Origin of the sequence: Streptomyces sp. NPDC005706, from assembly GCF_040631045.1 — a bacterium.
GTDB lineage: Bacteria > Actinomycetota > Actinomycetes > Streptomycetales > Streptomycetaceae > Streptomyces.
The window spans coordinates 113,903-171,209 of record NZ_JBEXYS010000004.1; the positions used below are offsets into that span (position 1 = coordinate 113,903).

Genomic DNA, 57,307 nt, shown 5'->3' on the forward strand with positions numbered 1-57,307 from the left:
CCGAAGCTGGTCCTGGACCTGGAGCGGCTGGCGACCGTGCCGCCCGAGAAGGCCGGCCCGCTGCAGCGCTACGCGGCGACGATCCAGTCCCAGCGCGGCGACTACAACGGCAAGGTGCTGTCGATCCGCCAGGACGACCTGCGCACACTCGCCGTCATCTACGACCAGTCCCCCTCGGTGCTCACCGAGCAGCTGATCAGCTGGGGCGTCCTGGACGCGGACGCGCGCCGCGCCGTGGCGACCCACGAAGAGGCCTGAGCCGCGCAGCGCCTCAGCAGAAACGTGCCGCCGGGGTGGCCGGGACCGTATGGTTCCGGCCACCCCGGCGGCGCGTGTGGGCCCCCTCAGGGCCCTTCGGGGCGGCATGGGTACACCGACGCCACAGGGCCCGCGGCGATCGCTCACCGCGGGCCCTGTGGCGTTTCTCGTACCGTCTACGCCTCGTCCCGGCGCAGCGACGGCTTGAGCTCCTTCAGCCGGCCCAGGAGGCCGTTGACGAACGAGGGGGACTCGTCCGTGGAGAACTCCTTCGCCAGCTGCACCATCTCGTCCAGGACGACGGCGTCCGGGGTCTCGTCGACCCAGATCAGCTCGTAGGCACCCAGACGCAGGATGTTCCGGTCCACCACCGGCATCCGGTCGAGCGTCCAGTCCACCGCGTAACTCGCGATCAGCTCGTCGATACGCTTCGCCTTCCCGGCGTAGCCCTCGACGAGCTGCATCGTGTACTCACTCACCGGCGGCTGCCGGGTGTCGGACCGGGAGAGCCGGATCCAGTCCGCGAGGACCGTCAGGACGTCGGCGCCGCGCTGGTCGCCCTCGAAGAGGATCTGGAAGGCGCGCTTGCGGGCCGTGTTGCGGGCGGCCACGGTTAGCTGTTCACCCGGCCGAGGTAGTCGCTGGTGCGGGTGTCGACCTTGATCTTCTCACCGGTGGTGATGAAGAGCGGGACCTGGATCTGGTGGCCGGTCTCCAGGGTGGCGGGCTTGGTGCCACCGGTGGAACGGTCGCCCTGGACGCCCGGCTCGGTCTCCTGCACGACCAGCTCGACGGCGGCCGGCAGCTCGACGAAGAGCACCTCGCCCTCGTGCTGGGCGACGGTGGCCGTGAAGCCCTCGATGAGGAAGTTGGCTGCGTCGCCGACGGCCTTGCGGTCGACCATCAGCTGGTCATAGGTCTGCATGTCCATGAAGACGAAGTACTCGCCGTCCATGTACGAGAACTGCATGTCGCGCTTGTCGACAGTGGCCGTCTCGACCTTGACACCGGCGTTGAAGGTCTTGTCGACGACCTTGCCGGAGAGCACGTTCTTGAGCTTGGTGCGCACGAATGCCGGGCCCTTGCCGGGCTTGACGTGCTGGAACTCGACGACGGACCAGAGCTGGCCGCCTTCGAGCTTGAGCACCAGGCCGTTCTTGAGGTCGTTCGTGGAAGCCACGGTTGCGGAATCTCCTGGACTGACGTACGACCCCGGGGCACGCACTCCTACAGCGCGAGCAGCTCCTTGGTCGTGATGGTGAGTAGCTCGGGTCCGCCGTCCGCCTCTGGGCGGACGACGAGCGTGTCATCGATCCGGACACCGCCCCGGCCCGGGAGGTGGACCCCCGGTTCGACGGTGACCGGCACGCAAGCGTCCAGTTTACCCATGGCGGCGGGGGCCAGCTGCGGGTCCTCGTCGATTTCGAGCCCGACACCGTGTCCGGTCAGCGGTGGGAGTGCCTCCGCATAGCCCGCGGAGTCCAGCACCTGGCGGGCCGCGCGGTCCACCTCACGGTACGCGGCACCCGGCATCAGGGACTCGCGTCCGGCCCGCTGGGCGGAGAAGACCAGGTCGTAGAGCTCGATCTGCCAGTCGGCGGGCGAGGTGCCGATGACGAACGTGCGGCCGATCTCGCACCGGTACCCCCGGTAGGTGGCGCCCAGGCAGACGGAGAGGAAGTCGCCCTCCTCCACACGCCGGTCGGTGGGCCGGTGCCCGCGCCGGCCCGAGTTGGGCCCGGTGGCGACGGAGGTGGGGAAGGCCGGCCCGTCGGCGCCGTGGTCGACCAGCCGCCGCTCCAGCTCCAGGGCGAGGTGCCGCTCGGTGCGGCCGACCAGGATGGACTCCAGCAGTTCGCCGAGTGCCTGGTCGGCGATCTCGGCCCCGATGCGGAGGCAGGAGATCTCCTCCTCGTCCTTGACGACCCGGAGCTGCTCGACGGCTCCGCCGAGATCGGACAGACGCAGCCCCGGGGCGACGGAGGACATGGCCCGGTACCGGGCCACGGTGAGGTCGTGCTCCTCCACGGCCAGGGCGTCGGAGCCCTGGGCGTCGGCGAGGCCGGCCGCGGCGACCGCCGCGTCGCCTCCGGGCGAGGAGAGGACGTGCAGTCGCACGTTCTCGTCCGGCCGCCCGTCGGCGGGGCGGTCCTCCGGGGGTGCGGCGCACACCAGGAGATCCTCCTGCCCGCCGAGCAGCAGGACGGCGCCCTGGGGCGCGGCGCCCGCCAGGTAACGCACATTGGCGGGTCGGCTGACCAGGGCGGCGGGGGCGCCGGCCGCGTTGCAGCGCTCCCTCAGGCGGGATCGGCGAGTCGCGTGCACCTCTGACATGAGATGAGCGTAGGAGTTCTGGGCGAATTGTGCCGGTTGGGTGGGGCCGAGTGGGGCCCGGAGCGGACGATGCCGCCGGTCACCAGCTCGGCGGGCTGGCCATCGCCCTGGCGAGCACCTCGTCCAGCAGCCGGGCCGTGCCGGGGACGTCGAGCTGGGAGTTGTCGATGATCGGCAGGCCCGAGCCGTACCAGCCCGCCATGCGGCCGTGGATCCTGGCCACCTCCTCGTCGGTGAGGCGGCGGTTGCCGGAGCGTTCGGCGTTGCGCTCCAGGACGATGTCGAGGCCCGGGAGCAGCACGACCGGGAGCAGGCCCGGTCCGACATGGCGTTTCCAGCCGCCGAGGCCCACGACCGGCCGGTCCGGGAAGACGGCGTCGTCGAGGATGCAGGAGATGCCGTTGGCCAGGAAGTTCCGGGCGGCGAAGCCGCAGGTCCGGCGGGCCAGGCGGTACTGGGCCTCGGAATGGTCGTTCCAGCCCGACTGGGGGTCGGCGAAACCGGAGCGGACCCATTCGCGCACGTCGTCCAGGCTGATGTGGGCCGTGGGCACCCGCCGGTGGTCAGCCCAGTACTTGGCGACGCTGGTCTTGCCGGCGCCCGCCGGGCCGATCAGCAGGACGGCCAGGGTGGTGGCCGCCGGATCGGGCGCCGGGGCCGAGGCCGGCGGCGCGGCGGGCACACCGACGAGGCCGCCGGGCGGCAGCGGCAGATGACCGGTGGTCTCCGGGGGCGGCGGGGCGGGGGCGTGCCGCGGGGCGGGAGGCTGCGCGTGCGACGGCGGCATCGGCCCGGAGGAGGGCACGGGCGCGGGCGGCGGCATCGGGCCCGACGGGGGCACGGCTCCGGTTCCCGGGTAGCCGGGTGGCGGCGGAGGCACGGGTGCGGGACCCTGCGGGGCTCCCGGGTGGTGGGCCGACGCCCAGCCGACGTGCGGTCCCCGCCCCTGCTCGTGGGGCGGTGGCAGCGGAGACCCCACTGCGTGCTGCATCCGTTGCCACTCCGTCTCGTACACACATCTGGCACTGGCAGGCGGGTGCGGAGCCCGCTCTCCCCCACAGCCTAAAGGGCATGGGCGGGAGACCCACCCGAACGGTACCGCCCCCGGCCGTCGTTCGGTGCAACGACCGGGGGCGGTCCGAAGTGCCCGTTGCGCGAAGGGAATCGGACGGAGTGGTACAGCGGGGTGCTTACTGGCCCACTTCTCCGTAGGCGGCGAGCAGGACCGCCGGGTCCGGGCCCTCCATCACGGTCGGCTTGGCCAGTCCGTCGAGCACGATGAAGCGCAGCAGGTCACCGCGGGACTTCTTGTCGACCTTCATCGTCTCCAGCAACTTGGGCCACTGGTCGTAGCGGTAGTGCAGCGGCAGCCCGACCGCTTCCAGGACGGTCCGGTGGCGGTCCGCCGTCGCGTCGTCCAACCGGCCCGCCAGGCGGGCGAGTTCGGCGGCGAAGTGCATGCCGACCGCGACCGCGGCGCCGTGCCGCCACTTGTAGCGCTCGTTCTTCTCGATGGCGTGGCCCAGGGTGTGGCCGTAGTTGAGGATCTCCCTGAGACCCGACTCCTTGAGGTCGGAGGAGACCACCTCGGCCTTGACCCGGATCGAACGCTCGATCAGCTCTGCCGTGTGCGGTCCCGCCGGGGTCCGGGCGGCCTCGGGGTCGGACTCGATGAGGTCCAGGATCACCGGGTCGGCGATGAAGCCGGCCTTGATGACCTCGGCGAGCCCGGACACGTAGTCGTTGACCGGGAGGGAGTCCAGCGCGGCGAGGTCGCAGAGCACACCGGCCGGCGGGTGGAAGGCGCCCACCAGGTTCTTGCCCTCGGCGGTGTTGATGCCGGTCTTGCCGCCGACCGCCGCGTCCACCATGGCGAGCACGGTGGTCGGGATCGCGATCCAGCGCACCCCGCGCAGCCAGGTCGCGGCCACGAACCCGGCGAGGTCCGTGGTCGCGCCGCCGCCGACGCCGACGATGACGTCGGTGCGGGTGAAGCCGGACTGGCCGAGCGCCTTCCAGCAGTAGGCGGCGACCTCGGCGGTCTTGGCCTCCTCGGCGTTGGGCACCTGGACGGCGACGGCCTCGAAGCCCTGCTCCGCCAGATCGGCGCGGAGCGCATCGCCGGTCTCGGCCAGCGCCTCCGGGTGGATCACCGCCACCCGCTTGGCCTTCGTGCCGATCAGCCCGGCCAGCTCGCCCAGGAGTTGCCGGCCGACCAGCACCTCGTAGGGGTCGGTACCGGCGCTGCCGGCGACCTGGATCTTCGTGACTCCGCTTGCCATCAAGTCCTCCGGCCGGGGGGCCGGGGGTTGCCCCCCGGGAAGTGCGGTCTTCAACTCCAGTGCGTCCAGCGCTGCTCGGGTGACCTCTTCGGGGGTGCGGCCGTCCGTCGCCACGACGGCGGTGGCGATCTCCTCGTACAGGTGCCGGCGCGCCTCCATCAGCTCGCGCCACTGCTTGCGGGGGTTGACCGCGAGCAGCGGGCGGGCCACGTTGAGGCCGGTGCGCCTGACGGCCTCCTCCACGTCCATGGAGAGGTAGACCACCCGGTGGCCGGCGAGCAGCGCCCGGGTGTCCGCGTCGAGGACGGCTCCGCCGCCGAGCGCCAGGACGCCCTCGTGCCCGGTGACGGCGCGGTGCACCGCCTGCTTCTCGATGGCGCGGAAGGCGGGTTCGCCCTCCTCCACGAAGATGTCGGCGATGGTCCGGCCCTCGGCCGCCACGATGTCCTCGTCGGTGTCCCGGAACCCGGTTCCGAGCCGCTCGGCCAACAGCCGGCCCACGGTGGACTTGCCCACGCCCATCGGGCCGACGAGCACGACGGCAGGCACCGCGCTCACCGGATCCGCAGGTTGTCGAGGTACGACCGGACGTTGCGGCTGGTCTCGGCGACCGAGTCGCCGCCGAACTTCTCCGCCACCGCGTCCGCGAGGACCAGGGCGACCATCGCCTCGGCGACGATGCCCGCGGCCGGCACGGCGGAGACGTCGGAGCGCTGGTGGTGCGCCTGGGTGGCCTCGCCGGTGGCCACGTCCACCGTCTGCAGGGCCCGCGGCACGGTCGCGATCGGCTTCATCGCGGCCCGCACGCGCAGCAGCTCACCGGTGGTCAGACCGCCCTCGGTACCGCCGGAGCGGCCGGACACGCGCCGGATGCCCTCGTCGGTCCGCACGATCTCGTCGTGCGCCTTCGAACCCGGCACCCGCGCGAGCTCGAAGCCGTCGCCGATCTCGACACCCTTGATCGCCTGGATGCCCATGAGGGCGCCGGCGAGGCGCGCGTCCAGCTTGCGGTCCCAGTGCACGTGCGAGCCCAGGCCCACCGGCACGCCGTAGGCCAGGATCTCGACCACGCCGCCGAGGGTGTCGCCGTCCTTGTGGGCCTGGTCGATCTCGGCGACCATCGCCTTCGACGCGTCGGCGTCCAGGCAGCGCACCGGGTCGGCGTCCAGCCGCTCGACGTCGGCCGGCGTCGGGTAGACGCCCTGGGGGGCCTTGGCGGAGGCCAGCTCGACCACGTGGGAGACGATCTCGATGCCGGCCGTCTCCTTCACGTACGACCGGGCCACCGCGCCGAGCGCCACGCGGGCGGCGGTCTCCCGGGCGGAGGCGCGCTCCAGGATTGGGCGGGCCTCGTCGAAGCCGTACTTCTGCATGCCCGCGAGGTCGGCGTGGCCGGGCCGGGGCCGGGTCAGCGGCGCGTTGCGCGCGAGGCCGTCCAGGATCTCGGGGTCGACCGGGTCGGCCGCCATGACCTGTTCCCACTTGGGCCACTCGGTGTTGCCCACCATGATCGCGACCGGCGAGCCGAGGGTGAGGCCGTGCCGGACACCGCCGAGGAAGGTGACCTCGTCCCGCTCGAACTTCATGCGCGCACCGCGGCCATAGCCGAGCCGCCGCCGCGCCAGGTGGTCCGCCACCATCTCCGTGGTGATCGGCACGCCGGCGGGAAGCCCCTCCAGCGTCGCGACAAGTGCGGGACCGTGGGACTCCCCCGCGGTCAGCCAACGCAACCTGCTCAACGGTGCTCCTCAGTGTTCGCGCCCGGTACTGCCCTGGGTACGCGTGTCCTCGCGTACGGCGACGACGCGACCGGGTGCGCGACCCCGGCCCGCCACCACCGATCCTCCCACGTCCGGGGTCCCGATCCGGCGTCCGGTCCAGCAGACGGACGCGGAATCGGGCGGTCAGCGCCCGGCGAGCGCCTTCTCGCCGGCGTGCCGCATGGCCTCCAGGGGCGCCGGGGAGCGGCCGGTCATCCGCTCGACCTGCAGGACGGCCTGGTGGACGAGCAGGTCGAGGCCGCCGACCACCGCGCCGCCGAACATGGACCAGCGGGCCGCCAGCTCGGTCGGCCAGGGGTCGTAGAGCACGTCGAACAGGGTGGCGGGGCGCTCGGGCACGGCGGCGGCGAGGGCGTCGGTGGTGCCGGCCGGGGTGGTGGCGATCACCAGCGGGGCGTGCAGCGCCTGCTCGGCGTCCGCCCAGTCCGCCGTGCGGACGTCCACCTCGAGCCGTTCGCCCCACTGCCGCATCTCGGCGGCGCGGGCCTCGCTGCGCACGTAGGCCACCACCTCGCCGGTGCAGATCCGGGACAGCGCGGCGAGCGCGGACGACGCGGTCGCGCCGGCGCCGAGGATCGCCGCCGACCCGACCTCCTCGATGCCGTGCTCGCGCAGCGCCGCCACCATGCCCGGGATGTCGGTGTTGTCGCCGACGCGGCGGCCGTCCTCGGTGAGGACGACCGTGTTGACCGCGTCGACGGAGGCCGCCGTGTCGCTGATCTCGTCCACCAGCGGGATGACCGCCCGCTTGAGCGGCATGGTCAGCGACAGCCCCGCCCACTCCGGTCCGAGCCCGTCGAGGAAGCCGGGCAGCGCGGCCTCGTCGATCTCGAAGCGGTCGTACGACCAGCCGCCGAGCCCGAGGGCGTCGTAGGCCGCCCGGTGCAGCACCGGGGAGAGCGAGTGGGCGATGGGCGAGCCGAGCACGGCGGCCCGGCGGGCGTCAGTTGCCCGAGGAGGCATTGAACTTTTCCTTGAGCTTTTCGAATTCCTCGTTGGTCCGGGCGAATTCGGTGTTGTTCACACCGTCGGTCGCCACGAAATACATCCAGCCGTCGTGTGTCGGATTCAGAGTCGCCCGCAGTGCGTCATCGCCCGCGTTTCCGATCGGACCGGGCGGAAGGCCCTTGTTGGTGTAGGTGTTGTAGGGGCTCGGGTTGCTGTTGATCTCCTTCTCGGAGATATGGATGTTGCTCGTGCCCTTGAGGTAGTTGTAGGTCGAGTCGAACTGCAGCAACCGGTTGGTCTCGGTGTTGTCGGGCTTGAGACGGTTGTAGATCACTTCCGCCATCTTGCGGAAGTCGTCGTGCGTCTTGCCCTCCGCCTGGACCAGGCTCGCGACGGTGAGCAGCTCGAACGCGTTCTTCAGGCCCATGGCCTTCGCCTTGGCGGGCAGGTTGTACGGGGCGTACTTCTGCTTGGACTGGGCGACCATCTGCTTCAGGACCGCCTCGGGCTTCATGCCCTTCGCGGCCGGATACGTGGCCGGCCACAGGAAGCCCTCCAGCGGGTCCTGGACGGAGCCGCTGTTCTGCGCCCAGCTCGGCAGCCCGAGGTTCTTGTACTGCGCCTTGGCGACCTTCTTCGTGGTACCGGCGGAGACACCGAGCTGTTTGTCGATGGCCTGGTACACCTGTGCGTTGCGCTCGCCCGGCTTGACGAGCACATTGCTCTGGCTCCTCGGGTCCAGCATCAGCTGCACGGCACTGGCGGCGGACATCTCCTTCTTCAGGAGATACGCGCCGGCCTGGATGGTGGCCCCCTTGGGGTTCTGCCCCTGGGCGCTCACGAAAGCGTCGGCGCTCTTGACCACGCCCGCTTCCTTCAGCCGCCGCCCGATCTCCCAGCCGCCGGCGCCCTTGGGGATCTCGACGGTCACGCTCTGGCTGGTCCCCTCGCCCGCGTAGTCGGGGGCCGGGGCGAAACGATTTTGGTAGAACTTCCAGCCGAAATAGCCGGCTCCGCCGAGGCCCCCGCCGAACACCAGGCAGACGACCAGGCAGGCGCAGCCGTTGCGCCGCTTCTTGCCCTTGACGGGTTTCTTGCCCTTGCCCCGCCGCTCACGCCTGCTCTGCAGCTCGTGTTCGGCGTCGTCCTCGTCGTCCTCGCCCGAGAAGAAGGCGTGCTCCTCCTCGTCGGCCGCGGGTTCCGGTTCCGGTTCGGGACGCCGGCGGCCGGGCGGCTCGGGCGGCGGGTAGGCGTCCTCGGTGCGGTAGAAGTCGTGCTGCTGCGCGCCGTAGGCGGCGGGCTGCTGGCCGTACGGGTCGCCGGGATCGGCCGGGTACGGCACCTGGCCCTGGGCGCCGCTCGTGTTCCAGACGTCCTGGTGCTGGTACTGCTGCTGGGTGTGCGCGGCGTACTGCTGGTCCTGGCCGGGGTACTGCTGGCCGTACTGCTGCCGGCCCTGCTCGGGGTGGTACGAGTACTGCTGCTGGTCGTAACCGGGCTGCCCGCCCTGGGTCCAGTCGCCGTGCTGCGGCTGCTGCGGGTACTGCTGCTGCGCCTGGCCGTCGTAGAGGGACTGCTGACCCGCGTGGGTCTGCTGCCCTCTCCATCCGTCGTCCCCGTACAACGGGTCCTCCGGATGCCACGGTTCGGAGCCAGGGCCCCGGCCATACTCAGTCATCGATCCCCTAGAGCCGCGAGGCGGACGGTCACGCGGCCGGGGCCGGATCCCGTTCCGCCTCTTGCTGTGCGGCGGCTGTTCGAACACCGCCGCATCGCGCGGAACGTTACCGTATCGCGATCAGATGACCACTTCGACGCCCTCGCCGGGTGCTTTACCTGACACCCGTTCGGATTCCAGGGCCTGCTGCAGGATGATGACGGCGGCGGCCTGGTCGATCACGGAGCGGCCCTTCTTCGACTTCACCCCCGAGGCGCGCAGTCCCTGACTGGCCGTCACGGTCGTCATCCGCTCGTCCACCAGGCGGACCGGCACCGGTGCGATGCCCTTGGCCAGCTCCTGGACGAAGGCGCGGACCTTGGCCGCGGCCGGGCCCTCGCCCCCCTTGAGGGAGCGAGGGAGCCCGACGACGACCTCGATCGGCTCGTACTCCTCCACCAGCTGCCGCAGCCGGCGGTGGGCGGCGGGGACGTCCCGGCCCGGGACGGTCTCCACCGGGGTGGCGAGGATCCCGTCGGGGTCGCACGAGGCGACCCCGATCCGGGCGTCCCCGACGTCGATCGCGAGCCGTCGTCCTCTGCGCATCTCCGGCCGCTTCCCTACTTCGCGGTCTCGGCGACGAGCCGCTCGACGGCGTCGACGGCCTCGCCGACCGCGGCCGGGTTCTGGCCGCCGCCCTGGGCGACGTCCGGCTTGCCGCCACCGCCGCCGCCGAGCGTCTTGGCGGCGGTCCGGACCAGTTCACCGGCCTTGAGACCGCGCTCCCGGGCGGCCTCGTTGGTGGCGATGACGGTCAGCGGCTTGCCGTTGTTGACCGTGAACAGGGCGACCACGGCGGCCCGGCCGCCCTGGATGCGGCCACGTACGTCGAGGACCAGCTTGCGCAGGTCGTCGGGGGTCGTGCCGTCCGGGACCTGGCCGGTGACGAGCGCGACACCCCGGACGTCCTTGGCGGACCCGGCGAGACCGGCGGCAGCCTGCAGCACCTTCTCGGCGCGGAACTTCTCGATCTCCTTCTCGGCGTCCTTCAGCTTGCCGAGCATGGCGGAGATCTTCTCCGGAAGCTCCTCCGGACGGCCCTTGACCAGCTCCTGGAGCTGGGCGACGACCGTGTGCTCACGGGCGAGGAAGTTGTAGGCGTCGACGCCGACCAGGGCCTCGATACGCCGCACACCGGAGCCGATCGACGACTCGCCGAGCAGCTTGACCAGACCCAGCTGGGCGGTGTTGTGCACGTGCGTGCCGCCGCACAGCTCCTTGGAGAAGTCGCCGATGGTCACCACGCGGACGCGCTCGCCGTACTTCTCGCCGAACTCCGCGATGGCACCCTGCTTCTTGGCGTCGTCGATGCCCATGACCTCGGCGTGCACGTCGAGGTCGCGGGCGAGCACCTCGTTGATCTTCTGCTCGACGTCGCTCATGACGGCCGTCGGGACGGCGGCCGGGGAGCCGAAGTCGAACCGGAAGCGGCCGGGCTGGTTCTCGGAACCGGCCTGGGCGGCCGTCGGGCCGAGGGCGTCGCGCAGCGCCTGGTGGGTCAGGTGCGTGGCCGAGTGGGCGCGGGCGATGGCCTTGCGGCGCCGGGCGTCGATCGAGGCGTGGGCCTTGGCGCCGACGGTCACCTCGCCGAACTGGACGACGCCCTTGTGGACGTAGACGCCCGGGACCGGCTTCTGGCAGTCGCGGATCTCGATCACGGCACCGGAGTCGGCCTTGATCCGGCCGGTGTCGCCGATCTGGCCGCCGCCCTCGGCGTAGAACGGGGTGCGGTCGAGGACGACCTCGACCTCGTCGCCCTCGGAGGCGGCCGGGGAGGAGACGCCGTCGACGAGCAGACCGACGATCGTGGTCTCGCCCTCGGTGTCGCTGTAGCCGATGAAGTCGGTGGCACCGGCGGAGTCGGCGATCTCGCGGTAGGCGCCCATGTCGGCGTGGCCGGTCTTCTTGGCCTGGGCGTCGGCCTTGGCGCGCTCCCGCTGCTCCTTCATCAGGCGGCGGAAGCCGTCCTCGTCCACGGCGAGGCCCTGCTCGCCGGCCATCTCCAGGGTGAGGTCGATCGGGAAGCCCCAGGTGTCGTGGAGCAGGAACGCCTTGTCGCCGGAGAGGACCGTGCCGCCGGACTGCTTGGTCTCGGTGACGGCGGTGTCGAGGATGTTGGTGCCGGCCTTCAGCGTCTTCAGGAAGGCGTTCTCCTCGGCGAGGGCGACCTTCTCGATGCGCTCGCGGTCGGTGACCAGCTCCGGGTACTGCTGCCCCATCATGCCGATGACGACGTCGATCAGGTCCTTGACGACCGGGCCGGTGGCGCCGAGCAGGCGCATGTTGCGGATGGCGCGGCGCATGATGCGGCGCAGCACGTAGCCGCGGCCCTCGTTGCCCGGGGTGACGCCGTCACCGATGAGCATGGTGGCGGTGCGCATGTGGTCGGTGACCACGCGCAGGGAGACGTCCGAGCCGTGGGCGTCGCCGTAGGCCACACCGGTCAGCTCGGTGGCCTTGTCGATGACGGCCATGGAGGTGTCGATCTCGTACATGTTCTGCACGCCCTGCAGAATCATGGCGAGCCGCTCGAGGCCGAGGCCGGTGTCGATGTTCTTGCTCGGCAGTTCGCCGAGGATCTCGAAGTTGTCCTTGCCCGTGCCCTCGCCGCGCTCGTACTGCATGAAGACGAGGTTCCAGATCTCCACGTACCGCTCGTCGTTGACGGCGGGGCCGCCCTCGGCGCCGAACTCGGGGCCGCGGTCGTAGTTGATCTCGGAGCAGGGGCCGCAGGGGCCGGGGACGCCCATGGACCAGTAGTTGTCCTTCATGCCCAGGCGCTGGATGCGCTCCTTGGGCACACCGACGACCTCGTGCCAGATGCGCTCGGCCTCGTCGTCGTCCTTGTAGACGGTGATCCACAGGCGCTCGGGGTCGAGGCCGTAACCGCCCTTGTCCTGGGGCGAGGTGAGCAGCTCCCAGGCGTACTTGATGGCGCCTTCCTTGAAGTAGTCGCCGAAGGAGAAGTTGCCGCACATCTGGAAGAAGGTGCCGTGCCGGGTGGTCTTGCCGACCTCTTCGATGTCGGGCGTGCGCACGCACTTCTGCACGCTGGTGGCGCGCGCGAAGGGGGGCTTGACCTCACCCAGGAAGTAGGGCTTGAAGGGCACCATGCCGGCGGGGACGAGGAGCAGAGTCGGGTCGTCCGCGATGAGCGACGCCGAAGGGACGACGGTGTGCCCGCGCTCCTCGAAGAAGCTCAGCCAGCGGCGGCGAATCTCGGCCGACTCCATCAGTGGTCCTCATTCCGGTTGTGCGAGTACGTCGTGTTCTCGATGTACTTCGGGTTGCTGCGCTTGTTCTCCAGGGCGGCGTACCGCCCGGGCGCGGGGAGTTCGGGGTCGGCGTCGATGCCCAGCGCCTCCCCCAGTTCGGCCTCCCGCTGGGCCATGTTGTCGCGCACGTCGAGCGCGAAGCCGACCGCGCCGTCCTTCAGTCTCCGGCCGGTCTCCAGGGCCTTGTTGGCCGCGGTGGCGGCGAGGCTCTCCGGAGTCAGCTGCCTCAGCTTGCGGTTGACCTTGGTGGTGGCCCACACACCGGCGGCGACGCCCGAGGTGAACCAGAACGTACGGCGGAACATCGCTGGGTCTCAGTCCTTCTTCCGCTTGCGTCGTGCGGCGGGAACCGTGCGGCCCACGATCACCGTGCGCCGGGGCGGCTTCGCGGGCGCGTCCTCCCTGCGGCCGCCGAGGGCCCGGCGGACGCCGTAGCCGAAGGCCGCGACCTTGACCAGCGGCCCGCCGAAGGTGGAGGCGACGGTGGAGGAGAGCGCCGAGGCGTTCGACGTGACCTCCTGGACGTCGGAGGCGATCGCGTCGACCCGGTCGATCTGGGTCTGCGCGGAGCGCACGGCCGCCGAGGCGTCCGCGAGCAGCGGGACGGCCTGGTCGGTGACATCCGCCACGAGCTTGGTCGTCGCCTTGAGCGTCTGGGCCACCCTCGCCAGTGCGACGGCGAGGAAGGAGACCAGGATCGCCCAGAAGACGGCCACCAGGATCCCGGCCACCTCTCCACCGGACACTGTGCGCACCCGCTCCCTGATACGTGCTCTGAACATCGGAACCATGAGAAAAGCAGTGCACCGAGCCTATCGCGCCGGTGATGGGGCTCCGTACCGGATTACCGTCGGCGGCGGGCGGAGTCGCGGGAAGCGATTGTACGGAATGAACACGGTTCAGTACGCTCCGTGTCCCATGCGAGGTCCTCAGCGTCCAGGCTCCCGCGCGGACGGCGATCCGCCCCTCGAACTCACCGCCTTCATCGGGCGTACGGCCGAACTCGGCGGGCTGGCCGAGGCGATGACGTCGTCCCGGCTGGTGACGGTGACCGGTGCCGGCGGGGTGGGGAAGTCCCGGCTCGCGCTCCGGGCGGCGCTGCGGACGGCGGCCGGGGACGGGGTGTCGCGGGTCGAGCTGGCGCCGGTCCAGGACCCGCTGTTCGTCGAGTACGCGGTGGCGGAGGCGCTGGGTCTGACCGACCACACCACGCGGCCGCTCCGCGAGTCGCTGCTCGGCCATCTCGCGGGCCGCCGCCTCCTGCTGGTGCTGGACGGGTTCGAGCATCTGGTGGAGGCCTGTGCCGAACTGGTGGCGGAGCTGCTCCGCGGGCTGCCGGAGCTGCGGGTGCTGGCCGTGGGACGGCGTCCGCTGGGGCTGGCGGGCGAGCGGCTGTTCCCGCTGGCGCCGCTCGGCACGGACGAAGCCGTGGAGCTGTTCGCCGACCGGGCCCGGCAGCACGGCGCCGAGGTGGACGACCGCCCCGCGGTTCGGGAGCTGTGCCTGCGTCTCGAGGGGATTCCGCTGGCGGTGGAGCTGGCCGCCGGGCGGCTGCGGGCGCTGTCCCCGGCCCAGTTGCTCGAGCGTCTCGACGACCGGTTCCGGCTGCTGACCGGTGGCGCCCGGGACGCCCTGCCGCGGCACCGGACGCTGCGCACGGCGATCGGCTGGAGCCATGAGCTGTGCACTCCGGCCGAGCGGCTGCTCTGGGCGCGGCTGTCGGTGTTCGCGGGGACCTTCGACCTGGACGCGGCCGAGTACGTGTGCAGCGGGGACGGGCTGCCCGCCGAGGACGTCCTGGACGTGCTGTCGGAACTGCTCGCCCAGTCGCTGGTGACCCGCGAGGAGACGGCGACGGGCCCCCGATACCGGATGCTGGACACCGTCCGGGCCTACGGCGCCGACTGGCTGGAGGCCGCCGGGGACACGGCCCGGCTGCGGCGGCGGCACCGCGACTGGTGCCTGGGCCTGGCCACGATGTGCGAGCTGGACTGGTTCTCGCCGCGGCAGCGGGAGGTGGCCGCGCGGGTCGAGGCGGAGCTGCCGAATCTGCGGGGCGCCCTGGAGTTCTGCCTCACCGAGCCGGAGGAGGCGCATCTGGGCCAGTACCTGGCGGGTTCGCTGTGGTTCTGCTGGGCGGGGTGCGGGCGGCTGTCGGAGGGGCGGCGCTGGCTGGAGCGCAGCGTGGAACTGGAGTCGGGGTACGAGCGGTCACGGCTGAAGGCGCTGTGGGTGCTCGGCTACGTGGCGATCCTCCAGGGCGACACCGTGCCGGCGCTTGCGGCGCTGCGGGAGTGCCGGGAGCAGGCGGAGCGGGTCGCGGACGGCACGGCGGTGGCGTACGCGGAGCACCGCGCGGGCTGTCTGGCACTGGTGACGGACGACATGGCGCGGGCGGAGCGGCTGCTGCGCTCGGCGCTCGGGCGGTACCAGGAGATCGGCGAGCTGAACAGCAACGTCCTGATGAGCCAGGTGGAGCTGGCGATGGCACGGGCGTTCCAGGGCGACCTGGCGGACGCGGTACGGCTGTGCGAGGACGTGCGCGAGGTGTGCGAGGACCACGGGGAGCACTGGGCCCGCTCGTACGCGCTGTACGTGCTGGCGTACGCGTCCTGGCGGGACGGGGAGCAGCACCGTGCGCGGGAGCTGCTCGTGGACTGCCTGGGCAGCGCGCACGCCTTCCACGACCTGCTCGGCTCGGTGCTGTCGCTGGAACTGCTGGCCCTGGTGACGGTGTCCGAGGGCGACCCGGCCGAGGCGGCGGTCCTCCAGGGCGCCGCGGGCCGGCTGTGGCCGTCGGTCGGGCTGCCGCTGTTCGGCTCGGTCCACTACAACGCCCCGCACGAGCTGTGCGAGGCGGCGGCCCGGCGGTCCCTCGGCGACGAGCGGTACGGGGAGCTGCTGACCGAGGGGGCCCGGCTGGACCGGGAGGCGGCCGTGGCCCGGGCGCTGGCACACGACGGGGTCCGGCCGCCGCACGGGGTGCCCTCCCCGCGCGGACCGCTGCCGCACGCGCGCGGGGAGGCCGGAAAACGCGAACCCGCCGCCTCCCGCACCCGTGAGGGCGGGGAGGCGGCGGGCGGAGTGCCTACGCCGTGACCGGGATCAGCGGGCGTAGTACTCGACGACGAGCTGCTCGTCGCAGATCACCGGGATCTCCTTGCGGTTCGGCTCACGGTCCAGGCGGAACGCCAGGGCCTTGAGGTTCACCTGCAGGTAGCGCGGGGTCTCACCGTCGGGGGCGAAGCCACCCTCACGGGCGACCTGGAAGAGCGTCTTGTCCTTGGAGCGGTCGCGGACCTGCACGACGTCGTCCGGACGGACACGGAAGGACGGCTTGTCGACCTTCTGGCCGTTGACCTGGATGTGGCCGTGGACGACCATCTGGCGGGCCTGGTAGATCGTGCGGGCGATGCCCGAACGCAGGACCAGCGCGTCGAGACGGCGCTCGAGCTCGATGATCAGGGCCTCACCGGTCTTGCCCTGGACCTTGGAGGCACGCTCGTAGGCGCGGACGAGCTGGCGCTCGGACACGTCGTACTGCGCGCGCAGACGCTGCTTCTCGAGCAGACGGACCTTGTAGTCCGAGTTCTGCTTGCGGCCGCGGCCGTGCTCACCCGGCGGGTAGGGGCGGGCCTCGAAGTACTTGACGGCCTTCGGGGTCAGCGCGATGCCGAGGGCACGCGACTTCTTGACCTTGGGGCGGGACTGGTTCGCCACTGTCTGTTTCTCTTTCCTGGTTTTCGGCTTGTCAGGGTTGAGGGAGGTCGCATCCGCAGCCGGGGAAACCCGCCGGGTCCGCTCGGGACCTGCCGGGCAGCCGCTCCCCTGATCTGGGCACATACGTGCAGCACGCGAGTGGCCCACCGACCGCTCCCGGGACTCCGGGTGGTGGTGGGCTGCCCGCGACACCGTTCGACGGTGCGCGACGCTCCTGGAGCCGGTCCTCGAAGGACCGGGTCTCCGGCTGGCTGTCCCGCTCTGACTGCGCGGGACTCAGCACTTCGGGGCAGTCTACAGGCTGCTCAGGACCGCTTGCGACCGAGGTGCTTGCGCGTCCACTCCACCGCGTCCGCGTACCGGGCCTCCGTGCCGTGCCGGGTCGGCGTGTAGTACTCGCGGTCCTTGAGGGCGTCGGGGGCGTACTGCTGCTGGGCGATGCCCTCGGGCAGGTCGTGCGGGTACACGTAGCCCTGGGCGTGGCCGAGCTTGGCCGCGCCCTTGTAGTGCCCGTCCCGCAGATGCGGCGGGACGGGGCCGGCCTGTCCCTTGCGGACGTCCTCCAGCGCGGCGCCGATCGCGGTGGTGGCGGCGTTGGACTTGGGGGCGAGCGCGAGGGCGATGGTGGCGTGGCTGAGGGTGAGGGCGGCCTCCGGGAAGCCGATCATGGCGACGGCCTGGGCGGCGGCGACCGCTGTGGGCAGGGCGTTCGGGTCGGCGAGGCCGATGTCCTCGCTCGCGGAGATCATCAGGCGGCGGGCGATGAAGCGGGGGTCCTCGCCGGCCTCGATCATGCGGGCCAGGTAGTGCAGCGCGGCGTCGACGTCGGAGCCGCGGATGGACTTGATCAGGGCGCTGGCGACATCGTAGTGCTGGTCGCCGTCGCGGTCGTACTTCACCGCGGCGCGGTCGACGGTCTGCTCGAGCGTCTGGAGGCTGATCTCGCTCTCGCCCTGGTCCAGGGCGGCCCCGGCGGCGGCCTCCAGCGCGGTCAGGGCGCGGCGGGCGTCGCCGCCGGCGATGCGCAGGAGGTGGTCGCAGGTGTCGCCGGGCAGGGCGACCGCGTCCCCCAGTCCGCGCTCGTCGGTGAGGGCCCGCTTCAGCAGCCCCCGGACGTCGTCGTCGGTGAGCGGTTCGAGGGTGAGCAGCAGGGAGCGGGACAGCAGCGGGGAGATCACCGAGAAGTAGGGGTTCTCGGTGGTCGCGGCGATCAGGGTCACCCAGCGGTTCTCGACCGCGGGGAGCAGGGAGTCCTGCTGGGCCTTGCTGAAGCGGTGGATCTCGTCGAGGAAGAGGACGGTCTCCTTGCCGAAAGCGCCGGTGGCGCGGCGGGCGCCGTCGATGACCGCGCGGACCTCCTTGACGCCCGCGGTGATGGCCGACAACTCGACGAAGCGCTTGTCGGTGGCCTTGGACACGACGTACGCGAGGGTCGTCTTGCCCGTGCCGGGCGGACCCCAGAGGATCACCGAGGACGGTCCGGCGGGTCCGCCCGCGCCCTCGCCCACCAGCCGGCGCAGTGGCGAGCCGGGCTTCAGCAGGTGCTGCTGGCCCACCACCTCGTCGAGGGTGCGCGGACGCATCCGCACCGCCAGCGGGCTGGCGGCGGGATCCTTCTCCTGGCGTTCTTCTGCTGCGGCGGTGAACAGGTCGGGCTCCACGCAGAAACCCTAAAACACCGCACCGACAGTCCCGTCTCAGGGCCGCCGTCCGACCGTCAGCCGGTCCAGAAGTCCCACCACCGGGTGAGCACCAGCATGCCGATGACGCCGACGTGCATGACCGGTACGACCCAGGTGAACTCGCCGAAGAAGGACTTGAGCCACCGCGGGGACGGCAGGAAGTCGTTGCGGACGTTGAACGAGGTCACGTACCAGAACATGACGATCGTGGCGACCCAGGCCAGCGAGCACCACAGGCAGAGCGCGTTGATCCGGTACAGGGACTGGAACTGCAGCCAGGTGCAGAAGGCGACGCCGAAGAGTGTGCCGAAGTTGAAGGTCAGCCAGTACCAGCGCGGGAAGCGGGCGCGTGCCAGCAGGCTCACGCCGACGCAGATGACGATGCCATAGCAGACCAGGCCGAGCATCGGGTTGGGGAAGCCGAAGACGGCGGCCTGCTTGCTCTCCATGACGCTGCCGCAGGACACGACCGGGTTGAGGCTGCAGCCGGGGGTGAACGTCTTGCCCGCGACCTTGGCCTCGAGGATCTTGAACTTGTCGAGGGTGATGACCCAGGCGGCCAGCAGCCCGGCGGCGCCGGTGATCACCAGCAGGATGGCGAAGGCGCGGCTGCCGCCCGCCGTGCGCGGTGCGCCGGCAGTCTGCCCGGACCCGGGCTCGCTGGAGACGTCCTTGACTGTCGTCTTGCTCATCACGCCGATTCCGTCACTCGAGAGGTGGGCCTTCTTCGGGCAAGCCTCATTCTGCCGCACGCGCGCGGGGCTTCACCGTTCGCTCCGCATAAGCATGTACGTATGACCGGGCCGGTGCGTTCGGCTGCCCGGCCCGGTGCGTACGGCTCCGGACAGCGGCCGCGCCGCCCATGGCAAAGGCGCCGGACACCCCCGTCGGGAGTGTCCGGCGCCCACGCGCGCGTGCGCTCAGCCGAGCCGCGACTCCAGCTCCGCCACGATCTCGTTCACGCCGACCGGCGTCTGCTCGCCGGACTCCAGGTCCTTGAGCTGCACGACGCCCTCGGCGAGATCCCGTTCGCCGGCGACGATCGCGTACCGGGCGCCGCTGCGGTTGGCGTTCTTCATGGCGCCCTTCAGGCCCTTGCCGCCGTAGGCGAAGTCCGCCGCGACCCCGATCCTGCGCAGCTCGGTGACCTTCGCGAACAGGACCCGGCGGGCCTCCTCGCCGAGCGGGACGGCGTAGACACTGGTCGTGGACGGCAGGTCGAGCGTGATGCCCTCGGCCTCCAGGGCGAGGACCGTGCGGTCGACGCCCAGGGCCCAGCCCACGGACGGCAGCGCGGGGCCGCCGATCATCTCGGACAGACCGTCGTAGCGGCCGCCGCCGCCCACCGCGGACTGGGAGCCGAGGCCGTCGTGCACGAACTCGAAGGTGGTCCGGGTGTAGTAGTCCAGGCCGCGGACCAGCTTCGGGTCGTTCTCGAAGACCACGCCCGCCGCGGTGAGCAGCTCGCGGACCTCCTCGTGGTACGCCTTGCAGGCGTCGCACAGGTAGTCGCGCAGCAGCGGCGCGCCGGTCAGCTGCTTCTGCACCGACTCGCGCTTGTCGTCCAGGACCCGGAGCGGGTTGATCTCGACGCGGCGGCGGGTGTCCTCGTCCAGGTCCAGGGCGCGCAGGAACTCCTGCAGCGCGGCCCGGTACACCGGCCGGCACTCCTTGTCGCCCAGGCTGTTGAGCAGGATGCGGAAGTCGCGCAGGCCGAGCGAGCGGTAGGCCTGGTCGGCCAGGATGATCAGCTCGGCGTCCAGCGCCGGGTCCTCGGCCCCGATCGCCTCGGCGCCGACCTGGGAGAAGTGCCGGTAGCGGCCCTTCTGCGGGCGCTCGTAGCGGTAGTACGAGCCGGAGTACCACAGCTTGACCGGGAGGTTGCCCGCCTTGTGCAGGTTGGCCTCCAGGGCGGCGCGCAGCACGGACGCCGTGCCCTCGGGGCGCAGGGCGAGCCGGTCGCCGCCCTTGGTCTCGAAGGCGTACATCTCCTTGGTGACGATGTCGGTGGACTCACCGACACCGCGCGCGAACAGCTCGACGTTCTCGAAGCCGGGGGTCTCGACGTAGCCGTAGCCGGAGTCGCGCAGCGGGGCCGCGATCGCCTCGCGGACCGCCAGGTAGGTGGCGGAGGCCGGCGGGATCAGGTCGTAGGTGCCCTTGGGGGCCTGGAAGGTGCTCACGGAAGTCTCTCGTCACATTCCTCGTCGGGGAGCCCGGAGGGCTCCCTGGCCGGCCGCCACCTGCCGCAGATAGGGGTTGGTGGCGCGCTCCTGGCCGATGGTCGTCTGGGGGCCGTGGCCGGACAGCACCACGGTGGAGTCCTCGAGCGGCAGGCACACACGGGCCAGCGAGTCGAGCAGGTCCTCCGTGGAGCCACCCGGCAGATCGGTGCGTCCGACGGAGCCGGCGAACAGCAGATCCCCGGAGAAGAAGACCGGCGGGATGTCCGCGGCCCCGGGCATCCGGAAGGTCACCGACCCCTTGGTATGGCCCGGTGCGTGCGCGACGGAGAACGTGAGACCGGCCAGCTCCAGCCGCGCGCCGTCGGTCAGCTCCCGGACGTCGTCCGGCTCGCCCACGGTCAGTTCGCCCAGGAGCGGCATGCCGAAGGAGCGGCCGAGCGCCTTCTCGGGATCGTTCATCATGTACCGGTCGCTCGGGTGGATCCAGGCCGGTACGTCGTGCGCGCCGCACACGGGGACGACCGAGGCCACGTGATCGATGTGGCCGTGGGTGAGGACGACGGCGACGGGCTTGAGCCGATGCTTCTTCAGCGCTTCCTCGACTCCGTCGGCGGCCTCGTGGCCCGGGTCGATGATCACGCACTCCTCACCGGCGGCGGGGGCGACGAGATAACAGTTCGTCCCCCAGGCCCCGGCGGGGAACCCGGCAATGAGCACGATCGTCCTTCGTTGTGTCGATACGGGAGGGCCTGCGAGCAGGCCGCCTGTGGTCCGGAAGCCTACCGGCGCTGCCGTTTCCTCAGCGAACCCATATACGGTACGGGGCTACACGCGGCCGTCGGCTCACAGGACGCACGCGTACCGTCGGCAACACGACACGCATGAGGAGAGAACCCGGTGGTCAGCCAGGAGCAGCGGCGGCGTCAGCTCGCCCGGGAGAAGTTCTTGCGGCAGCAGCAGCGGCGCACCAGCGCGCGGCACAAGGCACGCATGCGCAACTCCGTGATCGCGTCGGTGCTCGGCGTGGTCGTGATCGGCAGCGTCGCGCTGTACACGACCGGCGTGCTGAAGAACGACGACGACAAGAAGACCAGCGCCGGCGCGGACGTGTCGCCGAGCGCCTCGCCGAGCAGCAAGGCGCCGGACCCGTGCGGGAAGCCGGCGGCGGGCTCGGTGAAGAAGCTGAGCTGGAAGAAGGAGCCGGCGGTGACGATCGACACGTCGGCGAAGTACACGATGAAGCTCGCGACGACGTGCGGTGACGTCGACATGTCGCTGAAGGCGTCGGCGGCCCCGCACACGGTGAACTCGTTCTCCTTCCTCGCGGGCAAGGGCTACTTCGACCACACCAAGTGCCACCGGCTCACCCCCGAGGGCATCTTCGTGCTCCAGTGCGGCGACCCGACGGCCACCGGCAGCGGCGGACCGGGCTACACCATCCCGGACGAGAACCTCAAGGACAAGAGCCTGAAGGGCAACACCTACCCGGCCGGCACGGTCGCGATGGCGAACACCGGACAGAAGCACACCGGTGGCAGCCAGTTCTTCCTCGTCTACAAGGACAGCCCGCTGCCGCCCAGCTACACGCCGTTCGGGACGATCACCGAGTCGGGCATGAAGGTGCTCAAGAAGATCGCCCAGGCCGGTGCCCAGGCGGCCGACCCGACCACCGGGAACACCGCTCCGAACGCGACGGTCGTGATCGACAAGGCGACGGTCACCAAGTCCTGACCCGCCGGGAATCCCGGAGCGGCCGCCGGCGCAATTCGCCCGCGCTGGATGCGGACAGGTCACCCGCCGGTCGCCTATGTTGGCCGTGACGAAACTGTGGACGATGCCCGGGGGCGCTGAGGCCCCTCGCGGGCATCATGTGGAGGAGGCGCTGTGAGCAGCGACCCGTGGGGCCGCGTCGACGAGACGGGGACCGTGTACGTGCGTACGGCCGATGGCGAGCAGGTCGTCGGTTCCTGGGCGGCCGGCTCCCCTGAGGAGGCGCTTGCCTACTTCGAGCGCAAGTACGAGGGCCTGGTTGTCGAGATCGGCCTCCTCGAGAAGCGAGTCAAGACCACCGACCTGTCGGCGAAGGACGCCCGCACCGCGATCGACCACCTGCGCGAGCAGGTGGACGCGCACCACGCGGTGGGCGACCTCGACGCGCTGCGGACCCGCCTCGACAAGCTCGTGGAGACCGTCGAGGCCCGTCGTGAGGAGCGCAAGGCGCAGCGGGCCAAGCAGTCCGACGAGGCCCGCGGGGCCAAGGAGGACCTGGTCGCCGAGGCGGAGCGGCTCGCGCAGTCCGATCAGTGGCGGGCGGCCGGTGAGCGGCTTCGCGCCCTGGTGGACACCTGGAAGGGTCTGCCGCGGCTCGACCGCAAGTCGGACGACGAGCTGTGGCACCGCTTCTCGCACGCCCGGTCGGCGTTCTCCAAGCGGCGCAAGGCGCACTTCGCGCAGCTCGACGCGCAGCGCGAGGAGGCCCGCCTGACCAAGGAGCGGCTGGTCTCCGAGGCCGAGGCGCTGTCCGGTTCGACGGACTGGGGCGCGACGGCGGCCCGTTACCGCGATCTGATGACGGAGTGGAAGGCCGCGGGCCGCGCCCAGCGCGAGCACGAGGACGATCTGTGGAACCGCTTCCGCGGCGCCCAGGACGTGTTCTTCGCGGCCCGCAGCTCGGTCTTCGCCGAGCGGGACGCGGAGCAGGCCGAGAACCTGAAGCTGAAGGAGGAGCTGGCCGAGGAGGCCGAGAAGCTCCTGCCGATCTCGGACCTGAAGGGTTCGCGGGCGGCCTTCCGCTCGATCAACGAGCGCTGGGAGGCCATCGGGCATGTCCCGCGGGACGCGCGTCCGAAGGTCGAGGGCCGGATGCACACGGTCGAGCGGGCGCTGCAGGAGGCCGAGGAGGCCGAGTGGCGCCGGACGAACCCGGAGGCACGCGCGCGTGCCGCGGGTCTGACCGGCCAGCTCCAGGCCGCCGTGGACAAGCTGCGGGCGCAGATCGAGCATGCTCGCGCCCAGGGCAACAACGCCAGGGCCGACAAGCTGGAGCGGGAGCTGGAAGGCCGCCAGGCGCTTCTGGACCAGGCCCTGAAGGGCCTGCAGGAGTTCGGCGGCTGAGTACCCCACCGCACGGACGAGAGGGCCCCATACAGGCGTATGGGGCCCTCTCGTGTGTCCTGCTACGCCCGGCTGCGCGCCGAGGTCACGCGGTAGACGTCGTAGACCCCCTCCACGCCCCGCACGGCCTTGAGGACGTGACCGAGGTGCTTGGGGTCGCCCATCTCAAAGGTGAAGCGGGAGGTGGCCACCCGGTCGCGGGACGTCTGCACGGCCGCGGACAGGATGTTGACGTGCTGGTCGGACAGCACCCGGGTGACGTCCGACAGCAGCCGGGAGCGGTCCAGCGCCTCGACCTGGATGGCGACCAGGAAGACCGAGGACTGGGTGGGCGCCCACTCGACGTCGAGGATGCGCTCCGGCTCGCGGGACAGTGACTCGACGTTCACGCAGTCGCTGCGGTGAACCGATACACCGCTGCCGCGCGTGACGAAGCCGATGATCGGGTCGCCGGGTACGGGCGTGCAGCAGCGGGCCAGCTTGACCCACACGTCGTCGACGCCCTTGACGACGACTCCCGGGTCGGCGCTGGAGCGCCGCTTGCGGCCGCGGCCGCGGGCCGGCGGGACCGTCTCGTCGATCTCCTCGGTGGCGGCCTCCTCGCCGCCGAGGGCCTGCACCAGCTTCTGGACGATGTTCTGCGCGGAGACGTGGCCCTCGCCGATCGCCGCGTAGAGCGCGGAGATGTCCGAGTAGCGCATCTCGTGCGCGAGGGTGACCAGCGAGTCGCCGGTGAGGATGCGCTGGATGGGCAGGTTCTGCTTGCGCATGGCCCGCACGATGGCGTCCTTGCCCTGCTCGATCGCCTCGTCGCGGCGCTCCTTGGAGAACCAGGCCCGGATCTTGTTGCGGGCGCGCGGCGACTTGACGAAACCGAGCCAGTCGCGGGAGGGGCCGGCGCCGGGCGCCTTGGAGGTGAAGACCTCCACCAGGTCGCCGTTGTCCAGGGTGGACTCGAGCGGTACGAGCCTGCCGTTGACCCGTGCTCCTATGGTGCGGTGGCCGACCTCGGTGTGGACGGCGTACGCGAAGTCCACCGGCGTCGCCCCGGCCGGGAGCGCGATGACGTCGCCCTTCGGCGTGAAGACGAAGACCTCGTTGCGGGAGAGGTCGAAGCGCAGGGACTCCAGGAACTCGCCGGGGTCCTCGGTCTCCTTCTGCCAGTCCAGCAGCTGCCGCAGCCACGCCATGTCGTTGATGGCGTCCTTGTCCTTGCCGGAGGCCTTGGGCACGTCCGTGCGGACCTTGGAGGCGCCGGCGACGGCCTCCTGCTTGTACTTCCAGTGCGCGGCGATGCCGTACTCGGCGCGCCGGTGCATGTCGAAGGTGCGGATCTGCAGCTCGACGGGCTTGCCGTTGGGCCCGATGACCGTCGTGTGCAACGACTGGTACATGTTGAACTTCGGCATCGCGATGTAGTCCTTGAACCGGCCGGGCACCGGGTTCCATCGCGCGTGCACGGTGCCCAGGGCCGCGTAGCAGTCCCGGACCGTGTCGACAAGTACACGAATCCCCACCAGGTCGTAGATCTCCGCGAAGTCACGGCCGCGGACGATCATCTTCTGGTAGACGCTGTAGTAGTGCTTCGGACGGCCGGTGACGGTCGCCTTGATGCGCGCGGCGCGCAGATCGGACTGGACCTCGTCGGTCACTATGGCGAGGTACTCGTCGCGCTTCGGCGCCCGCTCGGCGACCAGCCGCACGATCTCGTCGTACATCTTGGGGTAGAGGATCGCGAAGGCGAGGTCCTCCAGCTCCCACTTGATGGTGTTCATGCCCAGCCGGTGTGCCAGCGGGGCGTAGATCTCCAGCGTCTCGCGCGCCTTCTTCTCCTGCTTCTCGCGCTTGAGGTAGCGCATGGTGCGCATGTTGTGCAGGCGGTCGGCGAGCTTGATGACCAGGACGCGCGGGTCCTTCGCCATCGCCACGACCATCTTGCGCACGGTCTCGGCCTGCGCGGCCTCGCCGAACTTGACCTTGTCCAGCTTGGTCACGCCGTCGACGAGCAGGGCGACCACGTCGCCGAAGTCGCGGCGCAGGTCCTCCAGGCCGTACTCGGTGTCCTCGACGGTGTCGTGCAGCAGCCCCGCCATGAGGGTGGCCGGGTCCATGCCCAGTTCGGCGAGGATGGTGGTGACGGCGAGCGGATGCGTGATGTACGGATCGCCGCTCTTGCGCTTCTGCCCCCGGTGCCAGCGCTCGGCGACCTGGTAGGCGCGCTCGATCTGGCGCAGCGTGGCGTTCTCGATCTTGGGGTCGTTGCTGCGCACTATCCGCAGCAGCGGCTCCAGGACGGGGTTGTACGGGTTCGCGCGCTGGACGCCGAGGCGGGCGAGGCGGGCGCGGACGCGGTTGGAGGAGCCGGAGCGGGCGGGCTGGCCGGCGGCGGGGCGCACAGGCGGGGCCGGCTTGGGGCGGGTGACCTCGGGCGTCTTCTCGACGGGCGCGGCCTGGGCGTGCTCGACCGCCCCGCGGGTGTCGTTCTTCGCGGACGACACGTTCCGCGCGGGCTTGGCCGTGGGCGCCGAGGCGGGCTCGGGCTTGGCGGCGGTCAGTGGCTGGGCCTCGTCTGGCAAGAGGACTCCTCGTGCGCGATCCGGGTCCCCCGGTCAGGCTCCGGAAACCCCATGGTAGCGATCCTGTGCCTTGTCATCGCCCGCAGGCCGCCGTCAGGACCGTCTACCCCTGAAACGCGAGGGACTCCCCCGGGATTCCTCGGTGATGACGTGGAGGGGAATCCGGGGGGCGAGAGGTGGCGGCATGACGAACGGCCGCCCCCGAAGACACCGGGGACGGCCGTTGCCGGCGCGGAGATGTCAGATCCGCAGGAGCGCCCTCAGCGGCGCCTCACCGAGCGCCGGCTCCAGGCGGTCCCGGCCGCTCAGGAAGCCCAGCTCCATGAGGACCGCGAGCCCCGAGACCTCGGCGCCCGCCCGCTGGATGAGCTGGATCGCGGCCTCGGCGGTGCCGCCCGTGGCCAGCACGTCGTCGACGATCAGCACCCGGTCGCCGGACGCCAGGTCCTCCGCGTGCACCTCGATCTCCGCCGAGCCGTACTCCAGGTCGTACGCCTGGCGCAGTGTCGCGCCCGGCAGCTTGCCCGCCTTGCGGACCGGGATGAAACCGAGGCCCGCGCGGACCGCGACCGGTGCGCCCAGGATGAAGCCCCGGGCCTCCAGTCCGACGACCTTGGTCGCGCCCGTCTCGGTGGCGATCGCGGCCAGCGCGTCGGTCAGCGCGGAGAACGCCGCCGGGTCCGCGAGCAGCGGGGTGATGTCCTTGAACATCACGCCCGGCTCGGGGTAGTCGGCCACGTCCCGGATGCGGCTGAGCAGCAGCGACGTGATGTCGGCGAGCTCGGTCATCGGCGCTTCCCCGAGGGCCGGCCGCGACCCCTGGTGCGGGAGGCGGGCTGGTTGCGGGGTCCCACCACGGCGGCTGCCGCGTCATCGTGCTCGTCACCCTCGCCCAGCCGCGCCGGCTCGGCCTCCTCGCCGGCGGCGGCCTGCGCGCGCTTGGCCATGACGCGCTTGCGGAGCGCCCTCATCGCCGGCTCGCGCTCCTTGAGATCGGCGACGAGCGGGGTGGCGATGAAGATCGAGGAGTACGCGCCGGCCGCGAGACCGACGAACAGCGACAGCGAGATGTCGTTCAGGGTGCCGGCCCCGAGGAAGCCACCGCCGATGAACAGCAGACCCGCCACCGGGAGCAGGGCGACCACCGTGGTGTTGATGGAACGCACCAGCGTGCCGTTGATCGACTGGTTGGCGATGTCGCTGTAGGTGAAGCGGGTCTGCTTCGTGATGCCCTTCGTCTGCTCCTTGAGGCTGTCGAAGACGACGACCGTGTCGTAGAGCGAGTAACCGAGGATCGTCAGCAGACCGATGACCGTGCCGGGCGTGACCTCGAAGCCCACCAGGGCGTAGATGCCGGTCGTGATGGTGATGTCGTGGATCAGCGCGACGAGGGCCGCGATGGCCATGCGCCACTCGAAGGCGATCGCCAGGTAGATCACGACGAGCACCATGAAGATCGCCAGGCCCTGCCAGGCCTTGCTGGCGATCTGCTCGCCCCAGCTCGGACCGACCAGGTCGGCGTTGAGCTTCTCGGGGTTGAGGTTCAGGTCCTTGGCCAGCGTCTGCTTGATCTGGTCGGACTTGTCGGTGTCGATGCCGGCGATCTGGATGCGCAGGCTGCCGTTGCCGAGCTTCTGCACGACGGCCTCGTGACCGGAGGCGTTCGTCGCGAACTCCTCCGCCTGGGCCACCGACGTGCTCATCTTCGTCGGCGTCGTGAAGACCGCGCCGCCCTGGAACTCGATGCCCATGTTCAGGCCGCGCACCGCCAGGCCGACGATGGCCGTGATGGTGATCAGGATGGAGACGCCGTACCAGATCTTGCGCTTGCCGACGAAGTCGTAGCTGATCTCGCCGCGGTGCAGTCGAGCGCCGAGGTTGCCGAGTTTCGACATCGCTCACGCCTCCTTCGGGTCGACAGGGCCGGCGGCGGGACCGGCGGGACGGCGGGTGCGGCGCAGCGGCGGCTTGGCACCCAGGCTCTTCGGGTCGAGACCGGACCACTTGTGGCCGTTCGCGAAGAACTTGCGACGGGCGAGCAGCGTCATCAGCGGCTTGGTGAACAGGAAGACGACGACCACGTCGAGCACGGTGGTCAGACCGAGCGTGAACGCGAAGCCCTGCACCTTGCCGACGGTCACGATGAACAGCACCGCGGCGGCGAGGAACGACACGAAGTCGGAGACCAGGATGGTGCGCCGGGCGCGCGGCCAGGCCCGCTCGACGGCGGGGCGCAGCGAGCGGCCCTCGCGGATCTCGTCCCGGATGCGTTCGAAGTACACGATGAACGAGTCCGCTGTGATACCGATGGCGACGATGGCACCGCAGACGGCCGGCAGGTTCAGCGCGAAGCCGATGGCCGGGCCGAGCAGCGCCATGATCACGTAGGTGAGGATCGCAGAGACCAGCAGGGACGCCATGGCGACGAGCGACAGGCCGCGGTAGTAGGCGATCAGGTAGATCACGACCAGGGCGAGGCCGATCGCGCCGGCGATCAGACCCGCGCGCAGCTGCTCACCGCCGAGCGCGGCGGTCACCGTGGTGACGGTCTCCTCCTTGAAGGAGAGCGGGAGCGCGCCGTAGGACAGCATGTTGGCGAGGTTCTGCGCCTCGTCCTGCGTGAAGCTGCCGGAGATCTCCGCCTGGCCGCCGGTGATGGCGTTCTGGACGTACGGGCTGGAGACGACCTCGCCGTCGAGGACGATGCCGAACTCGTTCTGCGGGCTCTGGTTCTTGGCCAGCTCGCCGGTGATGTTCGCGAACTTCTTCGAACCGGTGCCGGTGAAGGTCATCTGGACCTGCCAGCCGGAGGCGCCCTGGGTGTCGAAGATCGCCTGGGCCTTCTTCACCTCGGTGCCGTCCACGCCGGCCGGGCCGAGCAGGTACTTGTACCAGGTCTTGTCCCGCTGGCCGCAGGCCACGGTGGGCTCGCCGGGCTTGGCGTTGGTGCCGGCGTTGGCGCGCTCGGCGGGCTTGGCGCAGTTCAGGGCCGCGTACTGGGCCTGAAGCTTGGTGGTGTCCGCGTTGCCCGTGGCCGAGGCGGACGGGCTGGCGGAGGTCTTGGCGCCGGACGAGGCGCTCGGGGAGGACGAGCCCGACGGCGAGGCGTCGGCCTTCAGCGCGTCGGTGACCGCGCGGCCCTGGGAGGTGGCGGAGGCCGTCGGCGAGGCGGAGGAGGACGAGGACGCCTTCTCCTTGCTGGAGCCCGACGGGCTCGGCGAGGCACCGCCGCTGGAGGACGCGCTCGGTGAGGGGCTCGCCGGGGTGGCGCCGCTGGGCTCGCTGGCGAGCACCGGGCGGAAGTACAGCTTGGCGGTGGTGCCGACCTGCTGCTGGGCCTCCTTGGAGTTGGTGCCCTTGGGGATGTTCACGATGATGTGATCGCGCCCCTGGGTCTGCACCTCCGCCTCGGAGACACCCAGGCCGTTGACACGGCGGTTCATGATGTCGACCGCGGTGTCCATGTTGGCCTGGTTGATCGCGGACCCCTGGTCGGCCTTCGCCTTGAGCGTGATGCTCGTACCACCGGCGAGGTCGATGCCGAGGCGCGGTGTCGTGTGCCCGGAGGCGAACATCCCGCCGGTGAGCGCCACGATGGCGATCAAAATGAGGGCCAGCGAGCGCCCTGGCTTGCTCTGGGCGCTCGCGCTCCGGCCCCTCTTAGGTGCTGCCACCTTCTCGTACTCCCTCTCGGGCCGCCCCGCGCCGGGTCGGCGCGGTCAGCCATGACATGGTGTCGGGCTCCGTGCGTCGAACAGAAGCGCCCGGGGTGCGCGGGCGCGGCCGGGCCGCGCCGCACGCCCCGGGGGCGTGACTACTTCGCCTCGGAGTCGCCGTCGGTCTTCTTCGGCTCTTCGTCCGTCTTGGCCTCGGCGACCTCGGCGGCGTCGGTCCCGTCCTCGGCGACGTCCTTCTTGCCGAAGTCGACGGCCTTGTCGCCGGAGGCGGCGGCAGCGGCGGGCTCGCCGGGCTCGCCGGTCTCCGTGAGGGAGGAGGCGTCGTCCGGGACGACGTCGCCGTCGGCCTTCAGGTCGTGCTCGACGCCGTGGACGATGCGGTTGTACTCGTCGTCGGTGAGGACGGCGCCGATCGCGTTCTTGGCGAAGAGGAGGTCCACGCCGGGTCCGGCGTCGAGGAGGACCGTGTCCTCGCTGACCTCCTTGACCGTCGCGTACATGCCCCCGATCGTGCGGACGCCGGAGCCGGGCTGCATCTCATTGCGCATGCTCGCGGCCTGCTGCTGCTTCTTCTTGGCCGAGCGCGTCATCAGGAACATGGCCGCGATGAGCACAATGAACGGGAGAAGGGTCAAGGTATTCACGGGACGGGGTTTCCTTCGCGCGACCGCGCGGTGAGGGCGGCCTGTTGATGGGGGTGGGTCGGCGCCGCCCGCAAGGGCGGCATCGGCGGAGTCTAAGCGAGTCCGCGCGCATGGAACAACGCTCAGCATGGCACCTGGGTTCCTGCCCCCGCCATTGCCCTCGCCGTCACGCCCCGAACAGGTCCTGTTGTCCGTTTCCCCCGGTGGCCGTGCGGGGCGGGGTCAGACCGAGGTGTGCCCAGGCGGCCGGGGTGCCGACACGGCCGCGCGGGGTGCGGGCCAGCAGGCCCTCGCGGACCAGGAAGGGCTCGGCGACCTCCTCGACCGTCTCGCGTTCCTCCCCCACCGCGACGGCGAGCGTGGACAGGCCCACCGGACCGCCGCCGAACAGCTTCAGCAGCGCCTCCAGCACCGCCCGGTCGAGCCGGTCGAGGCCGCGCGCGTCCACTTCGTAGACGGCGAGCGCGGCCCCGGCGATCTCACGGGTGATCATGCCGTCGGCCTTGACCTGCGCGTAGTCCCGGACGCGGCGCAGCAGACGGTTGGCGATGCGGGGCGTGCCGCGGGAGCGGCCGGCGATCTCGGCGGCGCCGTCCGGCTCGATCCCGACGTCGAGCAGGCTCGCCGAGCGGTGCACGACGCGCTCCAGCTCGTGCGGCTCGTAGAACTCCATGTGCGCGGTGAAGCCGAAGCGGTCGCGCAGCGGGGGCGGCAGCAGGCCCGCGCGTGTGGTGGCGCCGACCAGGGTGAACGGGGGCAGCTCCAGGGGGATGGCGGTGGCGCCGGGGCCCTTGCCGACGATGACGTCGACGCGGAAGTCCTCCATGGCCATGTACAGCATCTCCTCGGCGGGCCGGGACATGCGGTGGATCTCGTCGAGGAAGAGGACCTCGCCCTCCTGGAGCGAGGAGAGGATCGCGGCGAGATCGCCTGCGTGCTGGATGGCGGGGCCTGAGGTGATGCGGATGGGGGCGCCCATCTCGGCCGCGATGATCATCGAAAGGGTGGTCTTGCCGAGGCCGGGGGCGCCGGAGAGCAGCACGTGGTCGGCGGTGGCGCCGCGCGCGCGTGCGGCGCGCAGGACGAGGTCGAGCTGTTCGCGGACCTTCTCCTGGCCGATGAACTCGTCGAGGTCCTTGGGGCGCAGGGCCGCCTCGACGGCCTGGTCCTCGCCGTCGGCGGCGGAGCCCACCAGCCGCTCGGGGGCGGCGGAGTCGGTCGTGTCGTCCCAGTTCATGTGGTGTGCCTCGGGGTGGAGTGGTCGGTCAGCGGGCGCGGTTCAGGGTCTGCAGCGCTGCCTTCAGCAGCTGACCCACCTGCGGGGTGCCGCCCGCGGCCTCGGCCTGGGGGGCCACGGCGGCGACGGCCTCGTCGGCCTCGCGGGTGGCGTACCCGAGGCCGATGAGGGCCGCGTGCAGCTGGTCGCGCCAGCCCTGGGTGACGGGTGCGCCCATCGCGGGGGCGCCGACCGGCTCGCCGAGGCGGTCCTTCAGCTCCAGCAGGAGCTTCTGGGCGCCCTTCTTGCCGATGCCGGGCACGGCGATGAGCGCTTTCTCGTCGGCGGTGGCGACGGCCCGGCGCAGCGCGTCCGGCGTGTGCACCGCGAGCATGGCCTGGGCGAGTCTCGGTCCGACCCCGCTGGCGGTCTGGAGCAGCTCGAAGACCTGGCGCTCGTCGTCGTCGGCGAATCCGTACAGCGTCAGGGAGTCCTCACGGACGACCAGGGAGGTGTGCAGCTTGGCGGGCCGGCCCTGGCGGAGCGTGGAGAGGGTGTTCGGCGTGCACTGGACGGCCATGCCGACGCCGCCCACCTCGATCACCGCCGCGTCGGGGGCGAGTGCGGCGACCGTGCCGCTGAGGAAGGCGATCATGCCGTACGGCCTTTCGTTGCGTGGGCCGAGTGCATCGCCACGGCCTGCTGGAGTCGGTTCTGCGCGGGGGCGCGCCAGATGTGGCAGATGGCGAGCGCGAGGGCGTCGGCGGCGTCGGCCGGTCTGGGCGGCGCGGAGAGCCGGAGCAGCCGGGTGACCATGGCGCCGACCTGCGCCTTGTCGGCGCGTCCGCTGCCGGTGACGGCGGCCTTGACCTCGCTGGGGGTGTGCAGGGCGACCGGGATGCCGCGGCGGGCGGCGCACAGCATGGCGACCGCGCTGGCCTGGGCGGTGCCCATCACCGTACGGACGTTGTGCTGGCTGAACACCCGCTCCACGGCGACGAATTCGGGCCGGTGCTCGTCCAGCCAGGCCTCGATGCCCTGCTCGACGGCGACCAGGCGCTGCCCCAGCTCGGCGTCCGCGGGCGTGCGTACGACACCGACGCCGATCATGGTGAGCGGACGTCCCGCGACTCCCTCGACGACACCGACACCGCACCGGGTCAGGCCGGGGTCCACCCCCAGTACGCGCACCGCGCCCTCCCCTTCTCTGCGGCTGGACCGCCGCCGCTCTCGCGGACGCGGCCGAGCACCATCGTGGTCGCTCGACCGACGGTTGCGGCCCGTGGACGGTGATCCACGGACGACGCCAGGCTAATCGCTGCCACTGACAACGGCGGCGGGCCGGCGGGACGCGTGTCCCTCCGGCCCGCCGGAAACCGCTCGGCACACGGCCGCGCTACGCGTCGACCTTCTCCATGATCTCGTCGCTGACGTCGAAGTTGGCGAAGACGTTCTGCACGTCGTCGCTGTCCTCGAGCGCGTCGATCAGCTTGAAGATCTTCTTGGCGCCCTCCTCGTCCAGCTCGACCTGGACGGACGGCACGAAGCTGGAGTCGGCGGAGTCGTAGTCGATCCCGGCCTCCTGGAGGGCGGTGCGGACCGCGACCATGTCGGTGGCCTCGCTGATGACCTCGAAGGTGTCGCCGAGGTCGTTGACCTCCTCGGCGCCCGCGTCCAGGACGGCGCCGAGGACGTCGTCCTCGGCCAGCTCGCCCTTGGGGACGATGACGACGCCCTTGCGGCTGAACATGTACGACACCGAGCCCGGGTCGGCCATGTTGCCGCCGTTGCGGGTCATGGCGACGCGCACGTCGGAGGCGGCGCGGTTGCGGTTGTCGGTGAGGCACTCGATGAGCACCGCGACACCGTTCGGGCCGTAACCCTCGTACATGATCGTCTCGTAGTCGGCGCCACCGGCCTCGAGACCACCGCCACGCTTGATCGCGGAGTCGATGTTCTTGTTGGGGACCGACTGCTTCTTGGCCTTCTGGACGGCGTCGTAGAGGGTCGGGTTGCCCTCGAGGTCGACGCCGCCCATGCGCGCCGCGACCTCGATGTTCTTGATCAGCTTCGCGAAGAGCTTGCCGCGCTTGGCGTCGATCACGGCCTTCTTGTGCTTCGTCGTAGCCCATTTAGAGTGGCCGGACATCTGCCTGTCTCCTTCGCGTAACCCATCTCTGCAACGAACTCCAGAGATCCTACAAGGACTCCGGTGTCCGGTTGGCGCGCACCATGTCGACGAAAAGCGCGTGCACGCGGTGGTCGCCGGTCAGTTCCGGGTGGAACGACGTGGCGAGCACGTTGCCCTGGCGGACCGCGACGATGTGGCCCTCGTGCTCGGCGAGCACCTCGGCCCCGGCGCCCACGGACTCCACCCAGGGAGCGCGGATGAAGACGCCCTCCACAGGATCGCCCGCGACACCCCGGACGTCGACCGCGGCCTCGAAGGACTCGTTCTGCCGTCCGAAGGCGTTGCGGCGCACGATCATGTCGATTCCGCCGATGGTCTCCTGGCCCGAGCGCGGGTCGAGGATCTTGTCGGCGAGCAGGATCATGCCGGCGCAGGTGCCGTAGACGGGCATGCCGTCGCGCACGCGCGCGCGGAGGGGTTCCATCACTCCGAAGAGGACGGCCAGCTTGGAGATGGTGGTCGACTCGCCGCCGGGCAGCACGAGGGCGTCGACCTCGGCGAGTTCCTCGGGGCGCCGCACCGGCCTGGCCACGGCGTCGGCCGCGGCCAGGGCGATGAGGTGCTCCCGTACGTCGCCCTGGAGTGCCAGGACGCCTATGACGGGGGTGTTCATGTGCCGCGTCGCCTTACCAGCCGCGGTTGGCGTAGCGCTCGGCCTCGGGCAGGGTGTCGCAGTTGATGCCGACCATGGCCTCGCCGAGGTTGCGGGAGGCGTCCGCGATGATCTTCGGGTCGTCGTAGAAGGTGGTGGCCTTCACGATGGCGGCGGCGCGCTTGGCCGGGTCGCCGGACTTGAAGATGCCGGAGCCGACGAAGACGCCCTCGGCGCCGAGCTGGCGCATCAGCGCGGCGTCGGCCGGGGTGGCCACACCGCCGGCGGAGAAGAGGACCACCGGGAGCTTGCCCAGCTCGGCGACCTCCTTGACGAGCTCGTAGGGGGCGCGCAGCTCCTTGGCGGCGGCGTACAGCTCGTGGTTGTCGAAGCCGCGCAGGCGGGCGATCTCGTTCTTGATCTGGCGCAGGTGGCGGACGGCCTCGACGACGTTGCCGGTGCCGGCCTCGCCCTTGGAGCGGATCATCGCGGCGCCCTCGGCGATGCGGCGCAGGGCCTCGCCCAGGTTGGTGGCGCCACAGACGAAGGGGGTGGTGAAGGACCACTTGTCGGAGTGGTTGACCTCGTCGGCCGGGGTGAGCACCTCGGACTCGTCGATGTAGTCGACGCCGAGGGACTGCAGGACCTGGGCCTCGACGAAGTGGCCGATGCGGGACTTGGCCATGACCGGGATCGAGACGGCGTCGATGATGCCCTCGATCATGTCCGGGTCGGACATGCGGGCCACGCCGCCGTCCTTGCGGATGTCGGCCGGGACCCGCTCCAGGGCCATGACGGCGACGGCGCCCGCGTCCTCAGCGATCTTCGCCTGCTCCGGCGTGACGACGTCCATGATCACGCCGCCCTTGAGCTGCTCGGCCATGCCGCGCTTCACACGGGCGGTGCCGGTCTCGGGAGCCTGGTTGTCGGTGGTGGACACGGGTGACCTCACTGAAGTGGAGAAGGGTGACTGCACGGACGAGGAAACGCGAGGCGACCAGTCCACAGCAAGGGCCAATGCCGACCCGGTGGATCGTTTTGTCCGGCGACGGGTCGCGGCGCCCGCTTCAGGCGGCCCGTTCCACCAGGGCCGCGGGCGGCTCGTCGTCCATCTCGAAGGCCAGCGGGAACGGGGCGTGGCCGGCCAGCCGGAACCAGCGCACCTTGCGGTGCTCGCGGAGCCTGCGGGCGGCCCCCACTGCGTCGTTGTGGAAGCGGCGGGCCATGGGCACCCGGCGTACCGCCTCGGCCAGCTCACGCGCCGCCTCGTCGCCGCCCGGGGCGTCCCGGACGACCTCGACCTGCCGCGGGTCCTCGAACACCGCGCGCAGGGCCTGGCTCAGCTCGCTCTCCGCGACCTCCCGCTGGTCCTCCTCCGCCTGCCGGGCGGCGTGCGCGGCCTCGTAGAGCACGATCGAGGCGGCGGGGTCGAGCACGCCCGAGGTGGCCAGTTCCTGGGTCACTGAGGCCCGCCGCAGCAGCTGGGCGTCCAGCGCGGCCCGCGCGGCGTCCATCCGCACGTGCAGCCGGTCCAGCCGCCCGGCCGTCCAGCTCAGATAGACACCGACGGCGACGAGGGCGAGGAAGATCCAGATGAGGGTTGCGGTCACGGGCGAAGGCTATCGGGACGCCGTGGCCGTGCCGTCGCCCCGTCGGGTCAGTCCCTGGCCAGCCCGAACCGGGAACGCCGGCCCGGGCGCTCGTCCGTGGCCACCGCCGCCGTTCCGGTCGTGACGGTCTCGTACACCGAGAGGATGTCGGCGCCGACCGTCGACCAGTCGAAGCGGCGGACGTGCGCGCTGCCCCGCTCCCGCAGTTCGGCCCGTCGCTCCGGGTCCGCCAGCAGACCCACGGCGGCCCGCGCCAGTGCGTCGGCGTCCTCGTTGGCGAAGACCTCGCCGGCCTTGCCCTGGTCGAGGACCTGGACGAAGGCGTCGAGGTCGGAGGCGAGGACGGGGGCCCCCGCCGACATCGCCTCGACCAGGATGATGCCGAAGCTCTCGCCGCCGGTGTTGGGCGCGACGTACAGGTCGACACTGCGCAGGAAGCGGGCCTTGTCCTCGTCGCTGATCATGCCGAGGAACTCCACGCGCGACCGCAGTTCGGCGGGCAGGTTCTCGACGGCCGCCTCCTCGTCGCCGCGCCCCGCCACCAGCAGCCTCGCCCCTGGTCGGGCGGCCAGGATCTTCGGCAGCGCCCGCATCAGCACCGGCAGGCCCTTGCGGGGCTCGTCGATGCGGCCGATGAAGCCGATCGTCTCGCCCTGCCACTGCGGCCTGGGCTCGGCCTCGGCGAAGAAGTCGACGTCGACGCCGTTGGGGATGACCACCGCGTCCCCGCCCAGGTGCTCGACGAGGGTGCGGCGGGCGTACTCGCTCACCGCTATCCGCGCGCTGATCTTCTCCAGCGCGGCCTGCAGGATCGAGTAGGCGGCGATCATCGCGCGCGAGCGGGGGTTGGAGGTGTGGAAGGTGGCCACGATGGGGCCCTGCGCGGCCCAGCAGGTCAGCAGGCCGAGGGAGGGCGACGTCGGCTCGTGGATGTGGACCACGTCGAACGCGCCCTCGTGCAGCCAGCGGCGCACGCGCGCGGCCGACAGGAAACCGAAGTTCAGCCGGGCCACCGAGCCGTTGTAGGGCACCGGGACCGCGCGGCCGGCCGAGACGACGTACGGCGGCAGCGGGGTGTCGTCGTCGGCGGGCGCGAGGACGGAGACCTCGTGGCCGAGCCGGATGAAGTACTCGGCGAGGTCGCGGATGTGGAACTGGACGCCGCCGGGCACGTCCCAGGAGTACGGGCAGACGATCCCGATTCTCACGAGGGTCCCTTCGTGGGGTCCAGGTCGGCGATCCACAGCCGCTGGAGCATGTGCCAGTCCTCCGGGTGCTCGGCGATCCCGGTGGCGAAGGCGTCGGCGAGCGACTGTGTCATGGCGGACGTCTTCTCCGCCCGCGTACCCGTCTCCGGTACCTCGATCGGGGGATGCACACGGCCCTTCATGACCGGGGAGTCGTCGTACCGCAGGGTGACGGGCAGCAGCAGCGCGCCGGTCTGCTGGGCCAGCAGGGCCGGTCCCGCCGGCATCCGGGCCCGGTCGCCGAAGAAGTCCACCTCGGTGCCGGACGCGGACAGGTCGCGGTCGGCGACCAGGCAGACGAGTCCGCCGTCGCGCAGCCGCCGGGCCAGGGTGCCGAAGGCCGAGCCGCCGCTGTGCGGCAGCACCTCCATGCCGAGGCCCTCGCGGTAGGCGACGAAGCGGTCGTAGAGCGTCTCGGGCTTCAGCCGCTCGGCCACCGTGGTGAACGGGGTCCGCAGCTCGGTGGTGACCCAGGCGCCGGCCAGATCCCAGTTGGCCAGGTGCGGCAGGGCCAGGATCACGCCGCGGCCCGAGGCGAGCCCGTCGGTCAGGTGGTGGAGGTCCTTGGGCTCGAAGCCGGTCCTGACGCGCTCGGGACTCCAGGCCGGGAGCCGGAACGACTCCATCCAGTAGCGCAGGTAGGAACGCATGCCCGCGCGCGAGAGCTCGGCCAGCCGCTCCGGGCCGGCGTCGGGCACCACGCGCGCGTAGTTGGCCTCCAGGCGCTGCACGCCCTTGCCGCGCCGCTTCCAGGCGAGGTCGGCGATGGTCCGGCCGAGGCGGACCGCGACGGGTTCGGGGAGGTTCTTGACGGTGCCCCAGCCGAGCCCGTAGAGCGCGTCGGTGAGCCGGTCCGTGGTGCTCACTTCGCCGTCTCCCTCCCCTGGGAGGCGTTCTCGCCGGCCGCCGCCTCGGCCTCGGCGGACTCGCGGCGGACGGTGACGACCCGCTGGATCAGCGTCACGAGGCTGCCCACGGCGACGATCCACAGGGCGATCGGCAGCAGCCACTGGATGCCCGGCACACCGAACTTGTGCAGTCCCGCGAAACCGGCCGCGACCAGCGAGATCACCAGCCGCTCGGCGCGTTCGACGAGCCCGTTGACGGCGACCGGCAGCCCGATCGACTCGCCGCGCGCCTTGGTGTACGAGACCACCTGGCCGCTGGCCAGGCAGAAGATCGTGACGGCGCACAGGACGTTGTCGTTCCCGTTGCCCGCGTACCACAGCGCGAGGCCGCCGAAGATCGCGCCGTCGGCGACCCGGTCCAGGGTGGAGTCCAGGAAGGCGCCCCAGCGGCTGGAGCGCCCGAGCTGGCGGGCCATGTTGCCGTCGACCAGGTCGGAGAAGACGAAGAGCGTGATCACGACCGTGCCCCAGAAGAACTCGCCCCGGGGATAGAAGACCAGCGCGCCCGCCATCACACCGGCGGTGCCGATGAGCGTGACCGTGTCGGGGCTGACGCCCCTGCGGATCAGAAACGCGGCGAACGGCGTGAGGACACGCGTGAAGAATGCACGCGCGTACTTGTTCAGCATGGCCTTCCCGACGGTTGTTGTCGCCGTGGCCCCGGTGGCCTCCGGCTGGCCCATCGTAGTCACGCGTGCGCGTGCGTGACGGGCGGGCACCCACGAGCCCGCACCGCCGCCCCGCGCACACCCCCGGCGCGGGCGCGCGTGGCGTACCCGGGCCGCCGTGGCCGCTTCGCGGCCGTTCGTATGGACGCGGCGTTAGGGGAGTGGAAAGCTCGAAGGACCGCGGGCGTCGCCGGAGCCGCCAGAGCACGCGGGTCCCGCGTGTCCGCGCCCACAGTGACCTCACCGTGCACGGGAGGCAGGATCATGGGCGACAAGGCACAGACACATCCCGGAGCCGCCGGCAGGGCAAGGGCGGCCGACCACCCCGCGTCCATAAGGAATGTGGTGCTGGTCGGCCACTCCGGATCGGGCAAGACCACATTGGTGGAGGCCCTCGCGCTGACCGCGGGGGCGGTGAACCGGGCGGGCCGCGTGGAGGACGGCGGAACCGTCTCCGACCACGACGACATCGAGCACCGGCAGCAGCGCTCGGTGCAGCTGTCGCTGGTCCCCGTCGAATGGGACGGTATCAAGATCAACGTCCTCGACACCCCCGGGTACGCCGACTTCGTCGGGGAGCTGAGGGCCGGTCTGCGCGCGGCGGACGCGGCCCTCTTCGTAGTCTCGGCCTCGGACGGGGTGGACGGCTCGACCCGGATGGTCTGGGAGGAGTGCCAGGCCGTCGGCATGCCCCGGGCGATCGTGGTGACGCACCTGGAGTCGGCGCGCGCCAACTTCGAGGAGATGACCCGGGTGTGCGCGGAGGCGTTCGGCGGCGACGACCCCGACGCCGTGCTGCCGCTGTACCTGCCGCTGCGCGGCCCCGAGGGCCCCGACGGGCACGCTCCGGTGACGGGCCTGGTGGGCCTGCTGTCGCAGAAGCTGTTCGACTACTCGGCCGGCGAGCGCAAGGAGTCCGAGCCCGGCGAGGACCAGCTCCCGGACATCGCGGAGGCCCGCGACCGGCTGATCGAGGGGATCATCGCCGAGAGCGAGGACGAGACCCTCATGGACCGCTACCTGGGCGGCGAACAGGTCGACGTCAAGACGCTGATCCAGGACCTGGAGCGGGCCGTGGCACGCGGTACGTTCTTCCCGGTCCTGGCCGCCGCGCCCGCCGCCGAGGGCGCCCGGCAGGGCCTCGGCACGGTGGAACTGCTGGACCTGATCACCGGCGGCTTCCCGACGCCGTTCGAGCACCCCATGCCCGGGGTCACCACGATCGACGGCAGGGCGCGTGAGCTGAAGGCCTGCGACACGGAGGGCCCGCTGGTCGCCGAGGTCGTGAAGACCTCCTCCGACCCCTACGTCGGCCGGATCTCCCTGGTCCGCGTCTTCTCCGGCACCCTGCGCCCCGACGAGACGGTGCACGTCTCCGGGCACGGGCTGGCGGACCGCGGGCACGAGGACCACGACGTCGACGAGAAGATCGGCGCGCTGTCCACCCCGTTCGGCAAGCAGCAGCGCCCCGTGACGCACGCCGTCGCCGGCGACCTGGTGTCCGTGGCCAAGCTCGGCCGCGCGGAGACCGGGGACACCCTCTCGGCCAAGGACGACCCGCTCCTGATGGAACCCTGGCGGATGCCCGACCCGCTGCTGCCGCTGGCCATCCAGGCGCACAGCAAGGCCGACGAGGACAAGCTCTCGCAGGGCCTGGCCCGCCTGGTCGCCGAGGACCCGACGATGCGCCTGGAGCAGAACCAGGACACCCATCAGGTGGTCCTGTGGTGCCTGGGCGAGGCGCACGCGGACGTCGCCCTGGAGCGGCTGCGCAGCCGGTACGGCGTCCAGGTCGACGTCGTCCCGCACAAGGTGTCGCTGCGGGAGACGTTCGCGGTGAAGGCCGCCGGGCGCGGCCGGCACGTCAAGCAGTCCGGCGGGCACGGGCAGTACGCCATCTGCGAGATCGAGGTGGAGCCGCTGCCCGGCGGCTCGGGCGTCGAGTTCGTGGACAAGGTGGTCGGCGGTGCCGTGCCGCGCCAGTTCATCCCGTCCGTGGAGAAGGGCGTGCGGACGCAGGCGGCCAAGGGCGTCGCGGCGGGCTATCCGCTCATCGACGTCCGGATCACGCTGCTGGACGGCAAGGCGCACTCGGTGGACTCCTCCGACGCCGCCTTCCAGACGGCGGGCGCGCTGGCGCTGCGCGAGGCCGCGGCCGGCGCGCGGATCCATCTGCTGGAGCCGGTGAGCGAGGTGGGTGTGCTGGTCCCGGACGACTACGTGGGCCCGGTGATGAGCGACCTGTCGAGCCGGCGCGGCCGGGTGCTCGGCACCGAGCAGGTGGGCTCGGGGCGGACCCTGATCCGCGCCGAGGTGCCCGAGTTCGAGATCGGCCGGTACGCGATCGACCTGCGGTCCCTGTCCCACGGCACGGCCCGCTTCGACCGGGCCTACGCACGGCACGAGCCGATGCCGCCGCAGATCGCCGAGCGGATCCGCGAACAGGCGGGCGAGACGCCGTAACCCACACCGGTCGACTCCGTGCGCCGGTGGGTGGCTTCGGCCGTCCACCGGCGCGCTGTCGGTGGCTGCGGATACGCTGATCACCTGATCACGCCGTGCCGAACTCGTGCGGTTGTCATGCCGATTCGGCAGGTTGGCCTGTTCAACAGGTGTGCGGGGCAGTGAAGTCGGGAAGGCCGCAGGAGCGACACCGGCGGCGAGGGGGCGGGAATGTCGGTTGGTACGGAGTGGGACGGCCCGCAGGTGCCCGTCTCCGGCGACGAGGGACAGGCGGCGACGTACGCGCTGGCCTCGGCGGCCTACCGGGACAACGTGATCGAGGACATCAAGAAGACCGACAACGAATGGCACCAGTCGACCGTCAAGGCCGGCCGGATATCCCTGCTCAAGCCCAATCTCGGCGAGGCCTTCTCGCGGGCCGTGGTCGACCGCATGCTGGCCCCGGGCCGCAAGCCGCTCATCCAGTCCTTCGGCGCCGAGCCCCAGGTCGTGGTGGAGCACGCGCTCGCCGCGAACAACATCCGGCGCGAGCGCGACAACCGGTTGTCCGTCGTCGTGGTGCTCTGCGGCCTGATCTTCCTGCCGGGGTTCATCGGCTGGCTGCTCGTCTTCCAGCTGCGCATGTTCGTGGCCAGGCGTGACGACAAGCGCGCCGGGACGCTGGCCACGGTCCTGCTCACCGGGGTGGGTGTGCTCGCCGCGCTCTTCCTGCTGAAGATGCCCTTCGGCGGATTCTGGGGGTGGTACGCGCGCGGCTGTGTCGTGATCCCGGTGCTCGGCTGGTTCTGGGCCAAGCGGATCTGCGAGCGCAGCGCCCGGGATCTGCGGGCGCGCTGGGAGGGCCTGCTCTCCGGCAGCAGCGTCGGCGCCAAGGTGCCCGAGGCCGTGCCGCGCGCGCCGGGCGAGACCGCGGCCGAGCAGCTGCGCCAGTCGCTGGCCCGGCTCGGTGCCGAGCAGCGGTCCAACTCCGTCTTCTACGCCGGGCCCAAGGGCATACTCGGCATGGGCACCCGCTGGGGCTCCTGGCAGCTCGCCGAGGATCTGGAGCCGGCCGACCCGGCCCGGGAGATCCACCCCTTCCGCAGCTGGGACGTCATACGCGCCATCCACGACCAGCTCCGCATGCTGGAGCGGGGTCCGCTGAACACGGGCGGTTTCCCCCGGCCCTCGATACGGCACTGGATCGTCACGCCGATCGGCGAGAACGCCAAGGAGGTGTCCCGGCCCGAGGGCACCGACGTCGAGGCGTTCCAGATCAAGCAGCACGCCATACAGGACATCTGCAACAAGCAGCAGTTCGGCAGCGGTGACCGGCACTACCTGGGCGTGCAGTGGACGCTGTGGGACGGGCAGCTGGTCATCACCATGATGATCACGGTGACGGTGCTCCACGAGACGCTGCGCATCGAGGTGACCGGGCACGCCCTGGGACCGGTGAACCCGCTGTTCACCACGAAGCCGACGGCGCCCACCAAAGAGGTCGCCAAGTCGCTCAAGCCCTGGGAGAACCGCACGGTCAAGCTGCCCCTGGTGACCACCGACGAGGTGGTGCGGCTCACCGCTCGCGCCCCGCTGAACTGGTACCCGCCGATGCTCAAGTGGCTCGGCGGCTCGCTCGTCCTGCCGGAGCCGTTCGGGCTGCGGCACGCCTGGGCGGACCAGCCGTGGCGGCACCGCTTCATGGCCGACGACGCGCTGCGCGCGGCCACCCCGGTGCTGCGGGTGGTGCACTCGGCCGCGATCAGGGTGCTGAAGGAGAACGGCGTGGACACCGAGAAGTTCGGCAACCGCTCGTCCGTGCTCAGCGGCCTGGTGCAGGACCCGACGCCGAAGAAGGCCGACCTGTACGACGCGTGAACGGTGCCCTCGGGACCGAGGGCACCCATGGGTCTACGCCACCGCCGGCCAGGCCTCCGCCAGCATCTTCCTGGTGTCCGCCAGCAGCTGCGGCAGCACCTTCGTCTGGCCGACCACCGGCATGAAGTTGGTGTCGCCGCCCCAGCGCGGGACGATGTGCTGGTGCAGGTGGGCGGCGATGCCGGCGCCGGCCACCGTGCCCTGGTTCATGCCGATGTTGAAGCCGTGCGCGCCGGACGCGGTGCGCAGCGCGGTCATCGCCTGCTTCGTCAGCTCGGCCAGCTCGGCCGTCTCCGGCAGGGTCAGGTCCGTGTAGTCGGCGACGTGCCGGTACGGCACGGTCATCAGATGGCCGCCGTTGTACGGGTAGAGGTTGAGGACCGCGTACACGTGCTCGCCGCGGCGGACGATCAGGCCGTCCTCGTCGGACTTGGCCGGGATCGAGCAGAAGGGGCAGCCGTCGTCGGCCCCCGGGCCGCTCGGCTTGTTCTCGCCCTGGATGTAGGCCATCCGGTGGGGCGTCCACAGGCGCTGGAACGCGTCCTGCGTCCCCACTCCGATCTGCTGTTCCGGCTCACTCGTCATGCAAGGCAGCATATGGCTTCGCCCGTTCGCGGCGTGTCGCCGGGGCGACGGGAAGGCCGTCACCGGCCAAGCTGGGCCGGTGGACGACGAAAGCCCCGCGGCCCGCTGGGAGCAGCGCACCGAGATCCCGCTCTTCATCGGTTCGCTGATCTTCATCGCCGCCTATGCCACCCGGGTCCTGGCCGTGAGCCTCCCGTCCTTCCTGCGCAACCTGTGCCTGGCCGCGATGATCACGCTCTGGCTGGTGTTCGCCGCGGACTTCCTGGTGCGCTGGCGGCTGGGCGAGCAGCGGTTCCTGCGCTTCGCCAGCACGCACTTCCTGCACACCGTCGTGGTCGTCCTGCCGCTGCTGCGCCCGCTGCGGATCGTTCCGCTCTACGACGTGATCCAGCGTCGGCAGGGGGACCCCCGGCTCTCGCTGTACGCGCGCGTGATCGCCTACGCGAGCCTGTCCACCCTGCTGCTCGGCTTCTCCGGTGCGCTCGCGGTCTACCAGCAGGAGCGCGGGGCGCCCGGCGCCACCATGCGGACGTTCGGTGACGCCGTGTGGTGGGCCGCCTCCACGCTGAGCACGGTCGGCTACGGCGACATCACCCCGGTGACCCGGCTCGGCCGGGTGATCGCGACCGGGATGATGGCCTGCGGCCTCGGCCTGCTCGGCGCGGTGACGGGTTCGTTCTCGTCGTGGCTGATGCAGACCTTCACCCGCGAAGGCGACGAAAGACCCCCGGGGAAGTGATCCCCGGGGGCCCCTCGGTCGGTGCGGATCAGACCTGGGCCCGCTCCGCCACGACCTTCGCGATCTTGGCGATGGCCTCGTCGAACGGGATGCCGTTCTCCTGCGAGCCGTCGCGGTATCGGAAGGACACCGAACCGCCCGACATGTCCTCGTCGCCGGCGATGACCATGAAGGGCACCTTCTGCTTCTGGGCGTTGCGGATCTTCTTCTGCATGCGGTCCGAGGAGGAGTCCACCTCGACGCGCAGGCCCTGCTTCCTGGCCGCGGCCGCGAACTTCTCCAGGTACTCCACGTGCGCGTCGCCGATCGGGATGCCGATCGCCTGGACGGGAGCCAGCCACGCCGGGAAGGCGCCCGCGTAGTGCTCGAGGAGCACCGCGAAGAACCGCTCGATGGAGCCGAACAGGGCGCGGTGGATCATCACCGGGCGCTGCTTGGAACCGTCGGGGCCGGTGTACTCGAGGTCGAAGCGCTCGGGCAGGTTGAAGTCGAGCTGGATCGTCGACATCTGCCAGGTCCGGCCGATGGCGTCCTTCGTCTGGACGGAGATCTTCGGGCCGTAGAAGGCGGCGCCGCCCGGGTCCGGCACGAGGGGCAGGCCCTGCTTCTCGGCGACCTGGCGCAGGGTCTCGGTCGCCTCCTCCCAGACCTCGTCCGAGCCGACGAACTTCTCCGGGTCCTTGGTGGACAGCTCCAGGTAGAAGTCGGTCAGGCCGTAGTCGCGCAGCAGGCCGAGGACGAAGGTGAGCGTCTTGTCCAGTTCCTCGGACATCTGCTCACGGGTGCAGTAGATGTGCGCGTCGTCCTGGGTGAAGCCGCGGGCACGGGTGAGGCCGTGCACGACGCCCGACTTCTCGTACCGGTACACGGTGCCGAACTCGAAGAGGCGCAGCGGCAGTTCGCGGTAGGAGCGGCCGCGCGCGTCGAAGATCAGGTTGTGCATCGGGCAGTTCATGGGCTTGAGGTAGTAGTCCACGCCCTCGTCGAGCTGCATGGGCGGGTACATGCCCTCGGCGTACCAGTCCAGGTGCCCGGACGTCTCGAAGAGCTTCCCCTTCGTCGCGTGCGGGGTGTAGACGAACTCGTAGCCCTCCTCCTCGTGCCGGCGGCGCGAGTAGTCCTCCATCACGCGGCGGACGATGCCGCCCTTGGGGTGGAAGACGGCGAGGCCGGAGCCGATCTGCTCCGGGATGGAGAACAGGTCGAGTTCGTTGCCCAGCTTGCGGTGGTCGCGCTTCTCGGCCTCGGCGAGGAAGTCGAGGTGCGCCTTCAGCTCGTCCTTCGACGGCCAGGCGGTGCCGTAGATGCGCTGGAGCATCGGGTTCTTCTCGCTGCCGCGCCAGTAGGCGGCCGCGTTGCGCATCAGCTTGAACGCGGGGATCAGGCGGGTGGTGGGCAGGTGGGGACCGCGGCAGAGGTCCTTCCAGCACAGCTCGCCGGTCTTGGCGTCCAGGTTGTCGTAGATCGTCAGCTCGCCGGCGCCGACCTCGACGTCCGCGCCGTCGTCGTGCGACGCCGAGCCCTTGAGGCCGATCAGCTCCAGCTTGTACGGCTCGTCGGCCAGTTCCTCGCGGGCGGACTCGTCGGTGACCACGCGCCGGGAGAAGCGCTGCCCGCGCTTCTGGATCTCCTGCATCTTCTTCTCGACGGCCTTGAGATCCTCGGGCGTGAACGGCTTCTCGACGTCGAAGTCGTAGTAGAAGCCGTCCTTGACGGGCGGGCCGATGCCCAGCTTCGCCTCGGGGAAGAGCTCCTGCACGGCCTGCGCCATGACGTGCGCGGTGGAGTGGCGCAGGATGTTCAGGCCGTCCTCGGAGGAGATCTCGACGGCCTCGACCTGGTCACCGTCGGACAGCTCGTGGCTGAGGTCCCTGAGCTCGCCGGCCACGCGCGCGGCGATGATAGAGCGCTCGCCCGCGAAGAGGTCGGCGGCCGTAGTGCCCGTCGTCACCACGCGTTCTTCCCGCTCCGAATCGCGTTGGATGATCACACGGACGTCTGACACCGGTCTCTCCTGACTGAAGGTGGATGCGGCGCCATACCAGGAGCGCGCGCACCACGGATCGTACCGACCCGGGACCGCCGACCGCGAAACGGTTACTGTCGGTCCGCCTCCCGATACGCCACCGCCGGGTGCAGCGGTTCGTCTCAGTCCCCGGTTCGTCTCAGTCCCCGGTTCGTCTCAGTCCCCGTCCCGGTACGCCTCCCCGCACGCCTCCTCGAAGAAGTCGAGATTCTCGTGCAGCGACTTCATCAGCCGGTCCCGCTCGGCGTCGTCGACCTGGACGGGTACGACCGAGCCGGCGCCGGTGAGCCTGCGGAAGCCGCCCCGGCGCTCCAGCCGGCCGTGCACCCGGACCGGGAGCCCGACGAGGTGGGCGTGACCGGCGATGCGGTAGTCCTCCTCGCTCAGGGTGACGCGGACGTGCGGGACCTCGGCGCCCGCGAGCACCCGCAGCCGCACGGCGCCCTCGCCGTACGGTCCGGAACGGCGCAGCCGGACGACGGCGCCGGTGATCCGGACCGGTACGGAGGGTTCGTCGCGCAGATAGCGGGCGCCGGCCGCACGCAGGGCGGGCAGGTCGCCCGGGGAGAACTCCACGGGTTCGGCCGGGGCGGCGCAGCCCTCGGGGACGCCGGCTCCGGGCGCCCAGGCGACGGCGACGCGGGCGCCCTCGGTGCCGCGCACGAGAGCGGTGAGCGCGTCCGTCAGTTCGCGGCTGGCGCCGGCCTCGACGGCGCCGTCGAAGGCGTCCATGCCGCCGGTGGCGCGCTGGTAGTCGATGGCCTCGCGGACCGCGTACAGCGCCTGGTGAAGACGGACGGCGAGCGGGCGGCCGGTGGGCACGGGCACGAAGGCGGTGAGCCGGCCCCCCTCCGCACCGGGGCCGACGAGCACGTTCTCCAGGAGGGTCGCGGCGGCCGAGCGGTGCCGGGCGCCGTGGTAGCCGGCACGCGCGCGGGTGGCGAGCGCGGCGGCGAGGAGCAGCCGGCGGGCGGCGTCGCGCAGCCGCTCGTCGGCATCCCAGGGCGCGGCACCGGACGGTCCGCCCGGGGCGTCCCGCCACCAGCGGATCTCGTCGCTGGGCACGGCGAGGGAGATCAGCACCTCGCGCGCGGACGGGGTGTCGCTGCGGGCGAGCGCGTCGAGGGCCTCGCCGAGCAGGTCGTCGCTGTCGGGGAAGGCGCGGCTCGCGGGGACCAGCAAGCTGGTGCCGGCGCCGCCGGGGCCGGGCGGGGTCCAGCGGCTGTAGCGCCCGGCCGCTCCCCCGCGCCGCTGCCAGCCGTGCCGGTGCAGCAGGGCGCCGAGCACGGCGGGGTCGACCGCGGCGGGGTCGGGCGGCCGCTGCCAGGCGGGGTCGTCGGGATGCGGCCGGACCTGGCGCGGAAGTTCCTCCTGGGGACGGCTCCTCATGGTCTGCCTCCCGTCCCGACCCGCGTCATGATCTCGCACAGCGCCCGGTCGTCGAAGATGCGTGCGGTCGGTATCCGCACGGTGGTCCGGTGCCGGCCGGTGACCGGCCGGCCGGCGAGGTTGACCCAGTAGCAGCAGTGCCTGAGGTCGAGCCGGTCGTGGCCGGCGCGCAGCCAGTCGTCCTGGGACCTCGGGACCAGCATGACGACCAGGATCTTGTGCACCGAGACAGGTGTGCGGGCGAGTTTGCGCAGGTGGTCGTTGTCGAGCGTGAAGGAGAAGGAGCGGCCCGGGGGGTTCGGCGCGATCTGGTAGGTGCACTTCAGCTGCACCTTGATGGTGACCTCGTCGTCGACGGTGTGGCCGGGTGCGCTGTGACTGACGTGCCAGTCGATGCCGTTGTCCGGGAAGGGCTGGGACAGCGAGCAGCCGGCCGCGGCGGCGACCGCGTGCAGATAACCGACCTGCAGTGTCTCCATGCAGGCGGTGGTGGCGAGCGTGCCGCGGAGGTGACCCGTGCGTTCGGGCAGCAGCCCGCCCCGCTCGGGCTGCGCAATGGCCATGACCAACAGCCTTCCGAGCCATGGGTTTCCCCGTTGTGGGCCGCTGAACTGCAAAGACCCGTACTCCTGTTGTGTCCTTCCGGCGTACGGCGCAAACGGCCCGGGTATCACCAAACAGGCAGAAGACGGGATGTCACCTGCCCCGGGTGGACGAGGAGTTGTATTGCGATGACGAACTGGTACGAGGGGCCGCTGGCCGCCTTCGACACGGAGACGACGGGTGTGGACGTCGAGGCCGACCGGATCGTGTCGGCCGCCGTCGTGGTCCAGGACGCGCCGGGCACCCGGCCGCGGATCGTCCGCTGGCTGGTGAACCCCGGTGTGCCGGTGCCCGAGGCGGCGACCGCGGTGCACGGGCTGACGGAGGAACACCTGCAGCGCAACGGCCGCTGGCCGGCGCCGGTGATGTACGAGATAGCCGACCAGCTGGCCGAGCACGCGGCGATGGGACGGCCGCTGGTGGTGATGAACGCGCCGTTCGATCTCACCCTGCTGGACCGGGAGTTGCGCCGGCACCGGGCCGCCTCGCTGGACCACTGGCTGCGGGCGGCGCCGCTGCGGGTGCTGGACCCGCGGGTGCTGGACAAGCACCTGGACCGCTACCGCAAGGGCCGCCGCACACTGACCGACCTGTGCGCGCACTACGGCGTCAGCCTGGAGGGCGCGCACGACGCGGCCGCGGACGCACTGGCCGCCCTGGAGGTCGTACGGGCCGTGGGCCGCCGCTTCGCGACCCGCCTGGAGCGCCTCTCCCCCACCGAGCTGCACACCCTCCAGACCAACTGGCACGCGGCCCAGGCCCGCGGCCTGCAGGCCTGGTTCGCACGCAGCGGCTCGGAGGAGACGGTCAGCACGGACTGGCCCCTGCGGCCCGAGCTGCCGGCGGCGGCGTGACGGTGCGGGGCGCCGGTGCCGGCGCCCCGCCGTGTCACCAGGATCCGCCGCCCCCGCCTCCGGCACCGCCGCCGACGCCTGTGGAGGTGGAGGCCCCGACCGCCGCCTCCCAGGCGGATTCGACTGCGAACGGACATGAAAAAAAGCCGGTCCGCAGATGCAGACCGGCTTTCCCGGTGGGCGATACTGGGTTCGAACCAGTGACCTCTTCGGTGTGAACGAAGCGCTCTCCCACTGAGCTAATCGCCCGGGAACGCAGTGAACAATACAGGGCTCCGCCGGGTTACTTCAAACCGCTCGGAGGTGGCGCAGCAGTGCGCGGCGGCCGGCGGCCATCATCAGCGCGTGGTTGGCCCTGAAGAGGGGCCGGCCCGGTACGGCGAGCCGCCTGAGCAGGGGCTTGGTCACGTCGACGACCTGGTCGTAGCGGGCGAGCGTGTCCGGGCCCGCGGGGGTGAGGGTCCAGCGGGCCCAGCCCTCGATGTCGCCGGACACGGTCACCTCCAGGACGCCCGCGGCCGGGTCGCGGCGCGTCTCGCGGGCGGTGAGCGTCATGTCGTACGGCAGCAGGGAGCGGATGGTGAGGACGCCGGTGACGGCGTCGAGGCGGGTGGCCGAGCGCACCTGCGGCCACCAGCGCGGATAGTCCTCGGGCCGCTCCAGCACGGCGAACACGTCGGCCGGCGGGGCGGGCAGGGACCACAGGGTGCGGAAGCGGTAGTGGTTCCAGTCCATGGCCCGAGTCTGCCGCCGCGGCGCGCGGATCTGAGTACGCGTACTCATGCGCTCGCGAGTGACGCGCACCACACTCGGGGGACGAGCGCCGCCGCCCGTGCGACGGCGCTCCCCCATCGCTCCCTCTAGCCGGGCATCCTGTCGCCGAGCAGGGCCAGGTTCTCGATGGCCGCGAGGCCGTACAGCGCGGTGTCGTTGGTGGCCACCCAGCTCGCCTCCGCGCCCTCGACCAGGGTGGCCGGTCCGGCCAGCTTCTGGGTCTTCCAGGGTGACTTCTCGGTGTAGCCGTCGGAGTTGTAGAACTTGGTCCAGGCGCGCTCGGCGAGCGCCTCGTCCCCGGTCTGGACGGCGGCGTAGGCGTCGAGGCGCGAATGGCCCTGGAAGAGGATCAGGCTGCCGAAGTTGGAGCCGTACCGGGCCGCCTGCTCGGTCTTGCTCGCGTTGAAGTACCGGCAGTAGTCCAGGTACGCGTCCTTGAACTTCGGCATGTCGACCAGGTGGATCAGCTCGGCGCACAGCTCGTTGAGGCCGAAGACCGCGGAGAGGTGGGAGACGGCCACCACGGGCTCGGCGGCGACGGCGAACTTCCCGGTGTCCAGGTCGTAGAGCCCGCTGCCCTGGACGAAGCCGTTGGGCTGGGCGGCGATGCCCTCCATCGTGGACAGCACCCGGGCCTTGGCCTTCTCCCACTTGGGGCCCCGGCGTTCCCACTCGGTCAGCCAAGCCGACACCAGACCGCTCCAGTCGGTGCCGAAGCCGATCGACAGGGCGTGCCGGTCGGGCGTGTAGGGGTCGGTGCGGACCTTGCGGTTGGGGTCGAGGACGAGGAACGTCTCGTCGGAGTCGACGTTGGCGTGCATGAGGTCGCCGACGCGTTCGTCGGCGGTGAGGAAGTAGTAGAAGCGCCGGTAGGTGGTGTTGGCGATGCGCTGCTGCTTGGCACTGTCGGCGAAGTGCTGTACGCCGTGCCGGGTGCCGAGGCCCGCCCACTTGCCGAGGTGGTAGACGTCGACCTCGCCGGTGTGCCGGGTCATGGCCTCGGCGAAGCGGAAGATGTCGGAGCGGCCGCTGCGCAGGTAGGCGTACCAGAGCCACAGGTCGGGCGAGAGCTCGGAGTTGTCCCAGGCGTAGCCGCCGATGTCGTACCGCCACACGTGCCGGGCGGAGTCGTAGGTGTGCATGATGTCGCCGTAGTCCCAGAAGCCGTACCAGCGGCGCATCTCCACCTGGTCCTTGTAGTAGGTGAAGAGGAAGTCGAGGTGGTCCTCGATCCTGGCCTTGGCGGGCGTGGAGCGGTCCGGCTCGGAGTAGAGGCCGGGGCCGAAGACCTTGGCCTTGATGAGCTGCCGGGGCGGCGCGGCGAGCTGGGGCGGCGTCCGTACGGCCTTCACCTGCTCGGCGAGGGTCTCGGCCGCCGGAGTCGACTCGTTGGCCCAGAAGAGGAGTTCGGAGGTACGGGCGATGCCGTAGGGGGTGCCGAACCCGGGCTCGTAGTCCTCGTAGGTGATGTTGAGGCCTTCGAGCTGTTCGGCGTAGGCGTCCTGGCCCATGCCGTCGTGGTAGAAGCGCAGGTCCATGGGCTGGGCCTCGGGCGACCAGAGCCAGAGGGTGACCTCGGCCTCGTCGGTGTGGGCGTCGCGGATGTCGAGCTGGGCGGGGAACTTCTCCCAGAAGTCCCGCAGTCCGAAGGAGAGTCCGCCGCTCGCGCCGCCGACGTAGCCGAAGCCGGAGGCCCGCCGCCCCCCGCCGGCACCGATCCAGCCGTAGCCCTTGGTGGTGCGCTTGCGCACGGTGAAGCCGTCGGCACAGAGCTGGGAGAGGGTGTAGTCGCCCCAGTGCGGGATGTACTGGAGACGGGTGGTGACCCGCTGGTCCCAGGTGGCCGGGTCGGGCAGCTTCTTCCCCTCGTACTGGGCGGCCTGCACGGCGGCCCCCGGGTCGCGGCGGAGCCCGGTGATGCCCTGGACGGCTTCGCGGAGCAGGCCGGTGCCCTCGCCGCCGATACGGATGTGCCGGTCGTAGGCGGCGTCGCGCATCGGCACGGCGAAGCGGACGCCGAGGCCGCGGATGAAGTCGGCGCTCGCCCTGCCGGGTTCCAGGGTGCCGTCGTAGGTGATGGTGTGCACCATGCGGAAGGAGTCGGAGCCGGCGTAGAAGTAGAGCCGGATCGAGAACGGCAGCCGGCCGCGGCTGCCCTTGCGGTGCTTGCCGTCGATGCGGACCACCGCGCGGACCGGGCCGTCCTGCTCGACGGTGACGGAGTCGATCGCGCCGTCGAAGCGCTCCGTCCGCACCGTCCCCTGGTCGCCGTCCTCGGCCTCGGGCTGCCGGATGAGCACGAGCCGGCCGTTCCTGGCGATCTCGGTCGATCCCCGGGTGACCGACTTGATCAGGGTCGAGCCGTTCCTGCCGATCCGCGCGGTGATGACACCGGTGGAGACGTCGACGGTGCCGCCGCTCGTGCCGACGGTGACCTTCCTGTCGGGGGCCTTGGGCGTACCGGTGGTGAGGGTCAGCCTGCCGGATCCCGAACCCACCGCGTGCGCCGTCCACTTGAGGGAACCGTCGGGCCAGTGGGCGAGCGGCCAGGACTGTACGGGGACCTCCTTGCCGGCGGCGTCCGTGAGCGTGAAGGTCTGGTCCTCCTGGTGGACGCCCACCGGCCAGGGCACACCGACGGTGGAGCCGGGGGCGGCGCCGAGACCGCCATCCTCCAGCCAGTCCAGGGTCACCGGGTCGGCGCCGCCCGCGGCGGCCGCGGGCGCGGCGGCGGCGTCCTTCGCGCCCAGCGCCCAGCTGAACCGGGCGGCTGCTCCGGCGACGGCGGCGGCCTTGAGGAGGGACCTGCGAGGGATGGGGGACATGACCTGTCCTTCCGAGCGCTGATTAATCAGGGGCATGACAGGTCGAGACGCGGCGCCCCGGAGGGCGCCGGCCTCGGCCGGGGGGCCGCCGGCTCAGCGGCGGCGGTGGCGCTCCTCCACGGCGACGGCCGCCGCGGCGACGGCGCCGGGCACGAAGACCGCCAGTGGGGCGATGAGCAGGGCGGAGCCGCCGGTGAGGACCGCGCCGCCGACGAGCAGGAAGGAGCCGGCCGGGTCGCGGAAGGTGCGGCGGCCGGCGTCGGCCAGGAGGGCGCGCCATGACGTGCCGGGTGTCCAGACGGCCGCCGCGCGCAGGCCGGCCACGGCCAGGCCGAGCAGCGCGAACAGGCCCACGGCTCCGACGAGCGGGCCGCCGGGCAGCCCGGCACGCACGGCCAGGACGTCCACCCGGGCCAGCGCCACCAGGCCCCAGCCGGCGAGGCCGACCAGCCAGCCCCCGCGCAGGGCGGCCCGGAAGTCGGTGACGAACTCCCGCAGGCCACCGCCGTGATGGGTGGCACGGCGGCGCAGGTGCCGGGCGCCGGCGGCGAAGGCGGCCGGTGCGGTGACCACTCCGAGTGAGGCCACCGTGATCCACATCCCGGTCAGCAGGCACTCGGCGAACAGCCCGAACCGCTCGCCGTACCCGGACCGCCTCTGCGGCTTCACACGCGCGTCGGCCATCGTGTCCGCCCCCTCAGCCCTTGAGTCCCGAGGTCGCCATTCCGTCGATCAGATACCGCTGGAAGGCGAGGAAGAACAGCAGCACCGGCAGCAGCGCGACCAGGGACATCGCGATCATGCCGCCGTAGTTGGCTGCGACGCCGTCGGAGTCGCGGAACATCATCAGGCCGAGGGAGACGGTGTACTTGCCGGGCTCGTTGAGGTAGATCAGCGGGCCCATGAAGTCGTTCCAGGCGTTGATGAAGGTGAAGATGGCGCTGGTGATGAGCGCGGGCCGGCACAGCGGCAGCACGATCGACCAGTAGATCCGCAGGTGGCCGCAGCCGTCGAGGCGGGCGGCCTCGTCCAGCTCACGGGGCAGGTTGCGCATGAACTGCACCATGAGGAAGACGAAGAAGGCCTCGGTGGCCAGGTACTTGCCGATCAGCAGCGGGGCGTAGCTGTTGATCCAGCCCAGCTTCTGGAACATCACGTACTGCGGGATGAGCAGCACGTGGTACGGCAGCAGGAGCGTGCCGATCATCAGGGAGAACAGCAGGTTCCGCCCGGCGAACCGGATGCGCGCGAAGGCGTACGCGGTCAGCGAGCAGGAGATCAGCACGCCGGCGACGGCGCCGAGGGCGTAGAGGAGAGAGTTCTGGAAGAACGTCCAGATCTCGATGTCCGCTATGCCGTCGGCGAGGCCCTTGAAGTTGGACAGGATCGGCTCGGACGGGAACAGCGTGAGGCTGTTGATGATGTCCTTGCTGGGCTTGAACGAGGCGCCGACGACCCAGGCGACCGGGTAGAGGATGACGGCGAGGATCAGCAGGGCGCCGAGGTGCCAGGCGAGCGAGCCGGTGCGCCCGCGGTTCGGCGCGAGGGGCCCGGCGGCGGCCGGGGACGCCCCCGGCTCGAGCGGGGCCGGGAGTTGACTGGAGCTCATCGGGCGTCCTCCTCGTAGTGCACCCACTTCTTCTGGGACCAGAAGAGGACGGCCGTCACCAGGGCCACCGCGAGCAGCAGCATCCAGGCCATGGCGGAGGCGAAGCCCATCTGGGAGTTTCTGAAGCCCTGCTGGTACAGGTAGCAGGTGTAGACGAGCGTGGCGTCGGCCGGTCCGCAGGAGGTGTTGGAGACGACGTAGGCCGAGCCGAAGATCTGGAAGGAGTGGATGGTCTCCAGCAGCACGTTGAAGAACAGCACCGGGGAGATCATCGGCAGGGTGATGTTCCAGAACCTCCGCAAGGGGCCGGCGCCGTCCATCTCGGCGGCCTCGTACAGCTCCTTCGGCACTTGTTTGAGCCCGGCCAGGAAGATGACCATGGGCGCGCCGAACTGCCAGACGGTGAGCGCGACCAGGCAGTACAGCACCCGGTCGGCGTTGCCGACCCAGCCGCCGACGTGGAAGCCGAGGAAGGTCTGGGTGCGGTCGACGACCGCGCCGTCGGAGAAGAGCGAGCGCCATACGAAGCCGACCGAGACGCTGGCGCCGATGAGGGACGGGGCGTAGAAGGCGGCCCGGTAGAAGGCCTGGCCGCGACGGCTCTGGGCGAGCAGGAGGGCGACGCCGAGCGCGAGCAGCAGCTTCAGCGGGGTGCCGATGATCACGTACTTGGCGGTCACCTCCACCGACTTCTGCCAGCGCGGGTCGTCGAACATCTTGGTGAAGTTGTCGAACCCGACCCACTTCGGGGTGGTGAACAGGTTGTAGTCGGTGAACGCGAAGTACAGCGAGGCCACCATCGGGCCCGCGGTCAGCAGCAGGAAGCCGGCGATCCACGGCGACATGAAGAGGTAGCCGGCGAGGTTCTCCCGCCGGCGGCCCGGCCGCCCCGCGGTGGCGGGGGCGGCCGGACGGGCCTCGCGGGCGGCGGGCGCGGAGTCCTTGACGAGCGTCACGGCAGGTCCCATCAGGCCTGGAAGGCGGCCTCGGACTCGGTGAAGAACTGCTTCACCGCGTCCGCGACCTTGGTCTTGCCCTGTCCGAGATCGCCCCCGATGCGCAGGAAGGCGGCCTCGGTGGTGTCGGCCCCGGACGGGTGCGGGGTGATCGTGCCCAGCACGCCGGACCTGGCGGTGTCCGTCTCGTACTGCGCGATCTCCTTGTTCACCGGGTCGGCCGGCTTGTAGGCCGCGTACTGCTCGGTGCTCGCGAGGATGCCGCGGTCGTAGCCCATGATCTTTCCGACCTCGGGGTCGTGCACCATGAAGTCGATGAACTGGGCGACCTCCTTGGGGTGCGCGGTGCGAGCGGAGGCGCTGAGCATCAGGGAGGCCAGGTACTGGCCGGTGTCCTTGCCGTCGGTGGTGGGGACCGGGGCGAGGCCGTAGGTGCTGTCGCCCTCGGCCGTGTAGCGGACGGTGAAGTTGTCCCAGGTGAACTCCGAGGCGCCGTGGCGGGCGGAGAGGGAGGACTTCGGCAGGTCCTGGGAGACGGTCTTCGGGTCGGTGACGATGCCGGCCTTGACCCGGTTGTAGCCGTCCGTCCACCACTCCGTCAGATCGGCCTGGTCGAAACCGAGTCCGTCCTTGGTGAAGAACGCCTTGCCGTTCTGCCGGAGGTAGAGGTCGTACAGGTACATGATGGTGAAGTAGCCGGTGTCACCGGCGATCTTCGTCTTGTCGTGGATGGTCTTCAGTGCCTTGAAGTACTCGTCCCAGGTCCAGCCCTGTGCCGGCTCGACACCCGCCTGCTGGAAGAGCTTCTTGTCGATGACGAGTGCCATGGTGTTGGACCCGACGGGAATTCCCAGCTGCTTGCCGTCCACCTCGCCGACCTTCGTGACGCCCGCCCGGAAGTGATCCAGGCTCAGGTTCCCTTCGTGCACCTGGGACTTGAGGTCGAGGAGAATTCCGCGCTTGTCGTATTTCCGAAGAAACGTGACGGCGTTTTGGAAAACGTCCGGGGGATTTCCGCCGGCGGCCTGTGTCTGGAACTTCTCCCAGAACGATTGATATGTCTGGAAGTCGGTCTTGACCTTGATCTTGGGGTACTTCTTCTCGAAGAGCGCGATCGCCTGGTTGATCTTCTTGGCCCGCTCCTCGGCACCCCACCAGGAGTAACGGATCGTCACCGTTCCGTCTCCGGAACCGCTGTCACCGCCACACCCGGTCGTCGCCGCGAGCCCGAGGGCTGCGGCCGAGGCACCGGCCGCCTTCAGGAGCGTACGCCTCTCAAGATTCCTGCTGGTTCCCACAGTCGGGCCCTCCCCGCAGCGTCGTCGCCGCTCATGAATCGTTTCAAGTAAGCGCTTGCTGGCACAAGTTACGGAGGGGCTCGCAGTGCGTCAATGATTCGGACAGGATTTTCTGCGGCCGCGGGGCCGCGGGAGTCGCGGTGGCGAAGCGGCCGGACGCGTGACCTGGCAGGTGAGGGGAGGTGCGGCCGAGGGGCCGAACACAGGAGGCGGTCACCGAAGCGGCCGGCATCGGCGCCGCCGCGCCGGACGGCGACCCGCGCCGGCCCCGGCACGGCTGACCGCAGGGCTCCGGCGGCGGCCGGCACGCCCCGAACGACGAAGGCCCACCTGCTGTTCGCAGGTGGGCCGTCTTCCGGGTGGGCGATACTGGGTTCGAACCAGTGACCTCTTCGGTGTGAACGAAGCGCTCTCCCACTGAGCTAATCGCCCGGACGCAGGAAGAACATTACCCCATGTCAGGGGGTGCCTCCGACCACGGGCCGGAGGCACGGCCGGCGGCGTCCGGCGGACCGGCGGCGGCCCCGGTCACTGATCCTCGATCTTCCACGGCATGACGAAGCCGAACTTCCACAGGTATATCCCCGCCAGCACGCCGATTATCACCAGGCCGATCACCGTCAGCGTGATGTTCCGCCGGCGCACCCGGGGATCGAGGGCCCGCTGGGCCGCCTCGGTGACCTTGCGCTTGGTCCAGCGCAGC

51 protein-coding genes and 2 tRNA genes (2 of these 53 cut by a window edge) are annotated in these 57,307 nt (G+C 71.0%); 8 read left to right on the forward strand and 45 right to left on the reverse strand.

Annotation, left to right across the window (positions count from 1 at the left end):
* On the forward strand, positions 1-258 hold the 3' portion of the coding sequence (gene bldD, locus ABZ478_RS09545) for a transcriptional regulator BldD (RefSeq protein ID WP_358938237.1). It extends 246 nt beyond the left edge of the window; only the last 258 of its 504 coding nucleotides appear in the window; its start codon lies off the left edge, out of view; it ends in the stop codon at positions 256-258.
* A 176-nt stretch (positions 259-434) separates the two neighbouring features.
* Here the strand turns inward: bldD and nusB are convergent, their stop codons facing one another.
* The 12 genes from nusB to ABZ478_RS09605 form a co-directional block, all read right to left on the reverse strand.
* Positions 435-869, reverse strand: coding sequence for a transcription antitermination factor NusB (gene nusB / locus ABZ478_RS09550; protein ID WP_358938235.1), 435 nt, complete (start codon positions 867-869; stop codon positions 435-437).
* Positions 870-871: 2 nt separating this feature from the next.
* Positions 872-1,438 (reverse strand): elongation factor P, encoded by a 567-nt coding sequence (efp, locus tag ABZ478_RS09555; RefSeq protein ID WP_280888353.1) that lies wholly within the window; start codon positions 1,436-1,438, stop codon positions 872-874.
* Positions 1,439-1,485: 47 nt separating this feature from the next.
* Positions 1,486-2,592 (reverse strand): aminopeptidase P family protein, encoded by a 1,107-nt coding sequence (locus tag ABZ478_RS09560; protein ID WP_359546902.1) that lies wholly within the window; start codon positions 2,590-2,592, stop codon positions 1,486-1,488.
* A 79-nt stretch (positions 2,593-2,671) separates the two neighbouring features.
* Entirely contained in the window at positions 2,672-3,583 is a 912-nt protein-coding gene (locus ABZ478_RS09565) for a Pro-rich N-terminal domain-containing protein (protein WP_359546904.1), read from the reverse strand.
* Between the two features lie 199 nt (positions 3,584-3,782).
* Positions 3,783-5,396: a 3-dehydroquinate synthase gene (gene aroB, locus ABZ478_RS09570; protein WP_359547498.1), complete on the reverse strand. Its 1,614-nt coding sequence runs from the start codon at positions 5,394-5,396 to the stop codon at positions 3,783-3,785.
* 32 nt (positions 5,397-5,428) lie between these two features.
* Positions 5,429-6,613, reverse strand: a complete 1,185-nt coding sequence (gene aroC / locus ABZ478_RS09575) for a chorismate synthase (RefSeq protein ID WP_359546906.1) — start codon at positions 6,611-6,613, stop codon at positions 5,429-5,431.
* A 165-nt stretch (positions 6,614-6,778) separates the two neighbouring features.
* Positions 6,779-7,618 (reverse strand): shikimate dehydrogenase, encoded by an 840-nt coding sequence (locus tag ABZ478_RS09580; RefSeq protein ID WP_359546908.1) that lies wholly within the window; start codon positions 7,616-7,618, stop codon positions 6,779-6,781.
* A complete protein-coding gene (gene mltG, locus ABZ478_RS09585; protein WP_359546910.1) occupies positions 7,599-9,281 on the reverse strand; it encodes an endolytic transglycosylase MltG in 1,683 nt (560 codons plus the stop codon). The genes ABZ478_RS09580 and mltG overlap by 20 nt, the downstream gene beginning before the upstream one ends.
* Before the next feature lie 120 nt (positions 9,282-9,401).
* Complete coding sequence (gene ruvX / locus ABZ478_RS09590; RefSeq protein WP_358938222.1) at positions 9,402-9,866, reverse strand: Holliday junction resolvase RuvX; 465 nt, start codon at positions 9,864-9,866, stop codon at positions 9,402-9,404.
* A gap of 14 nt (positions 9,867-9,880) precedes the next feature.
* Complete coding sequence (alaS, locus tag ABZ478_RS09595; protein ID WP_359546912.1) at positions 9,881-12,553, reverse strand: alanine--tRNA ligase; 2,673 nt, start codon at positions 12,551-12,553, stop codon at positions 9,881-9,883.
* Positions 12,553-12,900 (reverse strand): hypothetical protein, encoded by a 348-nt coding sequence (locus ABZ478_RS09600; protein WP_359546914.1) that lies wholly within the window; start codon positions 12,898-12,900, stop codon positions 12,553-12,555. Before ABZ478_RS09600 ends, alaS begins: the two co-directional genes overlap by 1 nt.
* A 9-nt stretch (positions 12,901-12,909) precedes the next feature.
* Positions 12,910-13,350: a DUF948 domain-containing protein gene (locus ABZ478_RS09605; RefSeq protein WP_359547500.1), complete on the reverse strand. Its 441-nt coding sequence runs from the start codon at positions 13,348-13,350 to the stop codon at positions 12,910-12,912.
* Positions 13,351-13,513: 163 nt separating this feature from the next.
* Here ABZ478_RS09605 and ABZ478_RS09610 point away from each other — a divergent pair, with 163 nt between their 5' ends.
* A complete protein-coding gene (locus ABZ478_RS09610; RefSeq protein ID WP_359546916.1) occupies positions 13,514-15,694 on the forward strand; it encodes an AAA family ATPase in 2,181 nt (726 codons plus the stop codon).
* Between the two features lie 6 nt (positions 15,695-15,700).
* On the opposite strand, the gene rpsD is transcribed toward ABZ478_RS09610, so the two are convergent.
* From rpsD to ABZ478_RS09635, 5 genes are all read right to left on the reverse strand, one after another.
* A complete protein-coding gene (gene rpsD / locus ABZ478_RS09615) occupies positions 15,701-16,315 on the reverse strand; it encodes a 30S ribosomal protein S4 (protein WP_108957064.1) in 615 nt (204 codons plus the stop codon).
* Positions 16,316-16,620: 305 nt separating this feature from the next.
* On the reverse strand, positions 16,621-17,976 hold the full coding sequence (locus ABZ478_RS09620; protein ID WP_359546918.1) for a replication-associated recombination protein A: 1,356 nt from the start codon (positions 17,974-17,976) through the stop codon (positions 16,621-16,623).
* A gap of 56 nt (positions 17,977-18,032) precedes the next feature.
* Complete coding sequence (locus ABZ478_RS09625) at positions 18,033-18,689, reverse strand: vitamin K epoxide reductase family protein (protein ID WP_358938210.1); 657 nt, start codon at positions 18,687-18,689, stop codon at positions 18,033-18,035.
* A gap of 228 nt (positions 18,690-18,917) precedes the next feature.
* Positions 18,918-20,180 (reverse strand): histidine--tRNA ligase, encoded by a 1,263-nt coding sequence (hisS, locus tag ABZ478_RS09630; RefSeq protein ID WP_359546920.1) that lies wholly within the window; start codon positions 20,178-20,180, stop codon positions 18,918-18,920.
* Between the two features lie 12 nt (positions 20,181-20,192).
* Positions 20,193-20,900, reverse strand: coding sequence for an MBL fold metallo-hydrolase (locus ABZ478_RS09635; protein ID WP_359546922.1), 708 nt, complete (start codon positions 20,898-20,900; stop codon positions 20,193-20,195).
* A gap of 180 nt (positions 20,901-21,080) precedes the next feature.
* Here ABZ478_RS09635 and ABZ478_RS09640 point away from each other — a divergent pair, with 180 nt between their 5' ends.
* Positions 21,081-21,914 (forward strand): peptidylprolyl isomerase, encoded by an 834-nt coding sequence (locus ABZ478_RS09640; protein WP_359546924.1) that lies wholly within the window; start codon positions 21,081-21,083, stop codon positions 21,912-21,914.
* A 153-nt stretch (positions 21,915-22,067) separates the two neighbouring features.
* Positions 22,068-23,297 carry a DUF349 domain-containing protein gene (locus ABZ478_RS09645; RefSeq protein ID WP_359546925.1) on the forward strand — a complete coding sequence of 410 codons (1,230 nt, stop codon included), beginning with the start codon at positions 22,068-22,070 and terminating at the stop codon, positions 23,295-23,297.
* Between the two features lie 62 nt (positions 23,298-23,359).
* Here ABZ478_RS09645 and ABZ478_RS09650 read toward each other — a convergent pair whose 3' ends face one another.
* The 15 genes from ABZ478_RS09650 to pgsA form a co-directional block, all read right to left on the reverse strand.
* On the reverse strand, positions 23,360-25,873 hold the full coding sequence (locus ABZ478_RS09650; RefSeq protein WP_359546927.1) for a RelA/SpoT family protein: 2,514 nt from the start codon (positions 25,871-25,873) through the stop codon (positions 23,360-23,362).
* Between the two features lie 240 nt (positions 25,874-26,113).
* The gene (locus ABZ478_RS09655) at positions 26,114-26,662 is read right to left on the reverse strand and encodes an adenine phosphoribosyltransferase (RefSeq protein ID WP_359546929.1); all 549 of its coding nucleotides are present in this window, start codon (positions 26,660-26,662) and stop codon (positions 26,114-26,116) included.
* The gene (gene secF / locus ABZ478_RS09660; protein WP_359546930.1) at positions 26,659-27,768 is read right to left on the reverse strand and encodes a protein translocase subunit SecF; all 1,110 of its coding nucleotides are present in this window, start codon (positions 27,766-27,768) and stop codon (positions 26,659-26,661) included. Before secF ends, ABZ478_RS09655 begins: the two co-directional genes overlap by 4 nt.
* Before the next feature lie 3 nt (positions 27,769-27,771).
* The gene (gene secD / locus ABZ478_RS09665) at positions 27,772-29,547 is read right to left on the reverse strand and encodes a protein translocase subunit SecD (protein ID WP_359546932.1); all 1,776 of its coding nucleotides are present in this window, start codon (positions 29,545-29,547) and stop codon (positions 27,772-27,774) included.
* A 140-nt stretch (positions 29,548-29,687) separates the two neighbouring features.
* Complete coding sequence (gene yajC, locus ABZ478_RS09670) at positions 29,688-30,194, reverse strand: preprotein translocase subunit YajC (RefSeq protein ID WP_359546934.1); 507 nt, start codon at positions 30,192-30,194, stop codon at positions 29,688-29,690.
* A gap of 166 nt (positions 30,195-30,360) precedes the next feature.
* Complete coding sequence (gene ruvB, locus ABZ478_RS09675; protein WP_359546936.1) at positions 30,361-31,431, reverse strand: Holliday junction branch migration DNA helicase RuvB; 1,071 nt, start codon at positions 31,429-31,431, stop codon at positions 30,361-30,363.
* Between the two features lie 28 nt (positions 31,432-31,459).
* On the reverse strand, positions 31,460-32,065 hold the full coding sequence (ruvA, locus tag ABZ478_RS09680) for a Holliday junction branch migration protein RuvA (protein WP_359546938.1): 606 nt from the start codon (positions 32,063-32,065) through the stop codon (positions 31,460-31,462).
* Entirely contained in the window at positions 32,062-32,601 is a 540-nt protein-coding gene (ruvC, locus tag ABZ478_RS09685; protein ID WP_359546939.1) for a crossover junction endodeoxyribonuclease RuvC, read from the reverse strand. Before ruvC ends, ruvA begins: the two co-directional genes overlap by 4 nt.
* 205 nt (positions 32,602-32,806) lie before the next feature.
* On the reverse strand, positions 32,807-33,559 hold the full coding sequence (locus ABZ478_RS09690) for a YebC/PmpR family DNA-binding transcriptional regulator (RefSeq protein ID WP_359546940.1): 753 nt from the start codon (positions 33,557-33,559) through the stop codon (positions 32,807-32,809).
* Positions 33,560-33,608: 49 nt separating this feature from the next.
* Positions 33,609-34,214 carry a pyridoxal 5'-phosphate synthase glutaminase subunit PdxT gene (gene pdxT, locus ABZ478_RS09695; protein ID WP_359546942.1) on the reverse strand — a complete coding sequence of 202 codons (606 nt, stop codon included), beginning with the start codon at positions 34,212-34,214 and terminating at the stop codon, positions 33,609-33,611.
* A 13-nt stretch (positions 34,215-34,227) separates the two neighbouring features.
* Positions 34,228-35,133 carry a pyridoxal 5'-phosphate synthase lyase subunit PdxS gene (gene pdxS / locus ABZ478_RS09700; RefSeq protein ID WP_358940158.1) on the reverse strand — a complete coding sequence of 302 codons (906 nt, stop codon included), beginning with the start codon at positions 35,131-35,133 and terminating at the stop codon, positions 34,228-34,230.
* 127 nt (positions 35,134-35,260) lie between these two features.
* On the reverse strand, positions 35,261-35,803 hold the full coding sequence (locus ABZ478_RS09705) for a hypothetical protein (protein WP_359546944.1): 543 nt from the start codon (positions 35,801-35,803) through the stop codon (positions 35,261-35,263).
* Positions 35,804-35,850: 47 nt separating this feature from the next.
* Positions 35,851-37,011: a glycosyltransferase family 4 protein gene (locus ABZ478_RS09710; protein WP_359546946.1), complete on the reverse strand. Its 1,161-nt coding sequence runs from the start codon at positions 37,009-37,011 to the stop codon at positions 35,851-35,853.
* Positions 37,008-37,916 carry a phosphatidylinositol mannoside acyltransferase gene (locus ABZ478_RS09715; RefSeq protein ID WP_359546948.1) on the reverse strand — a complete coding sequence of 303 codons (909 nt, stop codon included), beginning with the start codon at positions 37,914-37,916 and terminating at the stop codon, positions 37,008-37,010. The genes ABZ478_RS09710 and ABZ478_RS09715 overlap by 4 nt, the downstream gene beginning before the upstream one ends.
* A complete protein-coding gene (pgsA, locus tag ABZ478_RS09720; protein ID WP_359547501.1) occupies positions 37,913-38,641 on the reverse strand; it encodes a phosphatidylinositol phosphate synthase in 729 nt (242 codons plus the stop codon). The genes ABZ478_RS09715 and pgsA overlap by 4 nt, the downstream gene beginning before the upstream one ends.
* Before the next feature lie 249 nt (positions 38,642-38,890).
* Here pgsA and ABZ478_RS09725 point away from each other — a divergent pair, with 249 nt between their 5' ends.
* Positions 38,891-41,089 carry an elongation factor G-like protein EF-G2 gene (locus ABZ478_RS09725; RefSeq protein WP_359546950.1) on the forward strand — a complete coding sequence of 733 codons (2,199 nt, stop codon included), beginning with the start codon at positions 38,891-38,893 and terminating at the stop codon, positions 41,087-41,089.
* 210 nt (positions 41,090-41,299) lie between these two features.
* Positions 41,300-42,946: a UbiA family prenyltransferase gene (locus ABZ478_RS09730; RefSeq protein ID WP_359546952.1), complete on the forward strand. Its 1,647-nt coding sequence runs from the start codon at positions 41,300-41,302 to the stop codon at positions 42,944-42,946.
* A 33-nt stretch (positions 42,947-42,979) separates the two neighbouring features.
* Here ABZ478_RS09730 and ABZ478_RS09735 read toward each other — a convergent pair whose 3' ends face one another.
* Positions 42,980-43,543, reverse strand: coding sequence for an HIT domain-containing protein (locus tag ABZ478_RS09735; RefSeq protein WP_359546954.1), 564 nt, complete (start codon positions 43,541-43,543; stop codon positions 42,980-42,982).
* 67 nt (positions 43,544-43,610) lie between these two features.
* On the opposite strand from ABZ478_RS09735, the gene ABZ478_RS09740 reads away from it, so the two are divergent.
* Positions 43,611-44,270, forward strand: coding sequence for an ion channel (locus ABZ478_RS09740; protein ID WP_359546956.1), 660 nt, complete (start codon positions 43,611-43,613; stop codon positions 44,268-44,270).
* 28 nt (positions 44,271-44,298) lie between these two features.
* Here ABZ478_RS09740 and thrS read toward each other — a convergent pair whose 3' ends face one another.
* The 3 genes from thrS to ABZ478_RS09755 all read right to left on the reverse strand — a co-directional run bounded on the left by thrS (position 44,299) and on the right by ABZ478_RS09755 (position 48,248).
* Positions 44,299-46,275 (reverse strand): threonine--tRNA ligase, encoded by a 1,977-nt coding sequence (thrS, locus tag ABZ478_RS09745; RefSeq protein WP_359546958.1) that lies wholly within the window; start codon positions 46,273-46,275, stop codon positions 44,299-44,301.
* 177 nt (positions 46,276-46,452) lie between these two features.
* Positions 46,453-47,685 carry a hypothetical protein gene (locus ABZ478_RS09750; RefSeq protein WP_359546960.1) on the reverse strand — a complete coding sequence of 411 codons (1,233 nt, stop codon included), beginning with the start codon at positions 47,683-47,685 and terminating at the stop codon, positions 46,453-46,455.
* Positions 47,682-48,248, reverse strand: coding sequence for a DUF4365 domain-containing protein (locus tag ABZ478_RS09755; protein ID WP_358940148.1), 567 nt, complete (start codon positions 48,246-48,248; stop codon positions 47,682-47,684). The genes ABZ478_RS09750 and ABZ478_RS09755 overlap by 4 nt, the downstream gene beginning before the upstream one ends.
* A gap of 168 nt (positions 48,249-48,416) precedes the next feature.
* Here ABZ478_RS09755 and ABZ478_RS09760 point away from each other — a divergent pair, with 168 nt between their 5' ends.
* On the forward strand, positions 48,417-49,142 hold the full coding sequence (locus tag ABZ478_RS09760; RefSeq protein WP_359546962.1) for a 3'-5' exonuclease: 726 nt from the start codon (positions 48,417-48,419) through the stop codon (positions 49,140-49,142).
* A 177-nt stretch (positions 49,143-49,319) separates the two neighbouring features.
* On the opposite strand, the gene ABZ478_RS09765 is transcribed toward ABZ478_RS09760, so the two are convergent.
* The 9 genes from ABZ478_RS09765 to ABZ478_RS09805 all read right to left on the reverse strand — a co-directional run.
* Positions 49,320-49,391: transfer RNA gene (locus tag ABZ478_RS09765), tRNA-Val, on the reverse strand.
* Positions 49,392-49,430: 39 nt separating this feature from the next.
* Positions 49,431-49,877 carry an SRPBCC family protein gene (locus tag ABZ478_RS09770; RefSeq protein WP_359546964.1) on the reverse strand — a complete coding sequence of 149 codons (447 nt, stop codon included), beginning with the start codon at positions 49,875-49,877 and terminating at the stop codon, positions 49,431-49,433.
* 125 nt (positions 49,878-50,002) lie between these two features.
* Positions 50,003-52,741, reverse strand: coding sequence for a Tat pathway signal sequence domain protein (locus ABZ478_RS09775; protein ID WP_359546965.1), 2,739 nt, complete (start codon positions 52,739-52,741; stop codon positions 50,003-50,005).
* A 93-nt stretch (positions 52,742-52,834) separates the two neighbouring features.
* Positions 52,835-53,425, reverse strand: coding sequence for a hypothetical protein (locus ABZ478_RS09780; protein ID WP_359546967.1), 591 nt, complete (start codon positions 53,423-53,425; stop codon positions 52,835-52,837).
* A 13-nt stretch (positions 53,426-53,438) separates the two neighbouring features.
* Positions 53,439-54,392, reverse strand: coding sequence for a carbohydrate ABC transporter permease (locus ABZ478_RS09785; protein WP_359547503.1), 954 nt, complete (start codon positions 54,390-54,392; stop codon positions 53,439-53,441).
* The gene (locus tag ABZ478_RS09790) at positions 54,347-55,318 is read right to left on the reverse strand and encodes a sugar ABC transporter permease (RefSeq protein WP_359546968.1); all 972 of its coding nucleotides are present in this window, start codon (positions 55,316-55,318) and stop codon (positions 54,347-54,349) included. The genes ABZ478_RS09785 and ABZ478_RS09790 overlap by 46 nt, the downstream gene beginning before the upstream one ends.
* Entirely contained in the window at positions 55,318-56,604 is a 1,287-nt protein-coding gene (locus tag ABZ478_RS09795) for an extracellular solute-binding protein (RefSeq protein WP_359546970.1), read from the reverse strand. The genes ABZ478_RS09790 and ABZ478_RS09795 overlap by 1 nt, the downstream gene beginning before the upstream one ends.
* A 360-nt stretch (positions 56,605-56,964) precedes the next feature.
* Positions 56,965-57,036 (reverse strand) — tRNA-Val (locus ABZ478_RS09800).
* 96 nt (positions 57,037-57,132) lie between these two features.
* On the reverse strand, positions 57,133-57,307 hold the final stretch of the coding sequence (locus ABZ478_RS09805) for a TIGR02611 family protein (RefSeq protein ID WP_359546972.1). 287 nt of this gene lie beyond the right edge of the window; 175 of the gene's 462 nt are visible here — the last part of the coding sequence; its start codon lies off the right edge, out of view — the gene reads right to left on this strand; its stop codon occupies positions 57,133-57,135.

Bases quoted from the DNA above. Each gene is read 5' to 3' on its own strand.
- ABZ478_RS09560 (WP_359546902.1), bottom strand. From the start codon at position 2,592: ATGTCAGAGGTGCACGCGACTCGCCGATCCCGCCTGAGGGAGCGCTGC.
- ABZ478_RS09565 (WP_359546904.1), bottom strand. From the start codon at position 3,583: ATGCAGCACGCAGTGGGGTCTCCGCTGCCACCGCCCCACGAGCAGGGG.
- aroB (WP_359547498.1), bottom strand. From the start codon at position 5,396: ATGGGCGTGGGCAAGTCCACCGTGGGCCGGCTGTTGGCCGAGCGGCTC.
- ABZ478_RS09580 (WP_359546908.1), bottom strand. From the start codon at position 7,618: ATGCCTCCTCGGGCAACTGACGCCCGCCGGGCCGCCGTGCTCGGCTCG.
- mltG (WP_359546910.1), bottom strand. From the start codon at position 9,281: ATGACTGAGTATGGCCGGGGCCCTGGCTCCGAACCGTGGCATCCGGAG.
- ruvX (WP_358938222.1), bottom strand. From the start codon at position 9,866: ATGCGCAGAGGACGACGGCTCGCGATCGACGTCGGGGACGCCCGGATC.
- alaS (WP_359546912.1), bottom strand. From the start codon at position 12,553: ATGGAGTCGGCCGAGATTCGCCGCCGCTGGCTGAGCTTCTTCGAGGAG.
- ABZ478_RS09600 (WP_359546914.1), bottom strand. From the start codon at position 12,900: ATGTTCCGCCGTACGTTCTGGTTCACCTCGGGCGTCGCCGCCGGTGTG.
- ABZ478_RS09610 (WP_359546916.1), top strand. From the start codon at position 13,514: ATGCGAGGTCCTCAGCGTCCAGGCTCCCGCGCGGACGGCGATCCGCCC.
- ABZ478_RS09625 (WP_358938210.1), bottom strand. From the start codon at position 18,689: ATGAGCAAGACGACAGTCAAGGACGTCTCCAGCGAGCCCGGGTCCGGG.
- ABZ478_RS09655 (WP_359546929.1), bottom strand. From the start codon at position 26,662: ATGACCGAGCTCGCCGACATCACGTCGCTGCTGCTCAGCCGCATCCGG.
- secF (WP_359546930.1), bottom strand. From the start codon at position 27,768: ATGTCGAAACTCGGCAACCTCGGCGCTCGACTGCACCGCGGCGAGATC.
- ruvB (WP_359546936.1), bottom strand. From the start codon at position 31,431: ATGAACTGGGACGACACGACCGACTCCGCCGCCCCCGAGCGGCTGGTG.
- ruvA (WP_359546938.1), bottom strand. From the start codon at position 32,065: ATGATCGCCTTCCTCAGCGGCACGGTCGCCGCACTCGCCCCCGACGCG.
- ABZ478_RS09690 (WP_359546940.1), bottom strand. From the start codon at position 33,559: ATGTCCGGCCACTCTAAATGGGCTACGACGAAGCACAAGAAGGCCGTG.
- pdxT (WP_359546942.1), bottom strand. From the start codon at position 34,214: ATGAACACCCCCGTCATAGGCGTCCTGGCACTCCAGGGCGACGTACGG.
- pgsA (WP_359547501.1), bottom strand. From the start codon at position 38,641: ATGGGCCAGCCGGAGGCCACCGGGGCCACGGCGACAACAACCGTCGGG.
- ABZ478_RS09725 (WP_359546950.1), top strand. From the start codon at position 38,891: ATGGGCGACAAGGCACAGACACATCCCGGAGCCGCCGGCAGGGCAAGG.
- ABZ478_RS09730 (WP_359546952.1), top strand. From the start codon at position 41,300: ATGTCGGTTGGTACGGAGTGGGACGGCCCGCAGGTGCCCGTCTCCGGC.
- ABZ478_RS09735 (WP_359546954.1), bottom strand. From the start codon at position 43,543: ATGCTGCCTTGCATGACGAGTGAGCCGGAACAGCAGATCGGAGTGGGG.
- ABZ478_RS09750 (WP_359546960.1), bottom strand. From the start codon at position 47,685: ATGAGGAGCCGTCCCCAGGAGGAACTTCCGCGCCAGGTCCGGCCGCAT.
- ABZ478_RS09755 (WP_358940148.1), bottom strand. From the start codon at position 48,248: ATGGCCATTGCGCAGCCCGAGCGGGGCGGGCTGCTGCCCGAACGCACG.
- ABZ478_RS09760 (WP_359546962.1), top strand. From the start codon at position 48,417: ATGACGAACTGGTACGAGGGGCCGCTGGCCGCCTTCGACACGGAGACG.
- ABZ478_RS09770 (WP_359546964.1), bottom strand. From the start codon at position 49,877: ATGGACTGGAACCACTACCGCTTCCGCACCCTGTGGTCCCTGCCCGCC.
- ABZ478_RS09775 (WP_359546965.1), bottom strand. From the start codon at position 52,741: ATGTCCCCCATCCCTCGCAGGTCCCTCCTCAAGGCCGCCGCCGTCGCC.
- ABZ478_RS09780 (WP_359546967.1), bottom strand. From the start codon at position 53,425: ATGGCCGACGCGCGTGTGAAGCCGCAGAGGCGGTCCGGGTACGGCGAG.
- ABZ478_RS09790 (WP_359546968.1), bottom strand. From the start codon at position 55,318: ATGGGACCTGCCGTGACGCTCGTCAAGGACTCCGCGCCCGCCGCCCGC.